The organism is Plantactinospora veratri (assembly GCF_036421995.1).
Classification (GTDB): domain Bacteria; phylum Actinomycetota; class Actinomycetes; order Mycobacteriales; family Micromonosporaceae; genus Plantactinospora; species Plantactinospora veratri.
Map to the genome: position 1 here is coordinate 173,014 of NZ_JAZGQL010000014.1, position 57,671 is coordinate 230,684.

The 57,671-nt window shown below is 71.7% G+C and carries 50 protein-coding genes and 1 pseudogene (1 of these 51 running past the window's edge); 24 read left to right on the forward strand and 27 right to left on the reverse strand.

Features of this window, described 5'->3' with window-relative positions; translation table 11 throughout:
* Positions 1-458, reverse strand: partial view of a hypothetical protein gene (locus tag V1634_RS19515; protein WP_331209307.1) — the 5' portion only. 439 nt of this gene lie to the left of the window's left edge; only the first 458 of its 897 coding nucleotides appear in the window; its start codon is at positions 456-458; its stop codon lies off the left edge, out of view.
* A gap of 907 nt (positions 459-1,365) precedes the next feature.
* Between V1634_RS19515 and V1634_RS19520 the strand changes: the two genes are divergently transcribed.
* Positions 1,366-3,441, forward strand: coding sequence for a penicillin acylase family protein (locus tag V1634_RS19520; protein WP_331209308.1), 2,076 nt, complete (start codon positions 1,366-1,368; stop codon positions 3,439-3,441).
* A gap of 350 nt (positions 3,442-3,791) precedes the next feature.
* On the forward strand, positions 3,792-5,363 hold the full coding sequence (locus tag V1634_RS19525; protein ID WP_331209309.1) for a pectate lyase family protein: 1,572 nt from the start codon (positions 3,792-3,794) through the stop codon (positions 5,361-5,363).
* Positions 5,364-5,477: 114 nt separating this feature from the next.
* Here V1634_RS19525 and V1634_RS19530 read toward each other — a convergent pair whose 3' ends face one another.
* From V1634_RS19530 to V1634_RS19540, 3 genes are all read right to left on the reverse strand, one after another.
* Complete coding sequence (locus V1634_RS19530; RefSeq protein WP_331209310.1) at positions 5,478-5,840, reverse strand: DUF742 domain-containing protein; 363 nt, start codon at positions 5,838-5,840, stop codon at positions 5,478-5,480.
* Positions 5,830-6,270 carry a roadblock/LC7 domain-containing protein gene (locus V1634_RS19535; RefSeq protein ID WP_331209311.1) on the reverse strand — a complete coding sequence of 147 codons (441 nt, stop codon included), beginning with the start codon at positions 6,268-6,270 and terminating at the stop codon, positions 5,830-5,832. Before V1634_RS19535 ends, V1634_RS19530 begins: the two co-directional genes overlap by 11 nt.
* Before the next feature lie 127 nt (positions 6,271-6,397).
* Positions 6,398-7,360: a helix-turn-helix transcriptional regulator gene (locus V1634_RS19540; RefSeq protein ID WP_331209312.1), complete on the reverse strand. Its 963-nt coding sequence runs from the start codon at positions 7,358-7,360 to the stop codon at positions 6,398-6,400.
* Between the two features lie 132 nt (positions 7,361-7,492).
* On the opposite strand from V1634_RS19540, the gene V1634_RS19545 reads away from it, so the two are divergent.
* From V1634_RS19545 to V1634_RS19560, 4 genes are all read left to right on the forward strand, one after another.
* Complete coding sequence (locus V1634_RS19545; protein WP_331209313.1) at positions 7,493-8,179, forward strand: alpha/beta fold hydrolase; 687 nt, start codon at positions 7,493-7,495, stop codon at positions 8,177-8,179.
* A gap of 625 nt (positions 8,180-8,804) precedes the next feature.
* Positions 8,805-11,939, forward strand: a complete 3,135-nt coding sequence (locus V1634_RS19550) for an OmpL47-type beta-barrel domain-containing protein (RefSeq protein ID WP_407951814.1) — start codon at positions 8,805-8,807, stop codon at positions 11,937-11,939.
* Positions 11,940-11,987: 48 nt separating this feature from the next.
* Positions 11,988-13,223: a multicopper oxidase domain-containing protein gene (locus V1634_RS19555; RefSeq protein WP_331209315.1), complete on the forward strand. Its 1,236-nt coding sequence runs from the start codon at positions 11,988-11,990 to the stop codon at positions 13,221-13,223.
* 35 nt (positions 13,224-13,258) lie between these two features.
* Entirely contained in the window at positions 13,259-17,335 is a 4,077-nt protein-coding gene (locus V1634_RS19560) for a ThuA domain-containing protein (protein WP_331209316.1), read from the forward strand.
* 150 nt (positions 17,336-17,485) lie between these two features.
* Here the strand turns inward: V1634_RS19560 and V1634_RS19565 are convergent, their stop codons facing one another.
* The 5 genes from V1634_RS19565 to V1634_RS19585 are packed head-to-tail and all read right to left on the reverse strand — an operon-like array spanning position 17,486 to position 21,761.
* Positions 17,486-17,986 carry a hypothetical protein gene (locus V1634_RS19565; protein ID WP_331209317.1) on the reverse strand — a complete coding sequence of 167 codons (501 nt, stop codon included), beginning with the start codon at positions 17,984-17,986 and terminating at the stop codon, positions 17,486-17,488.
* A 40-nt stretch (positions 17,987-18,026) separates the two neighbouring features.
* Positions 18,027-19,280 (reverse strand): MFS transporter, encoded by a 1,254-nt coding sequence (locus V1634_RS19570; RefSeq protein WP_331209318.1) that lies wholly within the window; start codon positions 19,278-19,280, stop codon positions 18,027-18,029.
* Positions 19,277-19,798, reverse strand: a complete 522-nt coding sequence (locus tag V1634_RS19575) for a MarR family transcriptional regulator (protein ID WP_331209319.1) — start codon at positions 19,796-19,798, stop codon at positions 19,277-19,279. The genes V1634_RS19570 and V1634_RS19575 overlap by 4 nt, the downstream gene beginning before the upstream one ends.
* A gap of 50 nt (positions 19,799-19,848) precedes the next feature.
* Positions 19,849-20,502, reverse strand: coding sequence for a response regulator transcription factor (locus tag V1634_RS19580; protein WP_331209320.1), 654 nt, complete (start codon positions 20,500-20,502; stop codon positions 19,849-19,851).
* On the reverse strand, positions 20,490-21,761 hold the full coding sequence (locus V1634_RS19585; RefSeq protein WP_331209321.1) for a sensor histidine kinase: 1,272 nt from the start codon (positions 21,759-21,761) through the stop codon (positions 20,490-20,492). Before V1634_RS19585 ends, V1634_RS19580 begins: the two co-directional genes overlap by 13 nt.
* Before the next feature lie 167 nt (positions 21,762-21,928).
* Here V1634_RS19585 and V1634_RS19590 point away from each other — a divergent pair, with 167 nt between their 5' ends.
* Both V1634_RS19590 and V1634_RS19595 read left to right on the forward strand, forming a co-directional pair.
* The gene (locus V1634_RS19590) at positions 21,929-22,162 is read left to right on the forward strand and encodes a hypothetical protein (protein ID WP_331209322.1); all 234 of its coding nucleotides are present in this window, start codon (positions 21,929-21,931) and stop codon (positions 22,160-22,162) included.
* 137 nt (positions 22,163-22,299) lie between these two features.
* Entirely contained in the window at positions 22,300-23,151 is an 852-nt protein-coding gene (locus V1634_RS19595) for a methyltransferase domain-containing protein (RefSeq protein WP_331209323.1), read from the forward strand.
* 68 nt (positions 23,152-23,219) lie between these two features.
* Here the strand turns inward: V1634_RS19595 and V1634_RS19600 are convergent, their stop codons facing one another.
* A complete protein-coding gene (locus tag V1634_RS19600) occupies positions 23,220-24,173 on the reverse strand; it encodes a GlxA family transcriptional regulator (protein WP_331209324.1) in 954 nt (317 codons plus the stop codon).
* An 83-nt stretch (positions 24,174-24,256) separates the two neighbouring features.
* Here V1634_RS19600 and V1634_RS19605 point away from each other — a divergent pair, with 83 nt between their 5' ends.
* Positions 24,257-24,682, forward strand: coding sequence for a DUF6010 family protein (locus V1634_RS19605; RefSeq protein ID WP_331209325.1), 426 nt, complete (start codon positions 24,257-24,259; stop codon positions 24,680-24,682).
* Here V1634_RS19605 and V1634_RS19610 read toward each other — a convergent pair.
* The 4 genes from V1634_RS19610 to V1634_RS19625 form a co-directional block, all read right to left on the reverse strand.
* Positions 24,664-25,101, reverse strand: a complete 438-nt coding sequence (locus V1634_RS19610; protein WP_331209326.1) for a GNAT family N-acetyltransferase — start codon at positions 25,099-25,101, stop codon at positions 24,664-24,666. The genes V1634_RS19605 and V1634_RS19610 overlap by 19 nt on opposite strands.
* A gap of 2 nt (positions 25,102-25,103) precedes the next feature.
* Positions 25,104-25,898: a hypothetical protein gene (locus V1634_RS19615; protein ID WP_331209327.1), complete on the reverse strand. Its 795-nt coding sequence runs from the start codon at positions 25,896-25,898 to the stop codon at positions 25,104-25,106.
* Between the two features lie 110 nt (positions 25,899-26,008).
* Complete coding sequence (locus tag V1634_RS19620) at positions 26,009-27,121, reverse strand: serine hydrolase domain-containing protein (RefSeq protein ID WP_331209328.1); 1,113 nt, start codon at positions 27,119-27,121, stop codon at positions 26,009-26,011.
* A 155-nt stretch (positions 27,122-27,276) separates the two neighbouring features.
* Positions 27,277-28,506 carry an MFS transporter gene (locus tag V1634_RS19625; protein ID WP_331209329.1) on the reverse strand — a complete coding sequence of 410 codons (1,230 nt, stop codon included), beginning with the start codon at positions 28,504-28,506 and terminating at the stop codon, positions 27,277-27,279.
* A gap of 91 nt (positions 28,507-28,597) precedes the next feature.
* Here V1634_RS19625 and V1634_RS19630 point away from each other — a divergent pair, with 91 nt between their 5' ends.
* From V1634_RS19630 to cphA, 4 genes are all read left to right on the forward strand, one after another.
* Positions 28,598-29,218 carry a CGNR zinc finger domain-containing protein gene (locus V1634_RS19630; protein WP_331209330.1) on the forward strand — a complete coding sequence of 207 codons (621 nt, stop codon included), beginning with the start codon at positions 28,598-28,600 and terminating at the stop codon, positions 29,216-29,218.
* 99 nt (positions 29,219-29,317) lie between these two features.
* Positions 29,318-32,122: an ATP-binding protein gene (locus V1634_RS19635; protein WP_331209331.1), complete on the forward strand. Its 2,805-nt coding sequence runs from the start codon at positions 29,318-29,320 to the stop codon at positions 32,120-32,122.
* Positions 32,123-32,410: 288 nt separating this feature from the next.
* The gene (locus V1634_RS19640; protein ID WP_331209332.1) at positions 32,411-33,250 is read left to right on the forward strand and encodes a cyanophycinase; all 840 of its coding nucleotides are present in this window, start codon (positions 32,411-32,413) and stop codon (positions 33,248-33,250) included.
* A gap of 24 nt (positions 33,251-33,274) precedes the next feature.
* Positions 33,275-35,995: a cyanophycin synthetase gene (cphA, locus tag V1634_RS19645; protein WP_331209333.1), complete on the forward strand. Its 2,721-nt coding sequence runs from the start codon at positions 33,275-33,277 to the stop codon at positions 35,993-35,995.
* A 38-nt stretch (positions 35,996-36,033) separates the two neighbouring features.
* Here cphA and V1634_RS19650 read toward each other — a convergent pair whose 3' ends face one another.
* Both V1634_RS19650 and V1634_RS19655 read right to left on the reverse strand, forming a co-directional pair.
* Complete coding sequence (locus V1634_RS19650; RefSeq protein WP_331209334.1) at positions 36,034-37,776, reverse strand: VWA domain-containing protein; 1,743 nt, start codon at positions 37,774-37,776, stop codon at positions 36,034-36,036.
* Positions 37,777-37,978: 202 nt separating this feature from the next.
* Positions 37,979-38,560 carry a dihydrofolate reductase family protein gene (locus V1634_RS19655; RefSeq protein ID WP_331209335.1) on the reverse strand — a complete coding sequence of 194 codons (582 nt, stop codon included), beginning with the start codon at positions 38,558-38,560 and terminating at the stop codon, positions 37,979-37,981.
* Between the two features lie 246 nt (positions 38,561-38,806).
* Here V1634_RS19655 and V1634_RS19660 point away from each other — a divergent pair, with 246 nt between their 5' ends.
* Positions 38,807-39,334: a DinB family protein gene (locus V1634_RS19660; RefSeq protein ID WP_331209336.1), complete on the forward strand. Its 528-nt coding sequence runs from the start codon at positions 38,807-38,809 to the stop codon at positions 39,332-39,334.
* A 73-nt stretch (positions 39,335-39,407) separates the two neighbouring features.
* On the opposite strand, the gene V1634_RS19665 is transcribed toward V1634_RS19660, so the two are convergent.
* Positions 39,408-40,517, reverse strand: coding sequence for a cellulose binding domain-containing protein (locus tag V1634_RS19665; protein ID WP_331209337.1), 1,110 nt, complete (start codon positions 40,515-40,517; stop codon positions 39,408-39,410).
* A gap of 355 nt (positions 40,518-40,872) precedes the next feature.
* On the opposite strand from V1634_RS19665, the gene V1634_RS19670 reads away from it, so the two are divergent.
* Together V1634_RS19670 and rox are read left to right on the forward strand one after the other, a co-directional pair.
* A complete protein-coding gene (locus V1634_RS19670) occupies positions 40,873-41,130 on the forward strand; it encodes a hypothetical protein (RefSeq protein ID WP_331209338.1) in 258 nt (85 codons plus the stop codon).
* Between the two features lie 529 nt (positions 41,131-41,659).
* Positions 41,660-43,084, forward strand: a complete 1,425-nt coding sequence (rox, locus tag V1634_RS19675; protein ID WP_331209339.1) for a rifampin monooxygenase — start codon at positions 41,660-41,662, stop codon at positions 43,082-43,084.
* A 47-nt stretch (positions 43,085-43,131) separates the two neighbouring features.
* Here the strand turns inward: rox and V1634_RS19680 are convergent, their stop codons facing one another.
* Positions 43,132-43,698, reverse strand: a complete 567-nt coding sequence (locus tag V1634_RS19680) for a hemerythrin domain-containing protein (RefSeq protein ID WP_331209340.1) — start codon at positions 43,696-43,698, stop codon at positions 43,132-43,134.
* Between the two features lie 143 nt (positions 43,699-43,841).
* On the opposite strand from V1634_RS19680, the pseudogene V1634_RS35480 reads away from it, so the two are divergent.
* Positions 43,842-43,961, forward strand: a pseudogene (locus V1634_RS35480) (hypothetical protein); the annotation flags it as partial.
* Positions 43,962-44,050: 89 nt separating this feature from the next.
* Positions 44,051-44,233 carry a hypothetical protein gene (locus tag V1634_RS19690; RefSeq protein WP_331209342.1) on the forward strand — a complete coding sequence of 61 codons (183 nt, stop codon included), beginning with the start codon at positions 44,051-44,053 and terminating at the stop codon, positions 44,231-44,233.
* 23 nt (positions 44,234-44,256) lie between these two features.
* Here the strand turns inward: V1634_RS19690 and V1634_RS19695 are convergent, their stop codons facing one another.
* Positions 44,257-45,090, reverse strand: a complete 834-nt coding sequence (locus V1634_RS19695) for an SDR family NAD(P)-dependent oxidoreductase (protein WP_331209343.1) — start codon at positions 45,088-45,090, stop codon at positions 44,257-44,259.
* A gap of 322 nt (positions 45,091-45,412) precedes the next feature.
* Between V1634_RS19695 and V1634_RS19700 the strand changes: the two genes are divergently transcribed.
* The gene (locus V1634_RS19700; RefSeq protein ID WP_331209344.1) at positions 45,413-46,186 is read left to right on the forward strand and encodes a hypothetical protein; all 774 of its coding nucleotides are present in this window, start codon (positions 45,413-45,415) and stop codon (positions 46,184-46,186) included.
* 91 nt (positions 46,187-46,277) lie between these two features.
* Positions 46,278-46,628 (forward strand): DoxX family protein, encoded by a 351-nt coding sequence (locus tag V1634_RS19705; protein ID WP_331209345.1) that lies wholly within the window; start codon positions 46,278-46,280, stop codon positions 46,626-46,628.
* A gap of 92 nt (positions 46,629-46,720) precedes the next feature.
* On the opposite strand, the gene V1634_RS19710 is transcribed toward V1634_RS19705, so the two are convergent.
* The 3 genes from V1634_RS19710 to V1634_RS19720 form a co-directional block, all read right to left on the reverse strand.
* Positions 46,721-47,461 (reverse strand): ATP-binding protein, encoded by a 741-nt coding sequence (locus V1634_RS19710; RefSeq protein ID WP_331209346.1) that lies wholly within the window; start codon positions 47,459-47,461, stop codon positions 46,721-46,723.
* 143 nt (positions 47,462-47,604) lie between these two features.
* Positions 47,605-48,021, reverse strand: a complete 417-nt coding sequence (locus V1634_RS19715; protein ID WP_331209347.1) for a YeeE/YedE thiosulfate transporter family protein — start codon at positions 48,019-48,021, stop codon at positions 47,605-47,607.
* Positions 48,021-48,701 carry a YeeE/YedE family protein gene (locus V1634_RS19720; protein ID WP_331209348.1) on the reverse strand — a complete coding sequence of 227 codons (681 nt, stop codon included), beginning with the start codon at positions 48,699-48,701 and terminating at the stop codon, positions 48,021-48,023. The genes V1634_RS19715 and V1634_RS19720 overlap by 1 nt, the downstream gene beginning before the upstream one ends.
* Positions 48,702-49,499: 798 nt before the next feature.
* Here V1634_RS19720 and V1634_RS19725 point away from each other — a divergent pair.
* Entirely contained in the window at positions 49,500-50,174 is a 675-nt protein-coding gene (locus V1634_RS19725) for a TOPRIM nucleotidyl transferase/hydrolase domain-containing protein (RefSeq protein WP_331209349.1), read from the forward strand.
* A 63-nt stretch (positions 50,175-50,237) separates the two neighbouring features.
* Here V1634_RS19725 and V1634_RS19730 read toward each other — a convergent pair whose 3' ends face one another.
* Together V1634_RS19730 and V1634_RS19735 are read right to left on the reverse strand one after the other, a co-directional pair.
* Positions 50,238-51,017, reverse strand: a complete 780-nt coding sequence (locus V1634_RS19730) for a hypothetical protein (RefSeq protein WP_331209350.1) — start codon at positions 51,015-51,017, stop codon at positions 50,238-50,240.
* Between the two features lie 90 nt (positions 51,018-51,107).
* Entirely contained in the window at positions 51,108-51,527 is a 420-nt protein-coding gene (locus tag V1634_RS19735; protein WP_331209351.1) for a universal stress protein, read from the reverse strand.
* A 209-nt stretch (positions 51,528-51,736) separates the two neighbouring features.
* Here V1634_RS19735 and V1634_RS19740 point away from each other — a divergent pair, with 209 nt between their 5' ends.
* A complete protein-coding gene (locus V1634_RS19740; RefSeq protein ID WP_331209352.1) occupies positions 51,737-53,122 on the forward strand; it encodes an APC family permease in 1,386 nt (461 codons plus the stop codon).
* Here V1634_RS19740 and V1634_RS19745 read toward each other — a convergent pair.
* Complete coding sequence (locus V1634_RS19745; protein WP_331209353.1) at positions 53,119-53,829, reverse strand: DNA alkylation repair protein; 711 nt, start codon at positions 53,827-53,829, stop codon at positions 53,119-53,121. The genes V1634_RS19740 and V1634_RS19745 overlap by 4 nt on opposite strands.
* 191 nt (positions 53,830-54,020) lie before the next feature.
* Entirely contained in the window at positions 54,021-54,383 is a 363-nt protein-coding gene (locus V1634_RS19750; RefSeq protein WP_331209354.1) for a DUF488 domain-containing protein, read from the reverse strand.
* Positions 54,384-55,073: 690 nt separating this feature from the next.
* On the opposite strand from V1634_RS19750, the gene V1634_RS19755 reads away from it, so the two are divergent.
* Both V1634_RS19755 and V1634_RS19760 read left to right on the forward strand, forming a co-directional pair.
* Positions 55,074-55,547: an STAS domain-containing protein gene (locus tag V1634_RS19755; RefSeq protein ID WP_331209355.1), complete on the forward strand. Its 474-nt coding sequence runs from the start codon at positions 55,074-55,076 to the stop codon at positions 55,545-55,547.
* A gap of 120 nt (positions 55,548-55,667) precedes the next feature.
* The gene (locus V1634_RS19760; RefSeq protein WP_331209356.1) at positions 55,668-55,925 is read left to right on the forward strand and encodes a DUF3040 domain-containing protein; all 258 of its coding nucleotides are present in this window, start codon (positions 55,668-55,670) and stop codon (positions 55,923-55,925) included.
* A 128-nt stretch (positions 55,926-56,053) separates the two neighbouring features.
* Here the strand turns inward: V1634_RS19760 and V1634_RS19765 are convergent, their stop codons facing one another.
* Positions 56,054-57,304 carry a PucR family transcriptional regulator gene (locus V1634_RS19765; protein ID WP_331209357.1) on the reverse strand — a complete coding sequence of 417 codons (1,251 nt, stop codon included), beginning with the start codon at positions 57,302-57,304 and terminating at the stop codon, positions 56,054-56,056.
* Positions 57,305-57,671: the final 367 nt, after the last annotated feature.

Sequence of the window (57,671 nt, forward strand, 5' to 3'; positions counted from 1 at the left end):
TGCTCCTCGGTCAGCGGCAGCGGCTCCCGGTGCGCCGGCTGGTGCCCCGGTACGGACTCCGGCGCCGTCTGCTCCGACGGTCCGGCGGCAACCGCGGCGGCCCTGGCCGGGTGCAGCAGCATGCCCGAGGCGAGCCGCACCGGTGTCATCACCGCGTCCAGCCAGGCGACCGGGTTGACGATGTGCAGCAGGCCGAAGAGCGCCCGAGGATCGAGCGCCTCGGCGATCTCGCCGGCCATCCGGTCCGCGAGCTCGCCGCCGGCGCGGTGCGTCTGGGCCGTACGAAGGGAAGCGAGCCCGACGTAGCGGAGCCGCTCGCCGGGGAGCAGCGGGGCGACGAGGAGCCGTTCTGGCTCGTCGCTGGTGCGGAACTCCTCACGCAGCTCACGCGCCCTGGCCCGGGCGGTCCGTACTCCGCCCAGCATCGCGTCGGTGAGCCGACCGAACCGCCCCGTCACACCACTGCCCCCCTTCGACCGACTCGACGGTTCGCCGGCTGCCCGCCCGCGCAGGCCGCCGCGAGCACTGCCGCCGGTCCACACAGGCTAACGGTGGTGTGATGGCAGCCCGGGGCGCGTCCCGCTCCCGGACGCATCCCGGCCGAGGCGTCGGGCAGAAGGGCCGGGACCCGGGCCGGGTGGTTTCGCTGCTTCCTCGACGGCTACGGCCTAGCGCGCCCGGCACGGGCAGATCTCGTCGAACGGATCCTACGATTCGCGATCGTCGACAACGGCCGGTACGCCCGCGTTCTGGGCTTCACCCGGGAGTCACGCGACGGCGAGGGGCTCTGGACACTCGCCTGGCAGTCCGGGCCGCACTCTGGACGCTCGCACACCGCGACCTCCTGGTGGGGGCGGCGCTGCGATGACCGGCGCCAGCGGTGACGGCCGCCCGAGCCGTCCCGGCACCTCGGCGTGCCGGGAATCGTGCCCGGCGAGTTGGCGCGCATAGGTGCCGACGCGCATAGGTGCCGACGCGCATAGGTGCCGATCGAAATCGGCGCGGTCGACGCGGTTCCGGATCGGGCGGGTTTGACCTAGAGTGATGATCATGACTTCCCGGCTGTTCGCCCCGGTCGGACCAGCCGGACAGCCCCGGTGCCGACCATGACCACCGCCGGTGCCCGGCCGGGACGACGGCCGTCGGCAGGCGGATCCCGCCACCGAGCCAGGTGATCCCTGGGCCTTCGAGAAGGGTGGACAACTCATGAACCAAGGGCTGAGCAGGCGCCGAGTTCTCGGTGAAGCGGTCGGACTGGCCGCCGGAGCCGCGGCCGTCGCGGCGGGGCTTCCGTCCGGTGCCGCGTCCGCCGCTCCGGCTCAGGCCGGGCCCGACCTCGCCCGTTGGCGCAGGCAGGCGATGCGGGTGACGATCGTCCGCGACGACTGGGGCATCCCACACGTACGGGGCCACAGCGACGCCGACGCGGTGTTCGGCATGATGTACGCCCAGGCCGAGGACGACTTCAACCGGATCGAGCGGAACTATCTGGTCAGCCTCGGCCGCCTCGCCGAGGCCGAGGGCGAGAGCGCGATCTGGCAGGACCTGCGCCAGCGGCTCTTCGTCGATCCCGAGGTCCTGAAGCGAGAGTACGCGAAGACTCCCGCCTGGTTGCGTGCACTGATGCGGGCCTGGGCGGACGGGCTCAACTACTACCTCGCCACCCACCCGGAGGTACGCCCGCGCGTGCTGGACCGATTCGAGCCGTGGATGCCGTTGAGTTTCTCCGAAGGCAGCATCGGCGGTGACATCGAGCGGGTGCCGCTGACCCAGCTCGAAGCCTTCTACGGCGGGCGCACGGTGCCGATGACGGACGAGGAACGCGGACTGCTGTTCCGGGAGCCGAGCGGCTCGAACGGCATCGCGATCGCGCCGAGCCACACCCGGGACGGCAACGCACTGCTGCTGATCAACCCGCACACCAGCTTCTTCTTCCGCTCCGAGCAGCACGTGACGAGCGGTGAGGGGCTGAACGTCTACGGCGCGGCCACCTGGGGCCAGTTCTTCATCTACCAGGGCTTCAACGCGAAGACCGGCTGGATGCACACCTCGAGCGGCGTCGACAATGTCGACGAGTTCGCCGAGACGATCGTGACCAGGGCGGACGGTCATCGCTACTACCGCTACGGGGACGTGCTGCGGCGAGTGACGACGAAGACGATCACGCTCTCCTACCGTACGGCGGACGGTGGGCGGGCGCGGCGCGCCTTCACCACCTTCGCCACCCACCACGGGCCGGTGGTGCGCGAGGCCGACGGAAAGTGGATCGCGTTCGCGCTGATGAACCGGCCCGTCGAGGCGCTCCAGCAGAGCTTTCTGCGCACCAAGACGCGCGACTATTCGGACTTCATCCGGGTGGCGGGCCTCAAGGCCAACAGCTCGAACAACACCCTCTTCGCGGACTCGAAGGGCGAGATCGCCTTCCTGGTACCGCAGTTCATGCCGATCCGCGATGATCGCTTCGACTACCGCAGGCCCGTCGACGGCAGCGACCCGACGACCGACTGGCGCGGGTTGCACAGTCTCCGGAGCCTGCCGCAGGCGGTGAATCCGAGGAACGGCTGGGCGTTCAACACGAACAACTGGCCGTGGACCGCGGCCGGTGCGGACAGCCCGGACGCCGCCGACTATCCGCGCTACTTCGACCAGGCCGGTGAGAACCCGCGCGGGCCGCAGGCGATCCGGGTACTGACCGCGCGGAGCAGGTTCACCCCGCAGACCCTGATCCAGGCCGCCTTCGACCGCTACCTGACCGCGTTCGCCCGGCTGGTACCGGGGCTGGTGGCGGCCTGGGACAGTCTGCCCGAGGGCGACCCGCGAAAGGCGGGCCTCGCCGGCCAGGTCGACCTGCTGCGCGGCTGGGACTACCACTGGGGTGCCGAATCGACGGCGACGTCGCTGGCGGTGTTCTGGGGCGAGGCGCTCTGGGCACCACTGGCACAGGCGGCCCGGGACGCGAGCATGTCCATGTGGGACTACCTGGCCGAGCGCGCCACCGACGCGCAGCGACTTGAGGCGCTCGACGCGGCGAGCCAGCGGCTCAGCCAGGACTTCGGCAGTTGGCAGGTGCCCTGGGGCGAGATCAACCGCTTTCAGCGCAACGACGGCGCGATCGTCCAGACGTTCGACGACGCCAAGCCGAGCATCCCGGTACCCTTCACCTCCGCGCAGTGGGGATCGCTCGCCTCGTTCGGCGCGCGGCGCTGGCCCGGCACGAAGCGCTACTACGGCACCAGCGGCAACAGTTTCGTGGCGGTGGTCGAGTTCGGGCCGAGGCTGCGCGCCTGGGCGGTGACGGCGGGCGGCGCCAGCGGGCATCCCGACTCACCGCACTTCGACGACCAGGCCGAGCACTACGCGAGCGGCAACCTCCGGCCTGTCTACTTCTATCCGGAGGACCTCGAGGGCCACGTCGAGCGGCGCTACCGACCGGGCGCCTGACGGCTCCGAAGAGCCCAGAGCCCCCGAACCTGATCATCCACCCGCAATCCGGGCACGATCTTGCCTTCTCTATAGACACTTCCCTATCCTCGCTGGAGAAAGCGCTTTCCCTTCCGCTCTGACGCTGTCGACCCATCGACCAGCGCCAGCGCTCTCGCGGGCCCCGGTGCGGGCCGGGCCGCAGCGGAGCCGCGACCCGATCCACGCGCGGAAGGGCGGGTCCAACTCCTGCACCAGCGGTGGCGGGTGCACCGGCGCAGGGCGACGGATCGGCAGCCCCGGCGGCCCGCCGAAATGAGCGCGGCACGTACCGGCACACCAGCATTCGACAGACGAAGAGTGAGGCGAAGATGAGACGACGACCAGCCGCATTGCGGCTCCAGGCGGCGCTGGCAACGGCGGCCGTCGGGGTCGCGGTCGGTGTCGCGCTACCGATGCCCCAGGCGTCGGCCGCGGTCGGCAGCGCCACCGGCTATGCGACCCAGAACGGTGGAACCACCGGCGGTGCGGGTGGACAGACGGTCCGGGCCAGCACCGGGACCGCCATCCACGCGGCCCTCTGCGGCCGGGCCAGTAGCAGTACCCCGATCACCATCGAGGTCACCGGGACCATCAACCACGGCAACACCAGCAAGGTCTCCGGCGACAGCTGCAACACCGCCGCCGACAAGATCGAACTCAAGGAGATCAGCAACGTCACGATCATCGGGGTCGGCGCAGCCGTCTTCGACCAGCTCGGGATCCACATCCGCGACTCCAGCAACATCATCATCCAGAACGTGACGATCCGGAACGTCAAGAAGTCGGGATCGCCGACGTCCAACGGCGGTGACGCGATCGGCATGGAGAGCACCGTCCGCAACGTCTGGGTCGATCACGTCACCCTGGAGGCGTCCGGCGGGGAGTCGGAGGGCTTCGACGGCCTCTTCGACATGAAGGACAACACCCAGTACGTCACCCTCTCCTACAGCATTCTGCGCAACTCCGGCCGTGGTGGCCTCGTCGGATCCAGCGAGAGCGACCGCTCGAACGGCTTCATCACGTACCACCACAACCTGTACGAGAACATCGACTCCCGTACGCCACTGCTTCGGGGCGGCATAGCGCACATCTACAACAACCACTACGTGAGCCTGAACGAGTCCGGCATCAACTCCCGGGCCGGGGCCCGGGCCAAGGTGGAGAACAACTACTTCAGGAACTCCAAGGACGTGCTGGGCACCTTCTACACCAGCGAGGCCGGTTACTGGCAGGTCAGTGGCAACGTCTTCGACAACGTGACCTGGTCCAGCCCGGGCAGCGACACCAACCCGGCGGGCCCCAACCCGCAGTCCAACACCACCGTCAGCATCCCGTACTCCTACCGTCTCGACGGGGCCAGCTGTGTGCCGGACGTCGTTCGGCAGACGGCGGGCGCGAACACCGGGCTGCGCTTCTCGGACGGCAGTTGCTCGCCGCAGGGACCGACGCCGACGCCGACCCGCCCCACGCCGACGCCGACGAGGCCCACACCCACGCCGACCACGCCTACCCCGACCCCGACCCAGCCCCCCAGCGGGACCAACCTCAGCATCGGGGCCGGCTCGGACGGCTCCAGCAAGGCCGCCGGCACCGGCTACGGCGACGTGCGGGACGGTGACATGAACACGTACTGGTCGCCGGCCGGCTCGACCGGCTCCATCTCGATCAAGTGGGGTTCCGCCACCACCGTCTCCCGGATCAACATCCGTGAGGCGTCAGGTGCGGTCGGCAACATCGGGTCCTGGCGGGTGGTCAACCACGACACCGGTGCGGTGCTGACCTCCGGCAGCGGAGCGGGTGTCATCACCTTCCCCGCAGCCTCACTACGCAAGATCACTTTTGACATCACCAGTTCGACCAGTACGCCGAGAGTCGCCGAGTTCGAGACCTACGCCGGGTAGCGGCGCGGTTCCGCCGGCCTCGGGGTCCCCCGCCGGACCCCGAGGCCCGGCAGGAGAGCGCCTCGATCCCCGAGCAGCCGGCGACCTGCGATCCACGTTCGATTTCCTCGTTGCCTAGAGTCTTTCCAGACCGGCGAGAACCGTTTCCAGAAGTCGCCGATCGGCGATCTTCTGCTGTGCCGGTGCGCCGACCCGGAGGTATCCCTGCTCGATCAGCACGTCCACCATGACCTTGGTGATGGTGAGCGGGCGGTGCAGATAGGCGCCGATCTCGGCGATCGACACCCAGCGGGTGCAGCGGTCGACGATCTCACGGTACTCCAGATCCAGCCGACTCGGGTCGACCGGCAGGGCGATGACCTGGGTGGCCAGGTCGAGGTTGCTGTTGCGCGGACTCGTCCGCCCCTTGACGAGGACGTACAGCGGCACCAACCCGGCCTGCGCCGCGTCCTCGCCGTCCCAGACGTCATACGCCATAACCCCTGCCCTGCTGGCCGTTGGCGGCCGTCGCGGTCCGGCGTACCTCGGCGCCGAGGTGCTCACCGATCCGGATCACCAGCCGGCTCATCTCGTACGCGACCGTGCCCATGTCGACGGTCTGCTCACAGAGTACGGCCAGCCGGGCGTTGCGACCCGCGGCCGCGACGAAGAGGGTGTGGCCGTCGTACTCGACGATGACCTGCTGCACCGGCCCGCTGTCGAACCGTCGGCCCGTGCCGGCGGCGACGCTGTGCAGGGAGGAGGCACCGGCGGCCAGGAGTTCCGCCGCGTCCTGGGCCAGTCCGGTGGACTTCTGGACGATCAGCCCGTCGGTCGACAGGACGGCGGCGTGGACGACGTCGGGAATCTCCACCAACTGGTCCAGCATCCAGGTGAGGTCGTTCGCCGAGGTCGAGTCGGTATCCACCCGTCCATTGTAGAAGCCCCGGGTCCGGGCCCCAGCAGCCCTCCGCCGGGCGCCGGAAGGCACTGCGGCAGGTTCCGGCAGGGGCGCGGAGCGGGCCGTCGCCGCAGCAGCCGCCGCCACCACCGGCTCAGGGGGCGACGGCGGCGCCGAGCCGGGCCGCGACGGCCGCGACAGCCGCCCGGAGTTCCGGCCCACCCTCGACGCGGAAGGCGAACGGCACGCTCGGCAGCCACTCCTCGGCGTACATCGCGGGATTGCTGGTGCTGCCGACCAGCGCGCAGCCGGCACCGGCGGGTTCGAGCCGTCCCATCGGGGGCCGGATCCACGGGGCCACCTCGGCCGCCGGGGCGTCGAAGACGACCCGGGTGGGGAACTCCCACCCGGTGCCCAGGTTCTCCTCCAGCGCCGCGACCGGGTCGAGGCCGTCGGGCGGCTCGAACGGGTAGCCGGTCTGCCGGACCGCGCGGACCCGGTCGAGCCGGTAGGTGCGGACCGCGTCCGCGCGGTGCGAGTGGCACAGGAGGTACCAGCGCCCGTACCGGACCACGACCGCCCAGGGATCCACCTCGGCGTCCCACTCGTTGCCGGACTCCGTCCGGTAGGTGACCAGCACCCGGCGTCGGGCCGCGACGGCGGTGACCAGCGCACTGGTGATGGCGGGATCGGGGCGGGACGAATACCGGTCGGGTGCGGCCGAGGCGTGCCTGCGCAGCGCCGCCGCCTGCCGGCCGATGCTCTCCGGGAGTACCTGGATGACCTTGCCCAGGGCGGAGCCGACCAGGTCGTCGGCGTCGGCCTCGGCGGCTGCCGGCTGACCGTCGAGCACCGCCATGACCAGACCGAGTGCCTCCGCCTCGGTGAAGACGACCGGAGGCAGCCTCGTCCCGCGTCGGAGCCGGTACCCGCCGTACGGGCCCCGGATCGACTCCACGGGGATGCCGGCCTCACGGAGGATTCCGACGTACCGCCGGGCGGCCCGCTCCGTGACGCCCAGGCGTCCGGCGAGTTCACCGGCCGTCGCGCCCGGGCGGGCCTGGAGGATCTCCAGGGTACGAAGGGCTCGTGCGGTGGGGCTCGTTTCGGTCGACACCGGCGCAGCCTAGATGCCACCCGGCATGAACCGGTAGTAGATCGTCCGGATCAGGGCCTAGCGTCGTGCCCGGGAAGCACCGGCTCCAGGGCCGGAGGCCACCTGACCGCGCCGCAGAGAGGAACACTGATCATGGACGTACTACTCGTCGCCGGCCTCTGGCTCGACGGATCCGCCTGGGACGACGTCGTGCCCGCACTCCAGGCGACCGGCCACCGACCCGTGCCGATCACCCTTCCCGGACAGGGCGACGGAGCCACCTCCGCCACCCTCGACGACCAGGTGGCGACGGTGCTCGCCGCCGTGGACGCGGCGCCCGGGAAGCCCATTGTGGTCGGGCACTCCGCCGCCTGCACGCTGGCCTGGCTGGCCGCCGACGCCCGCCCGGAGAAGGTGGCCAAGGTCGTCCTCGTCGGCGGCTTCCCCGTCGCGGACGGCGGCTCCTACGCCGAGTTCTTCGAGCTGAAGGACGGCGTGATGCCCTTCCCCGGCTGGGGTCCCTTCGAGGGCGCGGACTCCGCCGACCTCGACGAGGAGGCCCGGCGGTCCTTCGCGGCCGGCGCGATCCCGGTCCCGGAAGGGGTGGCCAGCGGGGTGGTACGGCTGGTGGACGAGCGACGGTTCGACGTCCCGGTCGTACTCGTCTGCCCGGAGTTCTCACCCGATCAGGCGCAGCAGTGGATCGCCGCCGGGGAGGTGCCCGAACTCGGCAGGGTCAGGCGTCTCGACCTGGTCGACATCGATTCGGGCCACTGGCCCATGATCAGCAAACCGGCCGAGTTCGCCCGGCTGCTCGCCTCGGCGGCCGACGATTCCTGATCGTGGGTGAGCCCGCCTCGCCGACCGGCGGGGCGGGCTGGCACCCGGCGCCGCCCAGCATCCGACATCCGGCATCCGCGACGCGTCACCCGCTACTCGTCGCCAGGCGTCAAGCCTGCGCGGGCCGTCCGGTCGCGGATGTCGTACGCCGTCACACTCTTTTGTCATCAGAAACAAAAGTGGGGGCGATCCTGCCGAAAGATCTGGACATCCTGACGACAAGAACCTAGGGTCGGACAACATCAACATATTTAAACGAGCTAACCGGCGGCGCGGTCAGCTCGTCGTCTGAGAGTCACGGCTCGGCCGGGGGCGCCAACTCTCCAGGTCACCGTGCCCGCAGACCCGGCGCGGCCGTCGCGCCATGCCGGTAACGGCGTCGCTCCGCTGCCGGCTCGGCAACACGGCCCGCGTCAACTGGCCCAACGGTCCGACCTCGCCCTAGTCCACCCTCCCCCACCGAGACACCCCGTCCACACAGCCGTGACAGGCCGGCAGCCCCGGCACCGGACCCACCGTCGCGGATCCAGCGGTGTGCGGTCTGCCGCCATGTCGTCCGTCGATCCACGCGAAGCCCCGACGGGTCGTCGACGTTGCCCCAAGACTCGCGAAAGGTGTGTTCGACATGCCAGCCTTCCCTGTGCGATGCGGCCCGCCGAGGCGTTCGCGGCCGCTCCCCCGGCTCGGCACCGGCCGGTCCGGACGACCGATGAGGATGCTCGCGGCGATAGTCGCCCTGATCACCGGCTCGGCGCTCCTCGCCGTCCCGGCCAGCGCCCGCCCGGCGGACACCGAGCGGAGCAGAGCCAGCGACCCCACCTCGGCCGGACAGCTCCAGGCCCAGGTGCTCACCTGGACGGGCGGCAACAGCACCGAGGCGTACGTCTCCGCACCCACCACCGCCGTCGCCGGGCCGGCCACCCTCGTCTTCGAGAACAGCGTCGCGACCGGCAACACCAGCGGCATGCAGCACACCCTCACCTTCGACACCGGGAACCCCGCGTACAACCGCGATGTCGAGGTGAACATCCTGGCCGACCCGTTCGACAGCAACCAGGGCCGGTGGACCGTCGACGTGGTGCTCACGGAGGGCACCTACCGCTACTTCTGCGCGATACCCGGCCACGGCGCGATGACCGGACTGCTCGTGGTCAGCGGCGGCGGCGCGGACACGACCCCGCCGACGGTGACCGCCGAGGTCACCGGTGAACAGGACGAGAACGGTGCGTACGTCGGCGCCGCGACGGTCACCCTCTCCGCCACCGACACCGGATCGGGCGTCGGCCGGGTCGAGTACTCGTTGGACGGCGGTGCGTACGGCACCTACTCCGGGCCGGTCACGGTGAACGCCGCCGGGCAGCACACGGTGACGTACCGGGCCACCGACGTCGCCGGCAACACCTCCGCCGTACAGTCGACCGCCTTCCAGGTCGTCGAGCCGGCCGACCCCGACACCACCGCACCCACCGTCACCGCCGCCGTCACCGGCGAACAGAACGACGACGGCGCCTACATCGGCATGGCCACCGTCACCCTCACCGCCACCGACACCGAATCCGGCGTCGAACGCACCGAATACTCCATCGACGGCGGCACCTACGCCACCTACACCGCCCCGGTCACGGTGAACGCCCCCGGGCAGCACACGGTGACGTACCGGGCCACCGACGTCGCCGGCAACACCTCCGCCGTACAGTCGACCGCCTTCCAGGTCGTCGAGCCGGCCGACCCCGACACCACCGCACCCACCGTCACCGCCGCCGTCACCGGCGAACAGAACGACGACGGCGCCTACATCGGCATGGCCACCGTCACCCTCACCGCCACCGACACCGAATCCGGCGTCGAACGCACCGAATACTCCATCGACGGCGGCACCTACGCCACCTACACCGCCCCGGTGATGGTGCACCAGCCGGGCCGGCACACCGTCAGCTACCGGGCCACCGACAAGGCGGGGAACACCTCCGCACCACAGTCCGTCACGTTCGAGGTGGCCGACACGTCCACTCCGGACACCACGCCGCCGACCGTCACCGGCGGGGTCACCGGGGACCGCGACGACGAGGGCGGCTACCTCGGTGCCGCCACGGTGACCATCTCGGCCACCGACACCGAGTCGGGGGTGGACCGGATCGAATACTCGGTCGACGGGCAGGCGTACGCGGCGTACACCGCCCCGGTCACCGTCAACGCCCCCGGCGAGCACACCGTCAGCTACCGGGCCACCGACAAGGCGGGGAACACCTCCGCACCGCAGTCCGTCACGTTCACGGTGGTGGAGCGGCCGGATGACTCCACCCCGCCGACCGCCACCGCCACCGTCGCCGGCAACCGGGACGGCAACGGCGCGTACGTCGGCGCGGCCACCGTGACCGTCTCGGCCACCGACACCGGATCGGGGGTCGAGCGCGTCGAGTTCTCCCTCGACGGGCAGCCGTACGCGGCGTACACCGCCCCGGTCACCGTCAACCAGCCGGGCCAGCACACCGTCTCGTACCGGGCCACCGACGTGGCCGGCAACACCTCCACGCCCGGGTCGGTCTCGTTCACCGTGGTCGCCCCGCCCGACCCCGACAACTCCGCCCCCACGGTGACCGCCGCGATCACCGGCCAGCAGGACGGCAGCTGGGCGTACGTCGGCAGCGCCACCATCGTGCTCACCGCCGCCGACACCGGGTCCGGGGTCTACCGGGTCGAGTACGCCCTCGACGGCCGGGGCTACGTCGTCTACTCCGGTCCGCTCACCGTCAACACTCCCGGCGCGCACACGGTCAGCTACCGGGCCACCGACCGGGCCGGCAACGTCTCGGGGACCGCGTCGGCCACCTTCACGGTGGTGCCGAGCGGTCCGCCGGCACCGAGCTGCCGGGTGACCGACACCCGGCCGACGGTCTGGCTCGGCACGGCGAACAGCGGTGTGCCGAACCGGGTGGTCGAGGGCCGCTGCTCGATCAACGACCTGATCTCCGACGAGCGGGCCTGGCCGAGCCACGCCGAGTTCGTCGAGCACGTCAGGGCGGTCGCCGAACACCTGCACCACCGGGGCAGGATCCTGCTGAAGGAGCAGAACGCCCTGGTACGCACCGCCCGCGACTCCGGCGTCGGCCGGCCCGAGGCGAAGCAGGGCTACCAGCCGCTGCTGGACCGCACCGCCGCCTCGTTCAAGCTCTGGGAGCAGGTCGGTGCCGGCGGCTTCACGCGCAACGCCGACGGGTCGATCACCAGTCGGGCGGTCGACGGCCTCGGGATGCTCTGGTTCCCGGTCCGCAGCTACGGAGACTTCTCGCTCAAGCTCCAGTGGCGCGACGACGCCCCCGGTGACGGCCGGGCCAACAGCGGGGTCTTCGTCCGCTTCCCGCAGGTGCACCAGCACCCGCAGGAGTCCCGCCCCGAGTGGGTGGCCATCAAGTACGGCCACGAGTTGCAGATCTTCGACCGGACCGACGGCGACCAGTACAAGAGCGGGTCGGTGTACGGCTTCGACCGGGTCGACCTGGACGGTGCCGGGGTCACCCCGAAGGGCAGCTGGAACGACTACGAGATCCGCGTCGTCGGCCAGCACTACTCGGTGTTCCGGAACGGCGAGTTGATCAACGAGTACCTGAACGTCCCCGACGCCGTCTTCAGCCCGCCCCGGGCGGACGATCCCGGCGGCGCCGGACGGCAGAACGCGACCGGCTACATCGGCCTGCAGAACCACGGCGCCGGCGACATCGTCACCTTCCGCAACGTCCGGATCGCCCCGCTGACCCCGTGACGCGGCACGCCGTCCTCTCCCCGCCTAGCCGAGCGATTGGATAGAACGTTGGACAACGAAACGAAGGACATCGGCGAGGTCGTACTCTCGGCGCCCACCGCCGGGGTCGAGCCGCAGCCGGCGTCGCCGGTCCGGCTGCTCGGCACCAGCGGCGGCCGGGCCCTGATGGTGGCGGCCATCATGCTGGTGACGCTCGTCGGCGCGGGCGGGCTGGCCGTGGCCGGCGGCGCCACCACGGCCGCCCGGCCGGCCGAGCGGTCCGTCGAGGCCGCCGCCGCCTCGGCGGAGCGGCCGGCCGGCTGTGTCACCCCGGACCGCCGGCTACAGCTGTACGCGGTCGAGCTGCCCAAGGACCCGGTGACCAACCAGGTCCGGCTCGGCTACGGGCTCACCCCGCAGACGGCCTCCTACCCGGGGCCGACGATGGAGATGATCGAGGGGGAATGCCTGGCGATCACCCTGCACAACCAGGTGCCGGCCGCCACCCTGGAGCAGTTGCGCACCGATCCGGCGCATCCGGTCGGCGTCTCGCTGCACGTGCACGGGGTGAAGTACACCCAGATGTCCGACGGCACGGTGCACAGCAACTCCTTCGTGCCGCCGGGCGGGTCGCGGACGTACATCTGGTACGCCAAGCCGCGCACCGCGACCTCGCAGGGCACCGCCGGCTACTGGTGGTACCACGACCACGTCGTCGGCGGCCCGCACGGCACCCAGGGCCTCCGCTCAGGGCTCTTCGGCGGCCTGGTGGTACGCCGGCAGGGCGACCCGAGGCCGGACCGGACCTACGTGACGGCCTTCGGCGACCGGCAGACCATCAACCTGCGGCGCAGCGCGGAGGCCGACACCTGCGACCCGGTGAACCCGCAGCCGGGCCCGACCTGCCTGGTCGCCAAGCTCGGCGAACGGGTCGAGTTCATCGTGATCGGCATCGGCGACGACATGCACACCTTCCACGTGCACGGGCACTCCTGGGCGGACACCCGGACCGGCCTGGTCGAAGGCGCCAACAGGGCGCTCATCGACTCGATCCCGGTGATCGACAACAAGACCCTCGGCCCCGGTGACACCTTCGGCGTGCAGATCGTCGCGGGCGACTCCGTGGGACCGGGGCACTGGATGCTGCACTGCCACATGCAGTTCCACTCGGACCTGGGCATGTCGACGACGCTGCATGTGCTCGACGAGAACGGACAGATGCCGCCGCACGCCGGTGGCCACCGGCCGGCCGCGCCGGCACAGGGCGCCGCCGCTCCGGCCGGCGCGCACGGGAACCACCGATGAGTAGCACTCTTCGTACCCCCTCTGGAGGAGGAGAAATGGCTCACCACCGCCATTTCCGGCTGTTCCGATCGGTCGGGCGACACCGCCCCGACCCCGTCGACCTGCCGTCCGCCGCGCCCGACCCGGTTTCCCGGGTCCGGCGTCGCGACGCCGGACCGCTGCGCCGGGCGGTCGCCCTGGCCTCGGCTGCCGTGCTCACGCTCGGCCTGCTGGGCGCGCCGGCCGCCGCCGCCCCGGACGACAGCGTCGGCGGGGTCGCCCCGGCCTGGGGCGGCCAGGCGGTGAACGTACTGGTCTTCCACGGGCCGGCGGCGTCCCAGGACGACCCGGTCGCCCGGGCCGTCAGCACGATCCGCAAACTCGGCAACGAGAACGGCTTCACCGTGCACGCCTCCGCCGACCCGGCGGTCTTCACCCCGGACAACCTGGACCGCTACCGCAGCGTGGTGTTCCTGTCGGCCAACGGGGTGACGCTGAACGACGCCCAGGAGGCGGCCTTCCAGGCGTACGTCAAGGGCGGTGGCGGGTTCGTCGGCGTGCACGACGCCGCCCGCGCGCAGCCCGGCTCGGAGTGGTTCACCGGTCTGATCGGTACCCGCCCGGCGGCGAGCCTGCCCAACGCGGAGAAGATCGAGAGCGTCACGGCCAGCGGCAACAACCCGCCGAACGAGATCGTCGAGAACCTGATCGACGGCTCGACCGGAACCAAGTGGCTGACCCGTACCCCGACCGGCTGGGTGGTGGCCAAGCTCGCCGAGCCGAAGGCGATCGCCCAGTACGCGCTGACCTCGGCGAACGACTTCACCGGCCGCGACCCGAGGGACTGGACCCTACAGGGGTCGGCCGACGGCGAGACCTGGACGGACCTGGACCGCCGGACCGGACAGACCTTCTCGGGGCGGTTCCAGACCAAGCAGTACTCGTTCGCCAACACCCAGCCGTACGAGTACTACCGGCTGAACATCACCGCGAACAGCGGCGAGCCGCTGATCCAGCTCGCCGAGCTGTGGCTGATCGGCCCGGACGCGGGACCGGCGCCGGAGTCCCGGGTGCAGGAGGCCGTGGTCGAGGTGGTCGACCGGCAGCACCCGGCGAACAAGGGCCTGCCGTTGAACTGGACCCGCTCCGACCAGTGGATGAACTGGGACCCCAGCCCGGTGGGCCGGGTGCACACGATCGCCCAGGTCCGGGAGCGCAGCTACCAGCCGGGGCTGGGCGGCAACGGCGCCTTCCACCCGATCTCCTGGTGCCGGGACTACGACGGCGGCCGGTCGTTCTACACCGGCATGGGGCGTACCGAGGCGAGCTACACCACCGACGCGGGGTTCCGCAGCCACCTGCTCGGCGCGGTGCAGTGGACGACCGGGATGGTCCGGGGCGACTGCCAGGCGACGATCGCGGCGAACTACAAGATCGAGCGGCTGACCGCCGCCAACCAGTCCGGCCAGCTCGACCAGGTCGGTGAACCGCACGGCCTGACGATCGCGCCCGACGGCAAGGTCTTCTACATCGGCAAGGCCGCCTGCCCGAGCGGGCCGATCGCCGACTGGGCCAACCCGGACGTGGGGCTGGGCTGCGGCACCATCCACCAGTGGGAGCCGAAGAGCAAGCAGGTCAAGCTGCTGACCACGCTGGAGGTGATGGGCAACCGGGGCAGCGGCAGTGAGCTGGTGAAGAACGAGGAGGGCCTGGTCGGCATCACCCTCGACCCGAAGTTCGCCGAGAACGGCTGGTTCTACGTCTACTGGATGCCACACGAGTCGATCGACCGGGAGCGCCGGGTCGGCAAGCGTACGGTCTCCCGGTTCACCTACGACCACGCACAGCAGTCGGTCGACCAGGGCACCCGCAAGGACCTGCTGCACTGGGACACCCAGATCCACAGCTGCTGCCACGCCGGCGGCGGGATGACCTTCGACGAGTCCGGCAACCTCTACATCGGCAGCGGCGACAGCAACTCCTCCGGCGGGTCGAACGGCTACTCCGGAAACAACTGGACCCAGGAGTACGCCGGGATCTCGTTCCAGGACGCCCGGCGGACCTCCGGGAACACCAACGACCTGAACGGCAAGATCCTGCGCATCCACCCGGAGCCGGACGGTACCTACACGATCCCGGACGGCAACCTCTTCACCGGCCAGGAGCAGGGCGGCGGCAAGACCCGCCCGGAGATCTACGTGATGGGCGTGCGCAACATCGCCCGGATCGCCTGGGACCCGGTCAACGACTGGCTCACCGCCGCGTGGGTCGGCCCGGACGCCGGCGCCCCGAGCCCGGAACTCGGCCCGGCGAAGTACGAGACGGCCACCGTCATCACCTCGGCGGGCAACCACGGCTGGCCGTACTGCATGGGCAACCGGCAGCCGTACCGGGACCGCAGCAACACCGACGCCACCGTGCTGACCGGCTGGTACGACTGTGACAACCCGCGCAACGAGTCGCCGCGCAACACCGGCCTGGTCGACCTCCCGCCGGTGCGGGACAACATGATCTGGTATTCGCCGCAGGGTGGCGGCCCGGTCTTCCCGAAGCGCGCCGACGGCAGCGGGCTGCCGACGTACAAGGCCGAGGACGCCACCTACACCCAGCCGTACCTGAGCGGCGGCGGCCAGGCCATCATGGACGGCCCGACCTACCAGCGCGAGAAGGTCGACGTGCACAGCGGTGTCGCCTGGCCGGCGTACTGGGACGACAAGTGGTTCATCGGAGACCAGTCCAACGCCAACAACCGGATCGCCGTCACCGTCGACCCGAGCACGGTCGCGCACGCCGGGGCGCCGGCCTTCGCCGAGGATCTGCGCAGCATCATCCAGGGCGGCACCGGCCCCAACCAGCTCGACTCCTGGATGGACGCGAAGTTCGGACCCGACGGCGCGCTCTACATGCTCGACTACGGCAGGGGCTTCTTCAGCCTGCACCCGAACCAGAAGCTGATCCGGATCACCTACCAGGGTGGCCAGGCCACTCCGAACCCGAGCCTGGCCACGGCCCGGTCGGTGTCGCCGAGCCAGCCCCGGACCATCGGTTTCTCCGCCGCGCAGGTCGGCGGGGTGGCCTGGGAGTGGGACTTCGGCGACGGCAGCAAGCCGTCGCACCAGGCCCACCCGACGCACACGTACAAGCGGTACGGGACCTTCACCGCGACGCTGAAGGTGACCTACGCCGACGGTGAGGTGGTCACCGGGAAGATCGACGTGAACGCCGGCTGCGCTGCCGCCGACGCCCGGCCGACGGTCTGGATGCTGGACACCGACACCGGGGTGGCGAACCGGCAGACCGGCGGTGGCTGCACGATCAACGACCTGATCGACGACGAGACCACCTGGCCGAACCGGGCCTCGTTCGTCACCCACCTCGACGCCGTGCTCGCCGAACTGACCGCCGCGCACGTCATCGACAACCGCGAGTCCAGGGCGCTGCGCCGGGCCGGTACGCAGTCGCCGATCGGTGCCACCAACGGCTACCAGCCGATCTTCGACGGTTCGGCGAAGTCGCTGGCCGGCTGGCGTCAGGCACCCGGGGGGTCGTTCTCGCTGCGCCCCGACGGCTCGATCCGCAGCTCCGGCGGCCTCGGCATGCTCTGGTACGCCGACCAGCAGTTCGCGGACTACACGATCAGGGTGCAGTTCCGCGACATCTCGCCGGAGAACGTCCGGGCCAACAGCGGCATCTTCGTCCGGTTCCCGGACCCGAGGACGCCACTGGAGCAGCGGCCGGCGGGCAGTTGTGGCACGGTCGGCTCGGCCCGTACCTCCCAGGCGTGGGTCGCGATCTACTGCGGTCACGAGATCCAGATCTACGACGGTGAGACCGGCGAACCGCAGAAGACCGGCTCGGTCTACAACTTCGCGCCGAACACCCTGGACAAGGCCGGTGCGACGCCGAAGAACCAGTGGAACGACTACGAGGTCCGGGTGACCGGCCAGCATTACACGATCGTCCGCAACGGTGTGGTGATCAGTGAGTTCGAGAACGCACCGGGCAAGCAGTCGTCCCGCCAGGGCGACCCGCCGACCGACCTGAGGCAGTTCCTGAGCGGCTTCGTCGGATTGCAGAACCACGGCAACAACGACGTGATCGAGTTCCGCAACATCCGGGTGCGGCAGCTCTGATCGGGTGGTGCCGGATACGGGCCGAGCGCCCGTATCCGGCACCGTTCGACCTCGTCGTCTCGCGCAGCATGGCCGGCATCCTCGGCCCGGCGACTCCCGCCCCGACGGCGGAAGCCGGCCGGTAGCGGTCGCGCCGTCCGCCCGCGCCGCTCAGTCGCTGACCCCGAGGTGCAGCAGCCACACCCGGTCGCCCACCCGGACCACGACATCGACGTAGGCCCCCTCGTACCAGTCCCGGGCCTGCACCGTAAGGGTCCAGGACTCGGCGGAGTCCGGCCAGAGCCGCCGCATCAGCGCCACCGCCCAGTCCGCGAGCGCTTCGGCAAGCGTCCGCGCCGCCCCCTGCTCGGCCCAGGCGTACGGCTGGCGCCCGGGAACGAACAGTCCGGGAAGTGCCGCCCGGACCGTCGTGGACCAGGAACCCACAGGCTCCAGGGCCGAGACGCGGCAGTTCGCCGGTAGCAGCGCGTCCACCGACGCGATCACGCCGTCGGCGGTCAGCGGGCCGTCCACCAGGGTGAACGTGCACACGTGGTCGGTCTCCTCCAGCAGGTCCTCGAGGACCCGGAGCGCGTGGTTGACCATCTCCGGAACCGCGTCCTGCGTCGCGTTCCTCGCCGCCGACAACCCGGCCCAGTCGAATCCCGTCACGCCGACCAGGGTAGTGATCATCGCCGTCGAGGGGTGTCCCTCAGGTGTGTGCGGGGGCGGGATGTTCCCGGGTCATGCGCAACCGCTGGAGTTGCGGTACGAGGGCGCTGACCAGGCCCAGTCCGGCCAGACAGGTGAGTCCGCCGACCACCAGGGCGGTGCCGGCCGTGGTCCCGGCCGCGACCAGACCCGCGCGGAGGCCGCCGAGGTGCGGTCCGGCCGTGCCGACGATGTGTTCCAGCGCGGCGACCCGGCCACGGTGGGACTCCGGCGTACGCGACTGCACGATCGTTCCGCGTGACACGACGGACCAGGTGTCGGCGGCACCGGCAAGTGCCAGTAGGGCCAGCACGACGGGAAGTTGACCGCTCAGACCGACCCCGGCCAGCGCTGTCCCCCACACCGCGGCGCAGCCCAGGAGTACGAGGCCGGGGCGGTCACGCCGGGTGATCGTTCCGGAGAGCGCGGAGGCGAGTACGCCGCCGACCGCCACCGCCGAGGTGAGCAGGCCGAGCACCTCCGGCGAGCCGCCGAACTTCTCCTGGTTGATGACCGGGAACAGCGCCATCGGCATGGCCAGTACCGTCGCGGCGAGGTCGACCAGGAAGGCGGCCCGGACCACCGGGGTACGGGCGGCGTAGCGGATCCCCTCCCACACGGCGGCGGCACCGGGTCGCCCGGTCCCGTCGGTCGGGCCCGTCACAGGCAGCCCGGTGATCCCGACCAGGGCAGCGACGGCGGCGAGCCCGTTGATCACGAAGCAGACGGTCGTGCCCCAGTGGGCGGTGAGCAGACCCGCCAGGGCCGGGCCGAGCAGTATCGCCAACTGGAAGGAGAGGTGGTTGAGGGCCAGTCCGGCGGCCAGCCGGTCGGCGGGGAGCAGCCGGGCGACGAAGGTGCGGCGGGCCGGGGTACCCAGTGCGGAGAAAGCCGCCGCGACGGCGACCAGTACGAGCATGGCCCAGGTCCCGTCAGCCGGCCCCACGGCCACGGCCGCCATGAGGAAGCTGGTCACGATCTGCCCCCAGGTGGTGGCCAGCGCCAGCCGCCGCCGGTCGACGTGGTCGACGAAGGCGCTGCCGAGCAGGGCGAAGACGATGAGCGGAGCGGCGGTGAAGAGGCCGATGAGCCCGACCGTCACCGGGTTGCGGGTGTGCTCCCAGACATAGAAGGTGACGGCGAAGACGCCCAGTTGGCCGCCGAGTCCGGAGGCTGTGGTGCCCAGCCAGAGGCGGCGGAAGGTGGGGTGTTCGCGCAGCGGGCGGATGTCGACCAGGGCGCCGGGAGAACTCATCGGAGCCGTCCGTCGAGGGCTTTGCCGAGGTTGTCGGCGAGGCGCTGGCGGAACGAGCGCGTCGCCAGCACGGCGTTGATGTCCTCGACGACCCGACTCAGCGGGTACGGCAGTTCCGCCTCCAGTTCCCGCACCGTCGCCTCGGTCGCCCGCCACTCCGCCTCCAGCAGCGGCAGCACCTCCCGGCCCCGGCTGCTCAGCCGGATCCGGCGGGTCCGACCGTCACCGCCCTGCGCGCTGTCGACGAACCCCGCCGTGCGCATCGCGGCCGCCGTCTGGCTCATCGCCGAGTGGGTCACCTCGACGGCGGTGGCCAGTTCCTGGATCGTCATGGACTCGTGCCGGGACAACTGGATCAGCGGACCGACGAACCGGGTGCGTAGCCCGGTTATGCCCGCCTCGGTGTAGAGCGAGCCGATCTCCTGATCCATCGCGTTGAGCATCTGCCACAGCGGGCGCCAGTGGCTGCTGTCGAGGAGGTCCTGGCTCTCTTCCTTCTTCTTCTCAGCTCCGGTCACGGTGCCAACGTAACAGGGCTTATATAAGTGCTGTCAAACTGATTTGGCGCTCACCGCTGGGTGTCTTCCAGGTAGCGCAGGACCGCGGTGACCCGCCGGTCCGCCCGGTCGTCCGGTGGCAGGTCCAGCTTGGCGAAGATGCTGCGGATGTGCTTGTGCACGGCACCCTCGGTGACGAACAGGCGCTCGGCGATGGCGCCGTTGCCCAGCCCCTCGGCCATCAGCCCGAGCACGTCCCGCTCCCGCAGACTCAGCCGGCTCAACGTGCTGTCGGGACGGCTGCGCGCCAGCAACTGGCCGACCACCTCCGGGTCGACCGCCGTACCGCCGTCGGCGACGCGGTGCAGCGCGGCCAGGAACTCGTCCACCCGGCCGACGCGCTCCTTCAGCAGGTAGCCCAGCCGCACCGTGCCGGCGGCGAGCAACTCGGTGGCGAAGGTCTGCTCGACGTACGCCGAGAGGACCAGCACGGCGAGGCCCGGCTGCCGGCGGCGGGCCTCGACCGCGGCGACGATCCCCTCGTCGGTGTGCGTCGGCGGCATCCGGACGTCGACGATGGCGACGTCCGGGGCGTACGCGTCCACCGCCGCCAGGAAGGCGCCCGGGGTGTCGGTGGTCGCCACCACGTCGAGCGACTCCGCCCGCAGCAGCAGCGCCAGACCCTCACGCAGCAGTGGGTCGTCCTCGGCGATCACGATCCGCATGGCAACTCCGCCTCAATCGTCGTGGGCCCACCGGCCGGGCTGGCCAGCCGGAAACTCCCGTCGTACGCCTCCACCCGCCGACGGATGCCGGCGATGCCGGACCCGTCGCGCTCCTCGGCACCGCCGTGGCCGTCGTCGTGCACCCGCAGCAGCAGTCGGTCGCCGGCCCGGCGCACCGTGACGGTGGCGCCGGCCGCTCCACTGTGCCTGGTCACGTTGGTCAGCGCCTCGGCCACCACGAAGTAGGCGGTGGCCTCGACCGAGGCGGCACAGCGGCCGGGCAGGTCGACGTCGACCCGGCAGGGCACGCCACAGCTCGCGGCGAGTCCACTGAGGGCACCGGCGAGCCCGCGGTCGGCCAGGACCGGCGGGAGGATGCCGCGCACCACGCCGCGCAACTCGGCCAGCGCCTGCTCGGCGGCGTCCTGCGCCCGCTCCAGCACGTCAGCGGCGAAGACCGGATCCCGGGCCACCGCCCGCCGGGCGGCGCCCAGCAGCACGGTGACCGCGACCAGCCGGTTCTGCGCACCGTCGTGCAGCGACCGCTCGATCCGCCGCAACTCGACCGCGTGCGCGTCCAGCGCCGCCGCACGGGTGGCGGTCAACTCCGCCACCCGCAGCGACAGGTCGGCGTCGGCGGACGGCGCCAGCAGGCGACGCCCGGGCCACGCCTGGAGCCGCGCCATACCGGGGCCGAGGCCGACGACGACGGCCAGCCAGCCGACCCCGGTCAGCCCGACGGCCAGCGCGTCCACCAGTCCCTCGATCCGCCAGTACACCAGCCCGGGGCCACCGGCCTCGGCCGGCAGCAGCCAGAACCACAACGGGAAGGTCAGGCTCTGCACCGCGTACAGCGGCAGGCCCAGGCCGACCAGCCCGATCACGAACCCGCCGGTGGCGTGCACCACCAGCCAGGCCAGGTCACGCCGTACGGCGGCATCCTGCAGGGCGGCCCGCGCTCCGGCCGGTACCGGTCCCGGACCGATGATCTCGGGGCCCCACCGGGACAGCCGGGCCCGCTCCCGGTCGGCCACCGCCCGCACCACGCGCAGGGCCGACGGCACCAGCAGCAGCCCGACGCCGACGAAGGCGGCCAGCACGACCGCGACCAGGTAGCTCAACCCACCCAGCGCCAGCAACGCCGTGCCGAGCCCGCCGACCAGGTGCTCCAGGGCGTCGACCGAGACCCGCGCCCGGTCCCGCAGACAGTGCCGGGCGGAGCGCCACCAGGCGCCGGCCGGGTCGTCCGTCCTCGTCATCCCACCTCCCGGCCAGACCCTAGGACACCCGATGTCGTCCCCGCGAGGTGGCGAACCGAGAAGTACAGCCTGCTGTACCCCGATCGTCGCGCTGCCGGGATCGTCGGCGGCCGGAGGCGTTCCTAGCCTGGGACGCACCGCCGAACCGACCGCACAGGGAGTATCCGATGGCCGACCCGTACCGAATCTCGCCGGCACCCGACCAGACCACCCGGCCGGACCACCTCGGCGGCCGGAGGTCGCTCCGTCCACTGCTCTGGACGGTGCTGATCGTCAGCGCCGCCGCCAACGGGGTCTCCTCGATCACGGGTCTGCCCCCGCTCGTGGGGATCGGCTTCGGCGTCGTCACCCTCGGATGCGTCGCCGCCCTGGTGATCCACCACTACCGGCACCGCCGCTGAACAGCTCGCACCCGTCGCGTCCCGCACGCGGAGGCTTCCCGACGTACGGTGTCAGACGTTCGGGTGGCGGAGTCCCGCCGACCGGCCCGACGCGACCGCAGCGGGGCAGCAGGAGGCCGCCGCACCGGCTTCTGGGGATGATTCGAGTGATCGTCGGGTGGCAGTGGGACGAGACCCTCTTCGCCGGGGCGGCGGAGTACTATCTGCGCGGACGACTCCCGTACGCGCCGGGGTTCGCCGAGACGCTCGGCACCCTGCTCGGCCTCGACGGCCGTGGACGGCTCCTCGACGTCGGCTGCGGGCCGGGAAACGTGACGCTCGCGCTGGCGCCGTACTTCGCCGAGGTCGTCGGAGTCGACCCGGACGGTGACATGCTGGCCGAGGCCGAGCGGCGGGCGGCCGACCTCGGTGTGACCAACGCGCGCTGGGTCCGGGCGCGCGCCGAGGAGTTGCCGGCCGGGCTGGGCGACTTCCAGGTGGTGATGTTCGCGTCCTCGTTCCACTGGCTGGACCGGGAGCGGGTGGCGGCGACCGTGCGGCGGATGCTGGAGCCCGGCGGTGCGCTCGTGCACATGTCCGATGCGAAGGACCCGCCCACCGAGCCGACGCCGCTGCCGCTGCCCGCGCCGCCGTACCCGCGGATCGGCGAGCTGGTCCGGCGGTACCTCGGCCCGGTACGCCGGGCGGGGCAGGGCAGGATCGTCGGCGGTACGACGCCGGGCCGGGAGGACCTCGTCATCGCGCGGGCCGGGTTCACCCGGTACGAGCGCCACGTGGTGCCCGCCGGGCAGATCCTGCACCGCAGCGCCGACGACGTCGTGGCCTGGACGTTCTCCCGCTCCGATTCCGCCCCGCACCTCCTCGGTGCGCGGCTGCGGGACTTCGAGCGGGACCTGCGCGTCCTGCTGCGGGAGGCGGCGCCGGACGGCCGTTTCGCCGAGCACGTTCCGCCCACCGACATCCAGACCTGGCGCAAGCCGCGGGACTGAACCGCGCGGGTAGGTCTACGTCGGCCTGTGGGCGTCCGGCGGAGGACACCTGGGCCGCCCGGCCACGGTCAGGACGTGCCGGCGGGTCGCGCCACCGAGGCGAACGACCGGCGGTAGTGCCCCGGGCTCACCCCGACGACCTGCCGGAACCGCTCCCGGAACGCCGTCGCCGAGGTGAACCCGGCCAGTTCGCCGACCCGCTCCACCGGCTGGTCGCCGGTCTCCAGCAGGAGCTGCGCATGGCGGACGCGCTGCCGGTTGAGCCACTGCATCGGGGTGGTGCCGGTCTGGTCGCGGAAGTGCCGGCTCAACGAGCGGGTACTCATCGACGCCCGCTCGGCGATGGCGGCCAGGGTCAGCGGGGCGTGCAGGTTCTCGGTCAACCAGGCGAGCAGGGGCTGGAGGGAGATCCCGGTCGGGGCGGGTGGCTCGTGTGCGATGAACTGCGCCTGGCCACCGGCCCGTTCGAGCGGCATGACGGAGCTTCGGGCCGTCTGCGCGGCCACCGCGGCACCATGATCGCGCCGTACCAGGTGCAGGCAGAGATCCAGCCCGGCGGCGGCCCCCGCCGAGGTCAGCACCGACCCGTCGTCCACGAAGAGCACCTCCGGATCGACCTCGACGGCGGGGTGGCGGCGAGCCAACTCCGCGGCGGCGGCCCAGTGCGTGGTGGCGCGACGGCCGTCGAGCAGTCCGGCAGCGGCCAGCAGGAAGGCACCGGTACAGATCGAAACCACCCGGCCGGGCGCGGCGGTGAGCGCCGCGACGAGTCCGGGCGGGACCGGGGCGTCGACGTCGGCGACACCGGGGACGACGACCGTGTCCGCCTCGGCCAGCGCGGCCAACCCGTCCGGGACGCGGATGGCGACCGGCCCGGCGCGAACCTCGGCTGCGTCCGCGCAGACCCGCACCTGGTACGCCGGGCGGCCGTCGGCCAGCCGAGCCCGGCCGAAGACCTCGATCGGTACGGACAGGTCGAACGGAACCACACCGTCGAAGGCGAGGATCACGACGCGATGCATGCGGCCATTCTGGCGTGAACCCGTCGGTGGCTGTCTCGGCAGCCACTGCCGCACGACGACGGCTCCGCCTACGTTCGGTGGCCATGACCGTCGTCGTACCGCTGTGCATCGGTGTCCTCTACGTGCTGCTGAACTCCCTGATCGCCGAGCCGCAGCGTCGCCGCTTCAACGCGGTCGTCCTCGCCGGGGCGGGCGCGGCCTACCTCAGCGGCGGCGGACTGGGGATCGCGGAGTTCGCCTTCACCGCCGTGCTGACGTACCTGGCCTATCGCGGGCTGGAGTCGTGGACGTTCATCGGCGCCGGCTGGTTGCTGCACACCGCCTGGGACGTCGTGCACCACCTGCGCGGCGAGCCGATCATCCCGTCGGCGCACGACTCCTCGCTCGGCTGCGCGATCTGCGACCCGGTGATCGCGATCTGGTGCCTCGCGGGCGGCCCTTCCCTCTGGCGGTACGGCCGGGCATGGCTCCCCGGCGCGCTCCGGCCGGGTCAGCGGGAATCCGGGTAATCGGCGTCCAGGCGCTTGTGGAAGTGGTACTTCGCGGTGCCGTCCGGCATCTCCGGCGTACGCCCGACCTCCTGGTAGCCGTGCCGACGGTAGAAGTCGGGTGCCTGGAAGGACATGGTGGCGACCACGACGCGGTCGCAGCCACGCCGCCGAATCTCGTGCTCGGCGGCGGCCAGCAGTCGTCCGCCGAGCCCCTGACCGCGCTGGTCCGCCGCCAGCCAGAGCGAGGTGATCCCGCCACAGCCGCCCCAGGTCCATCCGGTGATTCCGCCGAGCAGCGCACCGCCGTCGTCGGTGAGCCGGACGGCGAACGGCAGCTCGTCGTCCGAGACGATGGCGGTACGGTTGAGCGCGTCGAGTTCGGCGGAGAGGAGCTTCGCCAACTCCGGGTCTTCGCGGCCGACGGAGATCATGGTCATGCTCACATCCTGCCGGTCGAGCCGCGTCCGGCCGTGTTCGTCGCCCGCCAGGACGGCCAGTCCTGGGGCCAGGTGTCCGGCCAGGTGTGGGTCCGGGCGGGCGCCCCGGACCCGGTCGAACCGAGCACGTCCCGGGTGAGCCGTTCGGCGACGTCGCCGATATCGGCTGCGGTCAGCGGTACCCAGTTGTCGACCCGGACTTCGAGGGCGCCGGCGACGAGTGCCTCCGCGTGTTCGGCCGGCACGCCGGTGGCGGTGAGAAACCACCGGAGTACCTGACGGCACCAGCCCGGCCAGCCGTCGTTGTCGACGGTGGGCGCGACGGTGGTGGTCATCAGGTGCGCGATGGCGGCCTCCCAGGCGGCGACGATGTCGCCGGCCCCGGCCGCCTCCGCCGGATCGAGCAGTGGCAGGAAGCGGTCGAACCGCTCGGCCAGACTCTCCAGCCACCGCCGCCAGACCAACAGGGTGTCGGCGACGAAGACCGGCGCCTCGACCGGCGGGGGAATGCGGTCGATGATCCAGCCCAGCCGCTCGCCCTCGCCGGGCCCCCAGTACCAGCGGTAGGCCCACGACCCGTAACGGTCGGCCAGGGCCGTACTGACGGCGTCGACCCAGTCCCACGCTTCCGACTCACCGCTGCACCGGCCGGCGCGCCGGTCCGGGCGGGGCGGTGGAGCGGGTACCGTCGCCCGAACCACCGCCGGCAGTCCGGTCGGGTCGAACGGGTGCCGGGCAGGGTCGACCTCCGCCCACGTCAGCAGGGCCGGTGGTCTTCTCGACCCGTCGTCCGCCACAGGGCGTCATCCTGGCAGCGGAGCATCCGGGCGTCGAGTCGATATTCGGCGCGGAAGCGGGCCCGTCGGCAGCACGGCAGGGTGATCGCACCGAGGTCGACGCCGACCGGTCAGGCGCAGACTGCCGCGTCGAGGAACGCGTCGACAGCGGCGTCGAGATCACCGGGGAACTCGGGCGTCAGCGCGATCGTGACCTGACGGCGCAGGTCCAATGTGGAGAAAGACCAGGACTGGTAGGCCAGGGCATCGCCGTCGTTGCCGTAGACACGTACCCCGCAGGAGGTGTCCCGCCAGGCGAGCCCGAGCCCGTACATCCTGTGCTCGGTCCCGGCTGTCATCATCTCGTCGAGCAGGTGATCCGGCAGGAGGCGCCCGCCGAACAGGGCGGCGAAGAAGCGGTTGAGATCCCTGGTCGTGGAGATCATCTCGCCGCCGGCGCCCATCACCGACGGATTCATCTCCGTGTAGTCGAACAGCTGGATCCCGTCCGCCTCCAGCGGCACATAGCCGCGCGGATGCGGCCCGTGGATCCACGGCGACGTCCCCGGCAGCTCCGTACCGCCCAACCGCAGCCGTTGGACGACCCGGCGCTCGATCTCCGTACCGTACGACTGCCCGGTCACCGCCTCGACGATCTGGCCGAGCAGGAGGTAGCCGGTGTTCGAGTATCCGAAGGCCGAACCCGGCGGTTCGAAGGTCGGCGGGTGCACCAGTGCGCGGGCGACGAGCTCGGCCGGATCCCAGCTCCGCCAACGGTTCTGCCCGAACTCCGGGTTCGGCGGCAGTGGCAGCGTACGCAGGTAGTCGTACAACCCGCTGGTGTGGTTGAGCAGCTGGCGCACGGTGCCGGGATGATCGTCCGGAACGGCTCCCGGCAGCCACGCCCGCACCGGGTCGTCCAGCCGCAGCTCACCCTCGTCGACGAGTTGCAGGACCACGGTGGCGAGGAAGGTCTTCGTGATGCTGCCCGCCCGGAACCGGCCGTCGACCGGGACCGCCCGGGTCGTACCCAGTGCGGCGAGACCGCTGCCGCCCCGCCACACGCGGTGCTCGGTCCGTACCTCCGCCAGCGCGCCCACCGCGCCGGCCGCCACCACGTCGTCCAGCCGGCTCTGCAACCCGCCGCGTTCCCCCGCCGCCGGTGCGGCGGTGGCGGCGGGCGCGACCGCGACCGCCACCAGTACGGTCGTCGCGGTCACCAGCGACCGAAGCGCTCGACTCATCCGTGCCTCCCCCGATTCGTCACCGCCGAGCCTGCCGAAGCGGGGCCGGTGGAGACATCCGGGAAGGCCCTGGTTCTCCCCCGGAGCCGAGCCGGGGTGACCGCTCGCCGCGCCCCCTCCCCCAGGACGATCATCGAACAGCCGTGGACCGGGCGTCAGGAGGCGCGACGGCCGATCGGCGACGCGGACGCGTGCTCGGGCGCCCGGTGCGGCGCAGGTGCGGGGCGACCGGGGTCGGTCCCGGGCCGGCTGAGCCGTTCGCCGAGCACCAGCAGCAGGGCGGCGATGCCGAGCAGGGCGCCGATCAGCACCGTGCTCCGCACGCCGTGACTCGGCAGCACGAGGCCGCCGACGAAGGCACCGCCGGTGATGCCGACGTTGACGGCGGCGGAGACCGTGGCGGCGGCGAGGTCGGAGCGTCCGGGCGCCACCTGTAGCACGAGGCCGCCGAGCGCTGCGGTGAAGGCGGCGAAGGCGAGTCCGGCCAGCGCGAGCAGGCCGACGGCGACCGTCGGGCGATGGCCGGAGGTGTACAGCCCGAGCAGTGCCACCGATTGCAGCACGACGGTGGCGACCAGGGCGAGCCACGGACTGTGGTCCACCACCGCTCCGATCACGAGGATGCCGAAGACGCTGGCGACGCCGCGGACCAGCAGGATGGCCCCGACCGCCGAGGCGGAGTACCCGCTGACCTCGGTGACGAAGAGGGCGACGTAGGTGTAGGCGGCGATGGCACCGGCGGTGGCCAGGACGGCCACCGCCACCAGCAGCCAGAAGCGGCGGGCGTCGGGGGTCGCGCCACGGGCGGCGTGTCCCGCTTCGGGCGGTGCCGAGGGCAGCAGCGCGGCCACCATGACGAGCACGACCGCGCCGAGTCCGGCCACCGCCAGGAACGACGCCCGCCAGCCGGCGCGCTCGCCCAGCCAGGTGCCGGCGGGCACTCCGAGGACCAGCGCGACGGTGCCGCCGGCGAAGACGACCGCGACGACCCGCCCGCGCAGTCCGGGCCGGAACAGTTCGGCGGCGGCCGGCACCACCACCGCCCAGAACAGCGCATGGGTGAGCGCGGTCGCCATCCTGGCCGTCAGCAGCAGCGCGAAGGTGCCGGCGAAGACCGTGATCGCGTTGCCGGCCACGAAGCCGGCCAGCAGCGCCGACAGCAGCCACCGGCGTGGGACCCGCCGGACCAGCGCCGTCAGCGGGACCGAGGCGACCATCACCACCGCGCCGTACGCGGTGACGAGCGCACCCACCTGCGCCGGTGGGACGGCCAGGTCCGCGGCCATCGGGAGCAGCAGCCCGATCGGCAGCGCCTCGGCCGTGGTGTAGAGGAACGTCCCGCCGGCCATGCCGATCAGCGCCCCCACTGCCCGCGCTTTCCCCATCCGACCCTCCAACTGTTACCGGTTAAATTGATTACGATGGCAACAGGCTAGTGGCGCTCCCGGAGGGGGTCAACTGGTAAAGTGGGTTTCGATGGAAACAGTCGAGGACGTCGCGCGGGTACGCCTGGTGGGCGGCAACCTCGCCCTGGACTTCGTCAACACCCGCACCGGGCCGCCCGAGGGCGCACCGGACGACGACGTGCTCACCGGCTACCCCGAGTTGCTCGCCTGGGGCGGGTACGCCGGCGCCCTGACCGAGGCGGAGGCGGCTGCGCTGGGCCGACTGTCCCGCGACGATCCGGACGGCGCCCGGGCCGCCCACACCCGCGCACTGCGCAGCCGCGACCGCCTCGACGAGATCTTCCGGGCGCTGGCCACCGGCCGGAGCCCGAGCACCTCCGCCCTGACCCTGCTCCGGGACGACGAGGCCGACGCGCTCGGCCACGCACAGCTCGAACCCGGCAGCGGCTACGCCTGGACCTGGCGGGACGACCACACGCTTGCCCGACCCCTCCGGCCGGTGGTGCACGCGGCGGTCCAACTCCTCACCACCGGAGCGCTGGACCGGATCAAGGGGTGCGGCGGCTGTCGCTTCGTCTTCTACGACGAGAGCAAGAACCGCAGCCGCCGCTGGTGCAGCATGGACGACTGCGGAACCGCCGAGAAGATCCGACGCTACGTCACCGCACGACGCACCCGCGCGACCCGGTGAGTGCCGACCGGCACCAGGAGAGAGCCGGGCACGGACACCACGGCACCACCCCCGGGACCAGCGGAAAGTCGCCCCCAGGGGTGCGGCACAATGGCACCCGTGGTGACTCAGACGGGGATCTCGGCCCGGGAGGCTGAGGTGTTGTCCCTGCTGGGAGAGCATCTGAGCAACGCGGAGATCGGCGGGCGGCTGTTCATCTCCGTACGCACCGTCGAGACCCACGTCTCCGCGCTGCTGCGCAAGCTCGGCGCCCCGGACCGACGGGCGCTGGCGCAGATCGCCGCCGAGTGGAGCCGGGCGGCGCGCGGCGGCGAGGTGGCGTCGGGGCTGCCCGCACCGGTCACCTCGTTCGTCGGCCGGGTACGGGAGCGGGCGGCGCTTGCCGGTGCGGTCACCGCGTACCGGCAGGTGAGCGCGGTCGGCCCCGGCGGGGTGGGCAAGACCAGGCTGGCGCTGGCGGTCGCGGCGGAGGTGGCCGGCGACTTCGCCGACGGCGTCTGGTTCGTCGACCTGGTGCCGGTCACCGACCCGGCGATGGTCGGCTCGGCGGTCGCCGCGGCGGTCGGCATCGGCGAGCAGCAGGGCCGTGGCATCGACGAGTCCGTGCTCACCGCGCTGGCCGACCGGCACGCCCTGCTCGTACTGGACAACTGTGAACACGTCCGCGACGGCGTGGCGCCGTTCCTGGAACGGCTGCTGGCCGGCTGCCCGCGCCTGACGGTGCTGGCCACCAGCCGGGCCCGGCTGATGGTGCCGTTCGAACGTGTCCATCCCGTCGCGCCGCTGTCGCTGACCGGCGACGGCGAGTCGGACGCGGTCGCGCTGCTGCTCGACCGGGCCGCCGCGGTGGGCTGGCCGCTGGCACCGCAGCAGCACGACCGGGCCGTCGAGATCTGCCGGCGACTCGACGGCGTGGCGCTGGCGATCGAGCTTGCCGCCGCCCGGTTGCCCACGCTCGGCCTGGACGGCCTGACCGACCTGCTCTCCGACCAGCTACGGCTGACCGGAGGCGCCCGGGCCGACGACCGGCACCGGTCGGTCCGGGCGATGCTGGACTGGAGCGACGCCCTCCTGGAGCCGGCCGACCGCACCCTGCTGCACCGGATCGCGGTCTTCGTCGCCCCGTTCACCGTGGACGCCGCCGGGCAGGTGGCCGGGTTCGCGCCGATCGAACCGGCCGAGGTGGCCGACGGGCTGGCCCGACTCACCGAGCAGAGCCTGCTCACGCTGGCCCCGTCGGCCGGCGGCACCCGCTACCGCACCCTCGAACCCGTCCGCCAGTACGGGATCGAGCAGCTCACCGGGGCGGGCGAGATCGCCGCTGTCCGCGCCCGGCACCTGCGCTGGTCCGTGTCGAGCGCCACCGCCCTGGCGGCCGGGGTACGACCGGCGGACGGTCCCTGGCGGGCCGGTTTCGACGCGGTCGCCGACGACCTGCGGGCCGCGCTCGGCTGGGCGGCGCAGCTACCCGGGCACCGCGCCGACGCGTACCGGCTGGCGGTCTGCCTGGCCGAGCTGGCCTTCACCCGCAACCTGGTCGGCGAGTCGCAGCAGCGGTACGAGCAGGCGGCGGCGCTCACCGACGACCTCGCCGGCACGGCGGCGGCGCTGCGGTCCGCGGCAGCGGTGGCCGGATGCTGGCTGAACGGCGACGACATGTACCGCCTGCACCGGGCCGCCGCCGACGCCGCGCGCCGGGCCGGCGACAGCAGGGGTGCCGCCCGCGACCTGGCGACCGCGGCCACCGTCGCGTACCGGTTCTCCGGGGTGTTCACGCAGGTCCCGCCACCGGCCGAGCCGGCGGCGTTGCTGCGCGCCGCCCGCGAACTGGCCGGCGACGACCCGGCGGATGCCGCGGTGGCACTGGCCGAGGCCGCGGTGCTCACCGACGCGTTCGGTTCCGACCAGGGGCCGGCGGAGAACACCGTCAGCGACACTCTCGCCGCCGCCTCGCGGGCGGTCGAGCTGGCCCGCCGGGCGGGCGACCCGCTGACCGCCTCCGCCGCCCTCGACGCGCTGGCCGGTGCGCAGAGCTGGGCAGGTGACAGCTTCGCTTCGGCGGCAACGGCACGGAGCCGGGTCGAACTCCTCACGTCGGCACCGGTGACCCCCGCCACCACGCTCGAACTGACCGACGCGCTGGTCTCCGGCATCGACACCAGCCTCGGCGTGGGAGACCTGGCGAGGGCCCGCCGATGGGCCCGGCAACTCGCCGACCTGCCGCTGCTGGCCGAGGTGGGGCACTACGCGACGTCCTGGCTGCTGATGGTCGACGCGCTGGCCGGCGACGTGCCGGCGGTACTCGCCGCCAGCCGGCGGTTCCTGGAGGCGTGGGAGCGCACCGGCCGGTTGCGCGCCCCGCGCCTCGGTGTCGCCGCGGCGTCGGTCGCGATGGTCCACGGCCTGCGGGGCGACGAGAGCGCCCGGGCGGAATGGCTGGCCATCGCCGACCAGCTCGGGTCCACACCGGAACGCAGCACCGGGTACGGCGCCGTGCACGACGCCCTCGTCCTGCTCCACCAGGGGCGGGCGGAGGCGGCGCTGGACCGGGTGGCCGCCGAGCCGGAGCAGGTGTGGAAGTGGGTCACCTGGATCTGGCTGCACTGGTACGTGGCGCTGCGCGCCGAGGCCGCCGCGCTCACCGGGCACCCCGAGGCGCGCCCTCGCATCGCGGCGGCCCGGGCGACCGTGACCGGCAATCCGATCGCCAGCGCCCAGGTGGACCGGGCGGAGGCCCTGCTCGACGGCGACCGGGACCGGGTGCTCGGCACGGCGGCGACCTTCGACGCCACCGGCTGCCGCTACCAGTGGGCGCGGACGCTCGTCCTCGCCGGCGGCGAGCATGCCGCGACCGGCGCGGCGGCTCTGGCCGAACTCGGTGTCGCCCCGGCGGCGGTCCGCTGAGCCGCCCCGCGGTCCGGCTGTTCCGTTTCGCATACCTCAGGGGTGGCGCGTGGTCGGCACGGTGCCGAGTGTCCCGAATGTGACTCCGTGTCCAGACCGTGCCGCGGGCCGTGCCAGCGCCCGGGAGCGCCGTCCGGTACTCGCTCGCGACTACCGCTGCCGCCAGCGGGTAACCGCGGCGTCGAGGGCTTCTCGTCCCTCCTGGCGCCCCCGTTGGCCGCCCGATAACGCGTGCGGGGCGCGGCCCGAGCCGAACCAGGCTGGGTATGTTCCGCGGAGGGAGCGGCGATGCGGCACTGCGAGCCGGCGCACCGGGAGCGGCGCCTGGTCATCGTCGGTGGTGGGGAGCGCGCGGGTGAGCCGGGCAGCGGGATCCTGGAACGCTTCGTCGACATGTCGGGCGGCGACCAGGCCAGGATCGCGGTGATCGCGACGGCGAGCAGTGAGGGTGGGCCGCTGGAGGCGGAGTACGGCCGGCTCTTCCAGACCCTCGGCGTCGACGATGTTCGCGGGCTCCGGCTGGAGAGCCGGGAACAGGCCAACGACGGCCGGGTCGTCGAATTGCTCAGCGACGCGACGAGCGTCTTCTTCACCGGCGGCGACCAGTGGCGCATCGCCGCGTTGCTGGGCGGGACACTGGTCGATTCCCTGCTGCACGCCCGGATCGAGGACGGCCTGGTGCTCGGCGGCACCAGCGCGGGAGCGGCGATGATGTCGAGCACGATGGTGCTCGGCGGTGACGGCGTGGGCGTCAGCACCGACAGCATCCACACCGGGCCGGGCATGGAGTTCCTGCCCAGGGTGCTCATCGACATGCACTTCGCGCAACGCGGCCGACTCAACCGCCTGCTCAGCGCGGTCGCGCAGTTCCCGCACGAACTCGGCCTGGGCATCGACGAGAACACCGCCATCATCGTCGAGGGAAACCGGTTCGAGGTCGTCGGCGCCGGTTCGGTGACGGTGATCGACGCCGGACCGGCCGACGACATCCGGGTACCGACCGGTCCGGATCGGCGGATCGCGCTCACCGGCGCGCGCCTGCACGTACTGCCGGCCGGTTACACGTTCGAGTTGGTCGACCGGCGTCCACAGATCGTCGCCATGGCCGGCGGCGCCCAGGGACGGTAGGGGGCGAGGGTGGAGATTGTCAGCGTGCGCCGCTTGCGGGGACCGAACGTGTACCTGGACCGGCCGGTCCAGGTTGCCCGGGTCCGGCTCGGACGGCTCACCGAGCGGGAGAGCCGGGAGTTCCCGGGCTTCACCGACCGGCTGCTCGACGCCCTGCCGGGGCTGGCCGAGCACCACTGCGCGGCCGGCGCGCCGGGCGGTTTCGTGGACCGGCTGCGTGGCGGGACGTACTTCGGTCACGTCACCGAGCATGTCGCGATCGAGCTCTCCGAACTGATCGGCCGGTCGGCGCCGTTCGGCCGTACCGTCTACGCCGGCAGTGCCGGGCAGTACGACATCGTGACCGAGTGCCCCGCCTTCGAACCGGCCGACTCCACCGTCCCCGGCGAACTCGTGGAACTCGCCGTCACCCTGGTCGAAGAGCTACTGGCCGGATCGCGGGTACGCCCCGGACCGCGCCTGCGCGCACTCCGGGACCGGCACGCCGACGAGATGCCGGGCCCGAGTACCGCCTCGATCATCGCGGCGGCGCTCCGGCGCGGCATCCCGGTGGAGCGGGTGGACCCGCTCAGCCTGCTGCAACTCGGTCAGGGTCGGCACCGCAGGCAGGCCTGGGCGGCGATGAGCGACCGGACCAGCGCGACCGGTGTCGAGATCGCCGGTGACAAGGAGCTGAGCCGGCGTCTGCTGGCCCGGTCCGGCATCCCCGTTCCGGCCGGCGGCGCGGCGGGTACGCCGGCCGAGGCGCTGGAACTCCTCGCCGATCTCGGCGGTCCGGTGGTGCTGAAGTCCCGCAACGGCCACCAGGGCGAACACGTCCACCTCGGGCTCTGGACCCCCGAGGATGTGCGGGCGGCCTTCGCCGCCGCCGGTGGCGACGTCGTGGTCGAGCGACAGGTCGACGGCGACGACTACCGGGTGCTGGTGGTCGCCGGGCGGGTCGTCGCGGCGGCGGAACGCGTCCCGGCGCACGTCGTCGGCGACGGCCGGCACAGCGTTCGGGAACTGATCGACCTGTGCAACGCCCATCCCGACCGTGGCAACGGCCACAACAACGTGCTGACCCGGCTGCGGGTCGACGACGTCGTGACCGGATTGCTGGCGCGGCAGGGCTGGCACCTGGAGGCGGTGCCGGAGTCCGGGCGCCGGGTGTGGCTGCGCCAGACCGCGAACCTCTCCACCGGCGGCAGCAGCGTCGACGTGACCGATCGGCTGCATCCGGACGTGGTTCGGCTCTGCGAACGCGTCGCGGCGATCGTCGGCCTCGACATCGCCGGGATCGACCTGCGGCTGCCGGACATCGCGGCGCCGGTACCACCGGTCGGTGACGGCGGCACCGGCGCGGTGATCGAGGTGAACGCCGTACCGGGGCTGCGGATGCACCTGGCACCGGTACGGGGGCGGCCGCGTGACGTCGGTGGGGCCATTGTGGACGCGCTCTTTCCCGACGGGTCCGACGGACGTGTCCCGACGATCGCGGTCACCGGCACCAACGGCAAGACCACCGTCAGCCGGCTGGCCGCGCACCTGCTCGCCGGTGCCGGGCTACGGGTCGGGCTGACCTGCACCGACGGCGTCTATCTGGACGGGCGACTGGTGCAGCGCGCGGACGCCTCCGGCCCGCGTTCGGCGCAGGCGGTGCTCGGGGACCCGACGGTGGAGGCGGCGGTGCTGGAGACGGCCCGGGGCGGCATCCTCCGGCAGGGCCTGGGTTACGACTGGACCGACGTCGGCGTGCTCACCAACGTCACCGCCGACCATCTCGGGCAGGACGGGCTGACCAGTGTCGAGGACATCCTGCACGTGAAGGCGCTCGTCGCCGAGCGGGTACGCGACGGCGGCACCCTGGTGCTCAACGCCGACGACCCGCTCGTGGCCGGGCTGCTCGGGCGGGCCCGGGTCCGGGCGCCACACAAGCGGCTGCTCTGGTTCAGCCTCGGGCGCGACAATCCACTGGTCAGCAGGCATGTCGCGGCCGGCGGAACCGCCTACGTCGCCGACGACGGCTGGCTGGTCGAGGTGACCGGCGGCCGGCGGCTCCCGCTGATTCCGGCCGCGGCCCTGCCCGGCGCGTTCGGTGGGGCCGCCGAGCACGTGGTCGCGAACGCTCTGGCGGCGAGCGCGGCGGTCCGGGCCCTCGACCTGTCCCCGGCCGTACTGGCCCGGCAACTGCGCGCCCTCGATCCCGCGACCGTGAACCCGGGCCGGGGCCTGCTGCTGCGCCTGGGTGACGTACACCTGTGCGTCGACTACGCGCACAATCCGGTCGCCATCGCCGCCGTCACCCGGACCCTGCACCGGCTGTGGGGACGGCCACGGTGTGTCGCCGCGCTGACCCTGCCCGGGGACCGCCGCGACGACCTGCTGGTCGAGTCGGCCGCGGTGGTGGCGGACGGCTACGACCGGGTGGTGCTCTATCCCGATGCCGACCTGCGGGGGCGGGCGCCCGGCGAGGTTCCGCGACTGCTCTGCCGGGAACTCGTGCTCCGCAGTCCCGGCGTGCGCTGCGAGCTGGCGGGCGACGCCGCGGAGGCGTTGCAGGTGGCGCTCGACCTGGCCGGTCCCGGTGACGTGGTGCTGGTCGTCTACGAGAAACTCGAACCGGTACTCGCGCTGCTGCGGTCGATGGGGGCCGTACCGGCGGCGCACCCGGTGCCGGCGGTCGGCGCCGACGTCACCGCCGTGTCACTCAGCGACGGACGCGTGGAGCTCACGCCCGTGGCTGGTCGTACCGCCGGCACCTGACCCCGGGCGGCACCGCCGGTCGCGGCGCCCGGCCGGGTTCAGCCCGGGGCCGACCGCAGCGCGATCGCCTTGAGGAAGACGTCACCGATCTTCGCCGGGTCCTCGGTGACCAGCACTCCACCGCCGGTGGTCTTCGTGATCCGGTCGAGCGAGGCCCGGTCGACGGCGTCCCCGATGCCCACGATGATGACCTGGACCGGCCGGTTCTCGTCCTTGAGCCGCTCCAGTTGACCGAGCAGGGCCTCCAGCGACAGTCCGTCCCGGTCGTCGTTGCCGACGCCGTCGGTGAGGATGACGACCGAGTTGACCCGGCCCGGCTGCCAGCCGTTCCGCATCTGGCGGTAGGCGGCGAGGACGGTGTCGTAGAGGCCGGTACCGCCGTTGCGCTTCGGCGTGATCTCCGCAAGCGCGTCGCGTAACGCGCCGCGCTGCGCCGACAGCCGTCCGACGGGTACGAGTTCCCGGTAGTCCCGGGCCCCGTCCAGCTGCCGGGAGAAGGTCCAGAGACCGACGGCCCAGTCGTCGTTGAACAGTGCCAGACCGTTCTCGGCGGCGAGCAGGGTGACCTGCATCCGGGAGATGTTGCCGGCGGTGGGCACCGGGTCGCGCATCGAACCGGAGACGTCGATCGCGGCGAGCATCCGCCCCGGAGCGGTGATCGCCGACCAGGCCGCCAGGGCCCGGTCGACCGCCGCCGGGTCGGTCGGGGCGCCGGGCCCCGCCCCGGTACCCGGTGACGCCGATGCCGGTGCGGCCGACGGGCTCGGCGCGCCGGCCGGTGCGGGGAAGCCCGCCCCCCAGGTGCCGTCGGCGGCGCGCAGTCCCTGACGGGCGAGGTCGTTGCGGAAGCGGCCGGTGGTCAGGGCCTGCCGCAGCCCGTCGGCGGCCGTGGCCTTGACCGGGTCGGTACCGGCCAGCACCGCGAACGGGTAGTCGAGCGGCATCGGCGCCGGTTCGACGTACAGCGCGGCGAGTGGCACCGGCGGGCGGGCCGCGTTGTAGGCGATCACGTCCTCCTCGGAGAGCACCGCCAGGCTCAGCCCCGAGCTGACCTCCCCGGCTACGGTCGACCGGGGAAACTGGGCCAGCAGGTCGTCGCGGAGCACGGAGGGCCTGGTAGCCAGCGACCGCACCACCGCGGTACTCGCTCGCCGGGCATCGGCGCCACCCGTGCCCGCCGTCGCGCCGAACGACATCAGTCCGGACAGGCCCGCGGCGTCGCGGGTGGGTTCGACGATGCCGGACCGCAGGCCGACGCCGGTCGTGATCCGCCGCACCAGGTCCGCCAGGGTGGGCGTTTGGTGGGGCCAGCCAAGGCCGGAGGCGACCGGCTCGGGCATCGCCGCGACCACCGGGCTGCGGGCGATCGAGGCGCCGTCGGTGGGCCTGAAGCCGGGGGCCGCGCTGCGCAGCCGCAGCAGCCAGGTGGAGGAGTCGGGCACCCAGACGTCCGGTACGGCGGTGACGGCACCGCTCTGGCCCACCCCGGCCAGCCCGACCCCGTACGTCCCGGCGAGCGCCGCCGCCACGTCGGCCGGCTCGGCCTCGCTGACCGCCACCGTCACGCAGGGGGTGCCGGCGTCTGTGTCCCGCTGGTCCCAGGCCGAGGCGGCGGACCGCACGGCACCGGCAATCTCGGGGGTGGCCGCGACCGTGAGCGTGACCTGCCCCGTACAGCCGGAGCGGGCCAGTTGCTGGTATCCGACCGACACCCCCGACATCACGGCTACCACCGCCACCGCCACCGCGATGGCACCAACTCTCGGGGAACGTCGACGCATGCGATGGCGGCCAGACACTGGCCAATACTGAACAATCCACCCCCGTGGCGCCAGTCCAAACGCCGGAAAAATACGATCTCAAACAGCTTCGTCGCCCTGTGTCGCCGAACGGCCTCGCACCGTACCGAAAACGGGTCCGATGCGCCCGGCGTACGCATGCCGGCGGTCTCCCTGTCCCGCCCCGTCCGGCGTGGCCGCCGGCTCAGTGCAGGACGTCGTAGACCAGCTTGGTGATGCCGTTGGCGTAGGTCTCGGACTCGACCACCTTCAGCATCTGCTTCTCCTTGTCGGTGTCGCTGAACATCCGCTTGCCGGCGCCGAGCAGAACCGGGAAGACCAGCAGGTGGTAGCGGTCGATCAGGCCGGCGTCGGAGAGGTTGCGGGCGAGGGTGGCACTGCCGTGGATGAAGATCGGGCCGCCCTCGGACTCCTTCACCTTCGCGACATCCTCCAGGGAGCGCAGGATCGTGATGTCGCCCCAGTTGTCGACCAGGGCGTCCTGGCCGAGGGTGGTCGAGACGACGAACTTCGGCAGCTCCTTGAGGGCGGCGAAGTCCTCCATCCCCGGCCACACCGGCGCGAACGCCTCGTAGCTGGCCCGGCCGAACATCAGCGCGGTCGCCTCCTCGGTCTCCCGGCCCTTGATCTCGTACGCCTCGGGCCGGAAGTCGATGTCCTTGTAGGTCCAGCCGCCGCTGCGGTGGGCCTCGGTCCGGGTGCCGCCACCGGGCGAGTCGACGACGCCGTCGAGCGAGACGAAGGCGGTGTAGATCAACGTACGCATCTTCGCTGTCCAATCTCTGCGCTGCGTGGATGTCCTCGGTCTTCGGTGGGGTCACCGACACGGCCACGATGGACGCCCACTCGCCGCACGGCCGTGTGATCCACCTGCCGCACGGCACCTTACCCGGGTGGGCGCCGCCGTCTCGTCCCCTCGCGTGGTGAATAGCGGACAGAAACTGGCCGCTATGTCCCGTAGCGTCAGGGTTGCCAGCACGGCGAGGGCGACTGCGAGACGAAGGATGGCGACATGACGACGACGTTGGAGAAGAACCTGACCGGCGAGCGCGCCGACCTGCTGGAGTCGCTGGGCAAAGCCAGGTTCTTCCTCCGCTTCACCGCCCGCGAGCTGACCGACGAGCAGGCGGCCACCCGCAGCACGGCCAGCGAACTCTGCGTCGGCGGCCTGATCAAGCACGTCACGGCGATGGAGCGGCAGTGGGCGCGGTTCATCGTCGAGGGGGGCTCGGCGATGCCGACCGGTGACGATCCCGCCGCGTACGCGGAGCACGCCACCGGGTTCCGGATGCTGCCCGGGGAGACCCTGGCCGGGCTGCTGGCCGAATACGAGGAGGTCGCGCGGCACACCGAAGAGCTGGCGCGTAGCCTGCCCGACCTCGACGCGGCGCACGAGCTGCCGCCCGCGCCCTGGTTCGAGCCGGGCGCCCGGTGGAGCGCTCGTCGGGTACTCCAGCACGTCATCGCCGAGACGGCACAGCACGCCGGCCACGCCGACATCATTCGGGAGTCCCTCGACGGGGCCAGGTCGATGGGCTAGCCGGGCCCAGACCCTACGACCGGCCGGGCGCGCCGCCCGTCTCCCGAGCGGCGCGCCGGACCGGCTGGCGGGATCAGCTGTACGACACCGAGAAACTGTTCGTGGTGAAGTTCAGCCCGCCCGCCGACGAGGTGATCTCGTACCCGAACTGGACGTCACCGATCAGGACGTCGCCGTACCAGCCGGCGGTGCGGATCCAGTTGAGCACGGCGCGGATGTCGACGGTCCCCGAGTTGGTGTTGCTGGTGCGGATGAACGAGAAGACCTCGTTGGCGCCGTTGGAGCCGCGATAGATCTGCCAGGTGTGTCCACCGACCGAGGCGGTGGTCTGGAGCGACCCCAGTGGACCGACCGGCCCGGTCTTGTTCATCCACAACATGATCTCGTACGCGTGGTTGTTGGCCCAGATGTCGTACGTGCTCGCGTACGCCCCGCCGCTCGGCACCGTTACGTTGAAGCTGCTGGTGAGGCTGCCGATCGCGCTGAGGTTCCGGTTCACGTTCCGGGTGGCGTTGGGGTAGGACTTCACCCCGCCGGTGTTCGGGTGGTTGGCGGTGACGCCCCAGTTGCTGTACGAGTTCGCCCAGATGGTCTGGGTGCCGGCGCCGCTGCCCCAGATGTTGTTGTAGAGCGTGTACCCGCCGTTGGTCCACGTTCCCCACTGGTCGGACGAGGTCCAGGCGGCGCTCCCCGGCCGGGTCGGGGTGGGCGTGGGGGCGGCGCTGGTGGTCGGCTGTCCGGTGCCGGGCGAGCCGGTGCAGGCCACCCCGTTGAGGGTGAACGAGGTGGGCGTGCTGTTCGTCCCGTTCCAGGTGCCGTTGAAGCCTGGCGTGACGGTGGCGTTGGTGCCCAGCTCGGCGTTCCACGACGTGTTCGTCACCGTCACCCGCGCACCGCTCTGGCTGAACTGGCCGCCCCAGCCCTGGGTGACCGTCTGGCCGTTGGCGAAGCTCCAGGCCAGCGTCCACCCGTTGAGCGGGTCGCCGAGGTTGGTCAGGGCGACGTTGGCGCTGAAGCCGCCCTGCCACTGGTTGACGGTGTAGTTCACCCGGCAGCCGACGGCGGCGCTGGCCGGTGCGGTCAGCACCGCCGTGAGGCCGACGCCCAGCAGCAGGGTGGCGGCTACCGCGAGGCCGGCGCGCAGCCGTCGTCGCAGGTTCCCGCGCAGGCGGGTGGATCTCATACGCACCTCCTGGTCGTCTCGGGTCGCCCGGACCGGCGAACGTCCCGCAGGATTTAGTTGGATATCCCAACTAACGCATAGTGCCACCCCGGACGGGATTACGACAGTCGTCGATGCCCGTCGTGGCCCGCCGAGCACTGCCGGCGCCAGGGCCGGTTGCCGCCGATCCGGCCCCGGCAGGGCGGATGCCCGTTCGACGGAGACCGCGCTGACGGATCGTCGCCGCAGCACCGCCCGTTGTCCGGAGCCGGACCACGGGCCACCGTGTGAGCCTTACTTTCACATACATCGATGTCCGGGCGCCGGCTCGACGGGGAGTCGCTGCGCGCCGTGGACGAGATCGGGAGGAGGCCCCATGCGCGGACGCGGCTGGGCAACCCTGGTGGCTGCGGTAATCCTCGCCCTGGGCGGGCTGGTCGGAATCGGCGCCACTCCGGCCGCCGCGGACCCGGAGGGCGGCACCCTGCGCGGCGTCTACTACGACGGCCAGTTCTGCAACAGCTACGGCAGCGAGGGTGTCCAGACCGGCCTGTGGAGCTGGTACTACTGCGAGTACCGCCAGTACGGCCCCAGCGGGCCCGGTTACTACTTCCTCTGGACCTTCACCTACTAGCGCGGGGTCGGTGGAGGCACCGCCAGCCCTTCGCCGCCGGCACTTCGCACCGGCGACGGGAGCACGCCTCCACCTGATCCCGGCACCACCGGATCCCACGCTACTGCCGCTCGGCAGGCGCTCCCGGGACCCGTTCGGCCACCGCCCGGCCAGTCAGCCCGGCGGTGGCCGAATCATTCCGCGCACCGCCATTCGACCGGCGGACAGCGTGACCGGTCGACCCGGCGGCCGCACCATTTCCGGTAGCACCTCGCGACGGTCGACCATTTCGGGATCGCCGCGATCGACGCGCCTTTTCGGCGGCCGAGAAAACACAAAGGCAGGGAGTGCAACTCCCTGCCACTCCTAACGTATACCGCACCGGGGGCCTTGCGGCAAGACCCGGGTCGTACCGCAGAATCTTCAGCCGAAGCCCGACCCTGCGGAAATCAGCGGAATGGGTCCGGGAACGGCTGCTTCTGTCGACGACGCGCGCCGACGCCGAACCGTTCGGGACCGCGCGAACCGACCGAAGAACAATGGGGGGTTCATGATTGACGTGATCGTTGCCGGCGGTGGGCCGACCGGCATGATGCTGGCGAGCGAGTTGCGGCTACACGGCGTGCGGACGCTCGTGCTGGAGAAGGAGGCAGAACCACCCGGGTACGTCCGAGCGCTCGGCCTGCACGTGCGCAGCATCGAGGTGCTGGACCAGCGCGGACTGCTGGACCGGTTCCTCGCGCACGGCCGGCAGCACCCGCTCGGCGGCTTCTTCGCCGGCATCGCCAAGCCCTCGCCGGACCGGCTGGAGACCACGCATCCGTACGTCCTCGGCATCCCGCAGACCATCACCGATCGCCTGCTGGCCGAGCATGCCGCCGAGGTCGGCGCCGAGATCCGGCGCGGCTGCGAACTGGTCGGGCTCAGCCAGGACGAGGACGGGGTGACCACCGAGCTGGCCGACGGCACCCGGCTGCGCGCGCGGTACCTCGTCGGCTGCGACGGCGGCCGCAGCACCGTACGCAAGCTGCTCGGCGTCGGCTTCCCCGGCGAGCCTTCCCGGGTCGAGACTCTGCTGGGCGAGATGGAGCTGACCGAACCGCCGGAGCTGGTGGCCGCCGTGGTGGCCGAGGTCCGCAGGACCGAGCTGCGGTTCGGCGCCGGACCGCTGGGAAACGGGGTGTACCGGGTCGTCGTGCCCGCCGCAGGGGTGACCGAGGACCGGTCGACCCCGCCGACCCTCGACGACTTCCGGCGACAGCTGCGGGCCACCGCCGGAACCGACTTCGGCATGCACTCACCGCGCTGGCTCTCCCGCTTCGGCGACGCCACCCGGCTGGCCGAACGCTACCGGGTCGGCCGGGTGCTGCTGGCCGGCGACGCGGCGCACGTCCACCCGCCGCTGGGCGGGCAGGGGCTCAACCTCGGCATCCAGGACGCGTTCAACCTCGGCTGGAAACTGGCCGCCGAGGTCGAGGGCTGGGCCCCGGAGGGGCTGCTGGAGAGCTACCACACCGAGCGGCACCCGGTGGCGGCCGACGTCCTCCAGAACACCCGCGCACAGATGCAACTGCTCTCCACCGAACCGGGACCGCAGGCGGTACGCCGGTTGCTGTCGGAACTGATGGACTTCGAGGAGGTGAACCGGTACCTGATCGAGAAGATCACCGCGATCGCGGTGCACTACGACTTCGGCGAGGGGCACGAACTGCTCGGCCGGCGGATCCGGGACGTACGGCTGAAGCACCGGCGCCTCTACGAGCTGATGCACGGCGGCCGTGGCCTGCTGCTCGACCAGACCTGCCGGCTCTCGGTGGCGGGCTGGGCGGACCGGGTCGACCACGTCGTCGACGTCAGCGAGGAACTGGACGTACCGGCCGTGCTGCTGCGCCCGGACGGCCACGTGGCGTGGGCCGGCGGGGATCAGCGGGAGCTGCTCGGCACGCTACCCCGGTGGTTCGGCACCGCCGGATAGTGACGGTGCCGCCGTCGGTCCCACCTGGACCGACGGCGGCGGTGCGCTCAGCGGGTGGCCCGCTCGGTCAGCTTGTCCCGGAGCCGGTCGACCAGCCCCACCCCCGGCCCGACGAGCTTGTGGAACAACTCGCTGTTGGGCGCGCCGGGGTGCGGCCGGGTCGGGGCGAGCTTCTTTGCGGTCTGCACCTTGCCGCCCAGCTTCGCCAGCTCGTCCGCCGGGATGCGGCGGCGCAACTCGGGAAACTGATCGGATTCCTCGTCCTGCACGTGGTCGGCGAGCAGCGTCTCCAGTTCACGCAGCGCGGTGTCGAACTCGGCGCTGGAGACGTCGGCCGATTCGAGTGCCTTCATGGCGCGCTCGAGCTGCTTGTGCTCCTGCACATCGTGCTCGACGGCCTTGTCACCGTCGGCGAGATACTTGCGCATGGCCGGGTAGACGTACATCTCCTCGGCGACGGCGTGCCGGACCAGTTCGCTGATCGCGGTGTCCGTCAGGTCACGCCGGATCATCGGGTCCTTGACCGTCCAGATCTCCCCGATCAGAGCGGTGACGTCCCGATGATCGCTGATCAGGACATCGATCACGTCGCCGCCGGACTTGTCACCGCTCATGATTCCTCCGTCTGTCGGGACCGTGTCCCCACCCGTACCCCGGATGCCGCCGGTTACTCCTCCGGCTTCCCACCCGGTGCCGGCCAGCCCCGCCGGGATCAACACGGAATGGCACCCTCGTCCGGAGCCCGCTCGCCCGGGGCATGCTCACCGGACGCTTCCGCAGGGGTCGACGGACCGACAGCCACCGCGACGGATTCGGCTGCACGCACTACGGCGCCGAACGTCGCCTCGACGCCGTCGAGCGGCTCCTCCCGATCGCCGAACAGGCCGGGACGAAGCTGACCCACCTCGCCATGGCGTTCGCGATCGCCCACCCGGGGTCACCTCCGCCATCATCGGACCGCGCACCATGGAACAGCTCGACGACCTGCTCACCGGCATCGACATCACCCTCGACGACCGGACCCTCCACGAGATCGACGCGGTCGTCTCCTGGCTGATCACCAACGTCGCGGTGATCTCGCTGTTGGAGAGCCGTTGGCGATCAGGCGCAGGACCTCCAGCTCGCGGCACGGTGAACAGTCGTGGGTAGCTCGTACGGGGGACAGCCAGCGCCTACCCGGGCTCCCGCGGGGTCGCGGAGCCGTCGAGCCACGGGTCGAGCAGTGCCATGGTGCGCCGGTGGAGGTCGTCCCGGAAGCTCGCCAGCCGGACCTGTCCGGCCGGTTCGGCCACCCGCCGCTCGTCCAGGTACGCCCCGCTGGGCACACCGGGGGCGCAGGCGGCGTAGATCACGTTCGCGGCCCCGTACGACGCGCTCTCGCCCCGGACCGCGAACATCGCGTGCAGCAGGCGGGTGTCGACGACCCCCGGGTGGACGCTGACGATCGCCGGCCGGTAGTGCCCGGACTGGCGGACGGCGTGCGCGACCAGCGCAAGCTTGGATCGCGCGTACGCGGCAGCCGGCTGGTAGCCGTGCTGGAACTGTAGGTCGTCGAGATCGAGGCGGGCGGAGAGGTGGGTCGCGGACGACACGTGCACCACCCGGCCGGTGGCGGGCATCAGCGGCACGAGCCCTTCGGTGAGTAGGACGGCCGCCAGATAGTTGGTCTGCAACGTCGCCTCGTAGCCGTCCGCGCTGCACCGACGGCGCTCCGCACCCGGGCGACCCGCGTTGTTGACGAGCACGTCGACCCGGTCGGTAACGTCCGCTACCTGCCCGGCCAGCGCGACGACGTCGTCGAGTCGATCGAAGTCGGCCCGCAGGTAGACGACCTCGGCCCGCCCGGCGGAGCGAATCCGCTCGATCAACGGCCGTACCGCCGACTCCGGCTCCGGCCCGTGCACGAGCAGGCGCCGGGCCGACCCGGCGAGGCGGTGCGCCGCCGCCGAACCGATCCCGCTGGTCCCTCCGGTGAGCACCACCGTCTCGGGCGTCTGGCCGGTCATCGCCGATGATTCTCCGATCACCACCGGCTGCCGCCGATGCGGAAAGTCGACCGTACCGCTTCGTGACCTGCGGATTCCCGAGGCCAGCCCAACTCGGCACGATTTCCGCCGGGTGCCCGTCACCCGAGACGGGGTGCCCGGCGGCCGGGGGCGGGAGGGCCGCCGGCCCCGCCACTCCCCCCGACCGCAGCGGGCGGCGGAACAGCAGGGTCAGCGCCAGGCAGAGCAGGTTGACCCGGACGTCGTTGTAGGCCCAGCCGGTGCCGGGGTCCCCTCGCGTTCGAAGCCCTCACGCCGGCTCTGCGCGTCGACCCGGGCGGGCTTGCCCCACAGCTCGCCGTTCCATCCGCTGGTCTGCTGTAACAGGTGCTTTCCAGGTGATGCCGTCGATCCCGAGTCGATCGAGGAGTGGGGGGCGGATCGTGACCAGCACCGGCGCGTCGGGGTCCAGCAGCCCCTGGTCGAAGGCGACCCCGGCGACGGTGGCGACCACGCTCTTCGTACCGCTGAACAACATCTCCGTACTCGTCGCGTCGCCCCACTGCGCGACCACGCGGCCGCCGTACCGGACCGTACCGCTGGCTCCCGAGCCCGCCAGCAGGGGGCCGGTGACCTCCCGCCCCGGGGCACCGACTACTCCGTCTCCGGCGACACGCTCTCCCTCACCCCGGCCGCCCTCACCCGGCTGGCCGGCAACCGCGCCTACGGCGTCAACGCCACCATCGAGGCCCGGTTCTCCCAGGACGTGCCGTGGCAGATCAGCATCATCAGCTCCGACCCGCCGACCCAGGCGGCCAGCACCGGCACCACGACCTCGTTTGCCATCCCCACCCAGTTCCGCGGCGACCAACTCGCCACCATGGAGGCCAGGTACGTCGACGGAACCCCCGCCGGACCAGCCAACTGGACCTCGTTCAAGGAGTTCTGGCAGCACTTCCAGCCGGACTACAGCACCAACAGCATCGTCCTGAAACCCGAGTTCTTCACCGAGGTCAACGAGGGCACCGTGACCCTCACGTTCCACTTCTGGAGCGGTGCCCAGACCACGTACCGGCTGACCAGGTCCGGCAGCTCGGTGACCGGCAGCACCACCTGAACGGCGACGGGGCGGCAGCGTCGGCACGCTCGCGGTAGGTCACATCCGGCGGCGCCGGCTCGTCCTTGGAGCACCCACGAAGGAGAGAGCCATGTACGTCGCCTACGTAACGGTCACCGTCCTCGCCTCGGTCCTCAACGGCATCGCCGCCGTCACCTACCTGATCGGCCACGACTATCCGCGAGCCCAGGCGGACATGAAGCGCGTACCACGATCCTGGGTGCCGGTGTTGGGCCTGATGCTGGCGGCGGGTTCCTCAGGACTGCTGGCCGGGTTCGTCGTACCAGTGCTGGGGACACTGGCCGCCGCCGGTCTCGTGCTGTACTTCTTCGGCGCGCTCGTCGCGCACCTGCGAGTGAATTCCCGACAGCTCGCGGGCTGGGCCGTCTTCTTCGCCACCGCCGTGGCCGCACTCACCGTCAACCTGATCGAGCACCGGTGACGCCCGCGCAGACGCCGGGCCTGCTCACAGTTGTATCCGGGCGCCGGAACAGCCTCACGCCATCGGAACCGGTCGGCCCGCCGGGCGTCCGGTCAGCACGGCGACGGGGCGTCGGTGTCGAAGACCGCCCAGACCACCTTGCCGCCGTCGGTGGGCAGGCTTCCCCACCGACGGGCCGTCGCGTCGACGAGCATCAGCCCGCGACCAGCCGCCGACTCGGGCGACGGGTGAGAGAGCCGGGGCTCGACGGTGCTGCCGTCGCGTACCGAGAGCATCACCTGGGAACGGCACAGGGAGATCCGCAGGTCCATCATCGTCTGCGCGTGTGCCACCGCATTCGCCACGAGCTCGGTGGCCACGATGCTGACCGGGGCGACCAGATTGGGCAGCTCCCAGCGACCGCAGGCCTCCGTCACGACGTCGCGGGCCCGGCGCGCCGAACCGGCGAGCGGCAGCAGCAGCTCGCCGACCGAGGGCGGTCGCCGGCCCGGCTTGACCGCCACCGCCTCCCTGGCGGAGCCGAAGACCGCCAGCTGGCCGAAGGCGCCGCCGGCCAGCAACTTCGCGGTACCCGGGTCGGGGGCGCACAGGAGCACTGGAGTTCCGGGCCACATGGCGGCCTGCCGCGCCACCGTCCCGAACACCGACAGCGCCGGCGATTCCCGAACCAGCATCTCGGAGAGGTCGACCAGCAGCGCGTCCGGCTGCTCGGCGAGGCACTGCAACAGGCCGGCCCGCACCGTCGCGGTGGTCACCAGGGCGAGGTCACCCGTGAGTCGAGCCAGCAGGCAACTGCCCGCAACCTCGACGTCACACCGGATCGCTGGAGCCATCCCCGCATTATTCCCGATGCGGGCTCGTCCACTCCTGTCCGAGTTGGCGAACCGTGTCCCTGGTCAAGCCTCCGGCGCCGCCACCCGACATCGACGTTTGGCTACTCCTCGGCAGGGACCGTTCTCGCCGGGATGCGCGGTTGTCACCGACCGCAGGACCCGACGTCGAGGTGCAGGTATCTGGCGTTGACCCAACGGCAGAGCCGGGTACCGACCACGATGCCCACGATCGTGACCAGGGCCGGGAGGTAGCCGCTGGCGACCTGGATGATCGGGATCGCCGGGCATCCTCCGGAGAGCGCCCAGCCGCCGCCGAAGAGCAGCGCGCCGGGTATCACGCCCGGGTGGATGCGTCCCGGCGTGCGGCGGACCCGGATCAGGGCGAAGACCGCGACGATGAGCGCCACACCGCCACCGAAGGCGAACAGCATGCGCAGGTCCTGGAAGGTGAACATCCGGTTCAGTTCGGCATAGTCGCCGAACCCGATGTTGGTGACGGTGAAACCGAGGGCGAGCCCGGCGATGATGTTGGCGATCAGAAGTCCGCCCCGGGTACGCATCACACCACCTTCCAGAGCAGGAACGAGACCAGGACGGCGGTACCGAAGAAGACGGCGGTCGCGACGATGCTGTCCGGATGCAGCCGCCCGCAGCCGTTGAGTCCGTGACCCGAGGAACATCCGCCGGCGAGACGGGTACCGAAGCCGACGAGTACGCCGCCGACGAAGAGGACGCCGATCATCTGCGGCGGAGAGCCGGTGACGATCTCGCGGAAGCCGTCGCCCATGTCGAGACGGAACTCGAACCGGCCCGCCGTGACCGCCGCCACCCAGCCACCCACGAAGATCGACAGGAGCAGGGCCGCCTGGCTGACCAGTGGCGCCGGGCGAGGGCTCGTGGTCGTGGTCGTGCCGGGCGCGCTCGCGGTCGGCGTACTCGTGACCGGTTCGACCCCCCGGACGGCCGTCGCCTCCGGGTCGGCGACCCCGGTGAACGACGGCGTGGGCGCGCCGGTACGGGTCCCGAAGTGCGCGGCGGTGGCTGCCGCGAGAGCCTCGGTGAGAGCGCGCTCGTCGACGAACTGGGCTTCCGCCCGCTCCGCCCGGCGCTCCTCCCGCCAGTGCAGGACGCGTTCCCAGGCCGAGGAGACCCCGAAGGACCGATCGGTGCTGACGGTGTAGTTGATGGTGACGACGGCAAGGCCGACGGCGCCTGCCCACCAGGGCCAGTAATTGCTCATGCGGGGCCTGAGATCCAATCGAGAAAGCGGGTCCACCAACGGCGACGCCGGGGCTGGGGCGGCACCCATGGGGTGTTCCCTGGACTCTGTGCGACGTGCGGAAACAGCGGGTGCGTCGCCGGTTGGGGCCGCGTCGCGGCCTGCTCGAAGAAGGCCGTCGGCTCCTCCACCGGTTGCCGGGGGTCAAAACCCGACCAGTGTGCCCGCGGCGGTTGGGCCGGTCGGGACCGATCGACTCCCGCGGCAGCCGCCTTCAGGTGCTGGGCGTTGACGCCGTTCGGCAACAATATGATCGGCACGACCGCGCCGGTCAGTGACAGTCGGTATCTGGCACACTCCTGCCAGCCGTCCGCGGTGTCACAGTAGTAATCCCGCCAGCTACGTAGACTGGCGTTGAGGAGTGGAAACAGCGGGCATCGTTCACTGTGTGGGCAGCCCATATCACTCCAGTCTCACCCGCTGCGCCCCCGGCGAGCCCGGCGGTCGAGCGCGGTCCCTGTCTGCTGATCGCGGGCAAGCATAGACCATCTACAGTGTGATCACATTCGATGGCGATCGGTGGAGTCACATTCGGGCCGAGGCCTCGTACGCCCTCGACGGCGTCGACCTCTCCGACACGGGAGGACCGCCGTCCAGGGCCGCTGTTAATCGCTTGTCGGCCGCCGTGCGGCTGGCGATGATGGCGACCATGCCCACGGCCCCGACGGGCCGGCAGCTTTCCGGTCCCACCGACGATCCGGTGAGGCCGGGTCGACGTCGGGTGACCTCGCCGCACAGCCACCTGGACCGGGGAACGACATGGACGTCGCCCAGCGCCGCGAGCTTGCCCGCCGGGCGCTCGACGGCTACCTGAATGGTCCCACCGCGCCGATCTCGGCAACGGCCCGGGCCCTGACCAAGGTCGACGGCGCCCTGGTCGTGGTACTCGTCGAGGGCATCAGCGACCAGATCGCCGTGGAGACCGCCGCGGTGTGCCGTGGCCGGGATCTCGGGGCGGAGCGGGTGGTGATCGTCCCGATCGGTGGAGCACATGCGATTGGCCGAATCCTGAGCAGCTTCGGCGCGCTGCGGATCCGGGCGCGACTCGCCGGTCTCTGTGACCTGGCCGAGGCAGAGATATTCCGCCGAGGGCTCGCCGCCGCCGACGCCGGTTCACCCCGTAACCAGGCCGAGTTGGAGGATCTCGGCTTCTTCGTCTGCGTCAACGACCTGGAGGACGAGCTGATCCGCGCCCTGGGCACCGAGGGCGTGGAAACTCTGCTCGACTCGCAGGGCGACCTCGGGTCGTTCCGCTCGTTGCAGGGCCAGCCCGCCTGGCGGGGCCGGGAGCCCGAGGCGCAGCTGCGACGGTTCTTCGGCAGCGGCTCGCGCCGAAAGCTGCGGTACGCCCGCTTGCTCGTCGAGGCGGCGGCTGGCCGGGACGCCCTGCCACGGCCGCTCGACGCGCTGCTCACCGCCGTTCGGGTGGACTGACCCGGTGCCGTGTCGGGTGCCGTGACGGCGACATCGCGACAGCGGCGGGCTCGCCGGCAACGGTCAGGAGCGGTCGAGATCGGTACAGTACGTGATGGTCGCGTCGTCCGCCGGTACGCCGTGGCGCGCCTCCGCCTGCCGGACCCGCTGGACGACTCCGGCGGCCCCGCTCGATGCCAGCAGGGCCATCAGTCCCGGCCAGTCGGTGAGCCCGAACCGGTCCACGATCCGACTGGCCCCGTTGCTGAGCAGGACGGCACCGGCCACCTCGGAGACGAGCACGCTTCCGGTGACCGCTTCGTACGCGGCGCGCGGGTCGTCCTTCGCCAGCCAGAATCCGCCCGGCCGGTTCCGGTTGGCGCGCAGTTCCGCGAGTATCCGGTGGTACTCGTCGCTGTCCGGCCTGGTGTCCTCCAAGATGGACTGGTAGGACCGGCTGATCACCACCTCACGTCGATCGGCGGAGACGACGGGTGCACCGGCTGCTCTGTCGAGCACGATGACCGAGTCACCGAGGACCAGGTGCTCGACGAGACCGTCGGAGCGGCGCAGGATGGCTACGGTCGCCGACGGACTTATCGGGTCGGTGACGTCGCAGGTGCCCCGATGACTATCCGTCACCTGCTCGATGGCGGCGGCCAGCAGCGCCGTGAGGCTGTGCTCCCGCCCGGTTGACAGGCGGCTGAGCAGGGCGCCGCCCAGCCGGTTGGCGTACCAGACCACGCCGTGCCGGCAGACTGACCCGGCGCCGGGGATGCCGGCCCCGTCGATCAGCACCGCCGCGTCGGGTACGGCGCCGGTGAAGTCCTCGTTCGTGTGGCCCGGCGCCGCGACGCTCGTCATCGCCACCCGCATGTCCCGCCGCCGTCCTCCCCCGCCCGGTGCCTCGACCGTAACAGGGGGCCGGGCGCGGATTCCCGGACGACACCGCGTTCAGCGGGAGTGCTGCGGATGGGTGACCACCAGCACGGGCCGGGGTGACTTTCCGATCAGTGCCAGCGGCAGGCTGCCGAGCAGGCGTTCAGCCACCGCCGGGCGGGTGCTGGACCCCACCACGATCAGGTCGGCCTGCTGCTCGTCGGCGAATGCCAGGATCTGTTGCAGCGGACGGCCGGACCGTACCGTCACGCTCGCCTCGATCCCGGCCTCGGCCAACTGCCGGACCGCCGCCGAAGCGGCACGTTGCGCCCGCTCGGCGAAAACGCTGCGCGGCGCCGGAGCCAGGCGCTCGAGTTCCACCTCGTCGACGGCGAGCACCGCGACCGACCCGCCGCTCTGCCGGACGAGATCCGCGACCGCGTCGGCGACCCACGGCTGGTCGGCCTCGGGATTGGCAGCTAGCACGATGTGCATGTCGTCCTCCGATCACGGGCCTGCTTCGGGGTTCCGCCCGCTCATGACGTCCGGGTCAATGCTGGGCCGCACCGGGTACCCGGAACAAGACCCGCGCTCGGAGCGCGCCCGGGCGGCGGATCGAATACCGTGTGGCTCTGCACATCGATGAGGTTTAGCACGCTTCGCGCCGAGTCACACCTCGGAGGCGGAGATCGAGGGGAGAGGCTGTGGCGGACGCACAGGCACCCGGCGAAAGCATCGAGCGTGACGAGCCGACTCTCAAGCGGGTGATCGGCCCCGGCCTGTTGCTGCTGTTCGTGGTCGGGGACATTCTCGGCACCGGGGTCTACGCGCTCACCGGCAAGGTCGCCGCCGAGGTGGGTGGGGCGGTGTGGCTCCCCTTCCTGGTGGCGTTCCTGGTGGCGATGCTGACCGCCTTCAGCTACCTGGAGCTGGTGACGAAGTACCCGAGGGCGGCGGGTGCCGCGCTCTACACGCACAAGGCCTTCGGCATCCACTTCCTGACCTTCATCGTCACCTTCGCGGTGATGTGCTCGGGCCTCACCTCCGCGTCCAGTGCGTCCAAGGCGTTCGCCAGCAACTTCGTGGAGGCCTTCGACCTGTCGATCGGCGAGGGGCTCGGGCTCACCGCGGTCGCGGTCGCCTTCATGACGCTCATCGCGCTGGTCAACTTCCGGGGCGTCGCCGAGAGCGTCAAGCTGAACGTGGTACTGACCTGCGTCGAGCTGACCGGTCTGCTCATCGTCATCTTCATCGGGGCCTGGGCGCTCGGCGGCGGCAACGGTGACATGTCCCGGCTGCTGGAGTTCGAGTCGCCGCCGGGCGAGCACGCGTTCTTCTCGGTCACCGCGGCCACCGCGCTGGCGTTCTTCGCCATGGTCGGATTCGAGGACTCGGTGAACATGGCCGAGGAGACCAAGGATCCGGTCCGGATCTTTCCGAAGATCATGCTGATCGGGCTCTGCGTGACCGGGCTGATCTACGTACTGGTGTCGGTCTCGTCGGTCGCGCTGGTCTCCCCCGAGGATCTCAGCGAGGGCGACGCCCCGCTGTTGAAGGTCGTCGCTGCCGGGGCACCGGCCTTCCCACTCACCATCTTCGCCTTCATCACGATGTTCGCGGTGGCGAACTCCGCCCTGATCAACATGCTGATGGCCAGCCGGTTGCTCTACGGCATGGCGCACGAGGGCGTACTGCCGCGCGTCCTCGGCTGGATCCACCGCACCAGGCGTACGCCCTGGGTGGGCATCGTCTTCACCACCCTGGTGGCCTTCGGGCTGATCTGGTTCGCCGACCTGACCGCACTGGGCGGTACGACGTCGCTGCTGCTGCTCACCGTCTTCACGGTGGTCAACATCGCCGTACTGGTGCTGCGGCGCGATCCGGTGGACCACCGGCACTTCCGGGCGCCCACCGTCATTCCGGTGGCCGGTGCGATCACCTGCGCGTACCTGGCCAGCCCCCTCTCCGGCCGGGCGGCCGACGACTACCGGGTGGCCGGGGTACTGCTCGTCATCGGGGTCGTCCTGTGGGCGGTCACCTATCTGACCAGCCGGTTCCTGCTGCGCCAGCGCACCACCCCGGGTAGCTAGACCAGGCCGGACAGGTACTCCCGGCGCCGCTGCGGTTCGAACTTCTCGATCGCGTACCGCAGCATGACCCGGGGCATGACCCGGTAGCGTCGGGCCAGGAACTCCTCCGCCGCCGCCCTGTCCCGGTTGCCCACCTCGCGCAGCATCCAGCCCACCGCCTTGTGCACGAGGTCGTGCGGGTCGTGCAGCAGCCGCTCACCGAGCCGGAAGGTCCAGTGGAAGTCGCCGGCCCTGATGAAGGCGAAGGTCGCCATGATGGCGATCCGCCGGTCCCAGACCAGGCTCGACCCGGCCAGCCGATCCAGAACGCCGCGATCCTTGTCGATCAACCAGGGACCGACGATGTACGGCGCCGACGAGTCCACCAGGTCCCAGTTGTTGATCCGGCCGGTGTTGGCCAGGACGGTGTCGAAGATCCGGCCCCGCTCCTCCTGGTCCCCCTTGGCGAACTTGCGGACCAGGATGAAGAGCGAGGTCAGTCTCTCCTCGTGCACGCCGCTGGCCAGCAGCTCCGCCGTCTCGGCCAGGGAGAGGTCGCGCCAGTACCTGCCGGCCACCCGACGCTGGTCCGGAACGGTGACACCGATGGCCCGGTCGCCCTCGCCGTATCCGCCGGGAACCATCTGTAGGAACCGGCTGATTCCCTCCGCCCGGCGCGGGTCGGCGAGCCGGGCGAGTTCGTGGCGGACATCCGCGGTCGAGGCCACGATTGGGCAACCTACCGCGACCGCCCGGTGCCTACCCCGACGTCCACCGTGATCGCGGCCGGGCCGAGGGTGCGAGCGCAGCGTGTCGGGCGTACGGCGGCGTCCGCCGCCGTCACCGCAGCCGGGCAGGCTGTCGGCGGGCGGGAGGCTGTCAGCCGGCCGGTCCGGGTGATGACACTGCCCGACCACGGTCAACGGGCCTCGCGCAACAGCTCGGCGAGGACGGCCGCCTGGCTCTGTTCGAGATCCCTGGTGGCGGTGAGCAGGGTGACGGTTCCGGCCCGGGCGAGCCGGCGCAGCTCGTCGACTCCCGCCGCGGCCTGCGGCTCCGCGAGTTCGGCCAGGTAGCGACGGCGGAACTCGGTGAACCGTTCCGGGCGGTGGCCGTACCACCGGCGCAGCGGCGTCGACGGGGCGACCTCCTTGAGCCACTCGTCGAGGTGGGCGGCATCCCTGGTCAGACCGCGCGGCCAGATCCGGTCGACCAGCACGCGTACGCCGTCCTCAGGCGACCGGTCGTCGTAGATTCGACGGAGCCGTATCCGTGCCCTCATCGCGTCCCCTCCGGTCCCGGTCGACGGGTCCGATCCGGTTTGACGGGTCCGCCTCCATGCTCGGCTCACCCCGGTAGCCCGTACAGTGCACCGCCGAGCAGATGTGATGGTGCGAATCTGCCGACGAGCGGCAGCGGAGACCGGGGTCGGGCGGGGCCCGAGTGTCCGGTCCCGGAGTCCCGCGCCCTTGCGGCGGTGGTCGGTCGAAGGGGCACCTCGGAGGCTGGTCGGGTCGCGCTCGGCTCGGTCTACGGGCCGTACCGGCAGCCACCGTCGCGTGTCGACGGTGCGGAGCCCCTCTCCGGCGGGCCGGCGTTCGAGGAGCTGCCGGTCGGGACGGGGTGCAGCCGATCGATGTCGTCCCGTGACCGCTCGGGCGCCGAGGACGTCGAGAAGGTTGCTGTTGGTCGGCAATGACCCACAGCGGTTGTTGGCCGGTGGCATCCCATGCCGTCCCCGACGCGGCGGAGAGACGCTGGACCTCGACGGTTGCGCCGGATCCGTGAGGGGGCCGCGATGAGCAGCCGAACCCGCGGCCGACACCGGCCACCGAGGCACAGGCGACAGTACCGGGCGGCCGTTCGCGACTGCCATCGCCATCGCCATCGACGTCTCGGCGACCGGCGGCGACCCCGCCATTTCCCGTCGCACCCGACCGAAGCCCTACCCACCGCAGGCACGGAGGCCACGATGCGTTTCGCACTGAGCCGCACCAGCCACGACACGACGGTCACCCTGGGGGTGGCCGGCGAGGTGGATCTCGGTACCAGTGGGCTGCTGCGCGCCGCGATCCAGGACGCGCTCGGCACCCCGCACGCGGCCGGGGTCACGGTCGACCTCGACGGGGTGACGTTTCTCGACTGTACGGGGATCGGCGCACTGGTCGCCGGCCACAACACCGCCGTCCGGCTGCGGCGGCGGTACCTGGTGACCAACCCGCAGCGGCCGGTACGGCGGATCCTGGAGGTCACCGGAGTGCTCCCGGTCCTCAGCCACAGCCCGGACCCGGCGCCGCGTACCGGTCGACCAGGTCAGCCACCGCGACCGGCGACCGCCAGCACGCCCGGCGCCTTCGTCGGGTCCACCCGGCTGTCGCTCGCCGAGACCGCGCTCGCTCCGGCGCACCGCCGAGGAACGGCACGGCACGTGCCGGGGCTGCGATGACGCCGCTCCCCGGCGGCGTCGGGGATCCGCCGGGCGCCCCACCGCATGCGAGGTGGCGAACGCTCCGGCGCCCGCGCCGGGCCCCTTCTGAACAGGACCGTATCGATGTGAGGAGAAACCATGCTCTCCGAAGCGGAACAGCGGCGACTCGCCGCGATCGAGGACCGGCTTCGGCTCGACGACCCGGAGTTCGTCTACCGGTTCACCGTCGAGCCACCGAGCCGGCACACGGATGGCTGGCGCGAGCTGGCCGCGATCATCGCGTTCCTGGTCGCGGTGACGGCGGCAGGGGCCGGCCTGTACGTCCTGAGCGCGATCGGCGCCGTCGTCTCGGCGATCATCACTGTTCGACTCTGGACCCTGTACCGACATCGATGATCGACCTGACGGCGCGTCGTCGGTGGGCTGGACCGTCGGGCGACGGCCTGGATCGACCGGGCCGCCGATGGCGCCGCCCCGACCCGGGCCAGCGGCGGCACGGCTTGCGCGAATCAGTGCCGGAACGCTCAGCCGGCGGTCGGTAACGGACTGGCCGGCCAGTTGAGCGCCCTGGCGCCGAGTACCGCGGCATGCAGGGTGAACCGGTGCTGCGGATCGGTCGGGTCGTAGCCGATCAACGTCTTGATCCGCTCCAGCCGGTAGGTCACCGTCCGCACGGAGACGTGTAGCCGTTTCGCCGTCTCCGTGGCTACCGCGCCGGTGCCGAAGTAGGCGTCCATGGTGTCCAGCAGCGGCTGGGCACCACCCCGGGCCAGGGTCAGCGGGCTGAGGACGGCCGAGACGAGGTCGACGATGGCGGGCTGGTCGCGGAGCAGCACCCGGTACACGAGGAGGTCATGGGCGTTGACGACCGGATTGGTGACGTGTAGTCGTTCGGCCATGGTCAATGCCTCGCGGGCCTCCTCGTACGACCGGGCGATCCCGTAGAGCCCGGGGTGCGGCCGGCCGACGGCGATCCGCCATGGACGGCCGTGCCGAAGGCGGTTCAGCTCGCCGTGCATCAGCCGCCCCAGATCGTTGCGCGGATCGTCGACGGGCGCGGCTCGGCCGGCGGAAGCCGCCTCGGCCGGCGCGAGCACGACCAGCAGCCCGTCCTTGGTGGCCACCAGGACGTCCCGATCGCCGAGCCGGTCGAAGATCACCGCCTCCAGGGTGCTGATCGCGGCCTCGGTGTCGGGCAGGCGCCGGCTCGGTGCGGCGAGCGCCACCTGGTGCGCCCGGGCCAGGTCGAGCCCGAACGGCTCGGACCGCTCGACAAGGGCACCGAGGTCGGAGTCGCCGCGCAGCAGGTCGTCGATCAGCTCCCGGCGCAGCGTCTCCTCGCGCCGGACCAGGTCGCGCCGCGCCACCGCGTAGCCCTCGGCGAGCGTCGCCACCGCCTCGTCGATGACCTGGAGTACGGCGGCAGCAGCGGCCCGCACCGCCTCGCGGTCCCGGGACCGGACGACCATCGGCAGGTCGGTCCAGAGCCGTCGCGCCGCCGACAGGTACAGCTGCACCACCCGCCCGGCCGAGATCCCCTGCTCGGCGGCCTGGCGACCGAGCCGGCCCACCGCGTCGAGCTCGGCACGTCTGGGGCGGCGTCCACTGACCGCGGCGTCGGCCAGCAGGGAGAGATAGTCGCCGAGCAGGGCGACCGGGACGCCACCGGCGTCGCTGGCGGCGGCGTTGGCTACGTCGAACAGCCACTCGTCCCGGGCCGACGACGCGGACGGTGCCGCGGGTCTGCCAGGGCGTTGCCTGCTGCGTTCGGTCACGCCGGACTCACCTCCACCGGCGTCGAAGCGTCAACGCCTGTAACGGGCGACCGCCTACCCGGACGGAACACCTTCAGCGGCGCTCATGGACTGAGCTGACTGTTCGACCATACTTTGCCGGGCGTCGGCAGGTTACGCCCGGCACTGTCCCGGCCCGAGCCGCTGAGCGGGCGCGCTCCCCCCGAGCGGCGAGCCCGGAGCGAGCGTCGGCACGGTCACCGGGATGACCCACGGGCCAGGGTGATCCTTTTGAGTGGGCTTCGGATAACCCTTCGAATAACTTCTCGACATCGATCTGCCTCTATGGCATGGTGGGCAGCCAGCACCGTAGGCTCGTGTCGCGGTCCTCATCCCACCTGCGACGCCC

Coding starts and splice junctions, on each gene's coding strand:
- V1634_RS19525 (WP_331209309.1), top strand. CDS start 3,792: ATGAGACGACGACCAGCCGCATTGCGGCTCCAGGCGGCGCTGGCAACG.
- V1634_RS19530 (WP_331209310.1), bottom strand. CDS start 5,840: ATGGCGTATGACGTCTGGGACGGCGAGGACGCGGCGCAGGCCGGGTTG.
- V1634_RS19545 (WP_331209313.1), top strand. CDS start 7,493: ATGGACGTACTACTCGTCGCCGGCCTCTGGCTCGACGGATCCGCCTGG.
- V1634_RS19550 (WP_407951814.1), top strand. CDS start 8,805: ATGCCAGCCTTCCCTGTGCGATGCGGCCCGCCGAGGCGTTCGCGGCCG.
- V1634_RS19560 (WP_331209316.1), top strand. CDS start 13,259: ATGGCTCACCACCGCCATTTCCGGCTGTTCCGATCGGTCGGGCGACAC.
- V1634_RS19570 (WP_331209318.1), bottom strand. CDS start 19,280: ATGAGTTCTCCCGGCGCCCTGGTCGACATCCGCCCGCTGCGCGAACAC.
- V1634_RS19580 (WP_331209320.1), bottom strand. CDS start 20,502: ATGCGGATCGTGATCGCCGAGGACGACCCACTGCTGCGTGAGGGTCTG.
- V1634_RS19585 (WP_331209321.1), bottom strand. CDS start 21,761: ATGACGAGGACGGACGACCCGGCCGGCGCCTGGTGGCGCTCCGCCCGG.
- V1634_RS19590 (WP_331209322.1), top strand. CDS start 21,929: ATGGCCGACCCGTACCGAATCTCGCCGGCACCCGACCAGACCACCCGG.
- V1634_RS19595 (WP_331209323.1), top strand. CDS start 22,300: ATGATTCGAGTGATCGTCGGGTGGCAGTGGGACGAGACCCTCTTCGCC.
- V1634_RS19600 (WP_331209324.1), bottom strand. CDS start 24,173: ATGCATCGCGTCGTGATCCTCGCCTTCGACGGTGTGGTTCCGTTCGAC.
- V1634_RS19605 (WP_331209325.1), top strand. CDS start 24,257: ATGACCGTCGTCGTACCGCTGTGCATCGGTGTCCTCTACGTGCTGCTG.
- V1634_RS19610 (WP_331209326.1), bottom strand. CDS start 25,101: ATGACCATGATCTCCGTCGGCCGCGAAGACCCGGAGTTGGCGAAGCTC.
- V1634_RS19620 (WP_331209328.1), bottom strand. CDS start 27,121: ATGAGTCGAGCGCTTCGGTCGCTGGTGACCGCGACGACCGTACTGGTG.
- V1634_RS19625 (WP_331209329.1), bottom strand. CDS start 28,506: ATGGGGAAAGCGCGGGCAGTGGGGGCGCTGATCGGCATGGCCGGCGGG.
- V1634_RS19630 (WP_331209330.1), top strand. CDS start 28,598: ATGGAAACAGTCGAGGACGTCGCGCGGGTACGCCTGGTGGGCGGCAAC.
- V1634_RS19640 (WP_331209332.1), top strand. CDS start 32,411: ATGCGGCACTGCGAGCCGGCGCACCGGGAGCGGCGCCTGGTCATCGTC.
- V1634_RS19650 (WP_331209334.1), bottom strand. CDS start 37,776: ATGCGTCGACGTTCCCCGAGAGTTGGTGCCATCGCGGTGGCGGTGGCG.
- V1634_RS19655 (WP_331209335.1), bottom strand. CDS start 38,560: ATGCGTACGTTGATCTACACCGCCTTCGTCTCGCTCGACGGCGTCGTC.
- V1634_RS19660 (WP_331209336.1), top strand. CDS start 38,807: ATGACGACGACGTTGGAGAAGAACCTGACCGGCGAGCGCGCCGACCTG.
- V1634_RS19665 (WP_331209337.1), bottom strand. CDS start 40,517: ATGAGATCCACCCGCCTGCGCGGGAACCTGCGACGACGGCTGCGCGCC.
- V1634_RS19670 (WP_331209338.1), top strand. CDS start 40,873: ATGCGCGGACGCGGCTGGGCAACCCTGGTGGCTGCGGTAATCCTCGCC.
- rox (WP_331209339.1), top strand. CDS start 41,660: ATGATTGACGTGATCGTTGCCGGCGGTGGGCCGACCGGCATGATGCTG.
- V1634_RS19680 (WP_331209340.1), bottom strand. CDS start 43,698: ATGAGCGGTGACAAGTCCGGCGGCGACGTGATCGATGTCCTGATCAGC.
- V1634_RS19690 (WP_331209342.1), top strand. CDS start 44,051: ATGGAACAGCTCGACGACCTGCTCACCGGCATCGACATCACCCTCGAC.
- V1634_RS19695 (WP_331209343.1), bottom strand. CDS start 45,090: ATGACCGGCCAGACGCCCGAGACGGTGGTGCTCACCGGAGGGACCAGC.
- V1634_RS19705 (WP_331209345.1), top strand. CDS start 46,278: ATGTACGTCGCCTACGTAACGGTCACCGTCCTCGCCTCGGTCCTCAAC.
- V1634_RS19710 (WP_331209346.1), bottom strand. CDS start 47,461: ATGGCTCCAGCGATCCGGTGTGACGTCGAGGTTGCGGGCAGTTGCCTG.
- V1634_RS19715 (WP_331209347.1), bottom strand. CDS start 48,021: ATGCGTACCCGGGGCGGACTTCTGATCGCCAACATCATCGCCGGGCTC.
- V1634_RS19720 (WP_331209348.1), bottom strand. CDS start 48,701: ATGAGCAATTACTGGCCCTGGTGGGCAGGCGCCGTCGGCCTTGCCGTC.
- V1634_RS19725 (WP_331209349.1), top strand. CDS start 49,500: ATGGACGTCGCCCAGCGCCGCGAGCTTGCCCGCCGGGCGCTCGACGGC.
- V1634_RS19730 (WP_331209350.1), bottom strand. CDS start 51,017: ATGACGAGCGTCGCGGCGCCGGGCCACACGAACGAGGACTTCACCGGC.
- V1634_RS19735 (WP_331209351.1), bottom strand. CDS start 51,527: ATGCACATCGTGCTAGCTGCCAATCCCGAGGCCGACCAGCCGTGGGTC.
- V1634_RS19750 (WP_331209354.1), bottom strand. CDS start 54,383: ATGAGGGCACGGATACGGCTCCGTCGAATCTACGACGACCGGTCGCCT.
- V1634_RS19755 (WP_331209355.1), top strand. CDS start 55,074: ATGCGTTTCGCACTGAGCCGCACCAGCCACGACACGACGGTCACCCTG.
- V1634_RS19760 (WP_331209356.1), top strand. CDS start 55,668: ATGCTCTCCGAAGCGGAACAGCGGCGACTCGCCGCGATCGAGGACCGG.